Source organism: Streptomyces sp. AF1A (assembly GCF_047340315.1).
In the GTDB taxonomy this organism is placed as follows: Bacteria; Actinomycetota; Actinomycetes; order Streptomycetales; family Streptomycetaceae; genus Streptomyces.
In genome coordinates this window covers 1-45896 of the sequence record NZ_JBLEBI010000040.1, presented here as the reverse complement: position 1 = coordinate 45896, position 45896 = coordinate 1, and the positions used below count along the sequence as shown (strand labels likewise).

Below are 45896 nucleotides of genomic sequence, written 5' to 3'. Positions count from 1 at the left end.
GGGGTCCTACAACGAGCTGCAGTCCTCGAACCCGGCCGTGCTCGCCTTCCTGCGCGAGTACGAGGACGACCTGGTGCTGTGCGTGCACAACTTCTCCCGGTTCGCGCAGCCGACGGAGCTGGACCTGAGCCGGTTCCACGGGCGCCACCCGGTCGAGCTGTTCGGCGGGGTGAGGTTCCCGGCGGTCGGCGAACTGCCGTACCTGCTCACCCTCGCGGGGCACGGCTTCTACTGGTTCCGGCTGCGCCGGGAGGCGGCGTAGGCCAGGCCCGGTGGGGCGGTTTCCACCGCCCCACCCGGGGCACGCATCACTCACACCCCGACGACCCGGGGAAAGGACGTGACGCCCATGGCGGAAACGGTCACCCCCTCCGGCACCTCCTCCGACGCCGCCGGCACCCTTCTCACCTCGCTGGACCCCTTATTGCGCACCTGGCTGCCCCGGCAGCGCTGGTTCGCGGGAAAGGGCCGCCCGGTCAGCGGGTTCACCCCCGTGGCCGCCACCGAACTGCTGCCGCCCGACGGCCGGCTGGGCCTGTACCACCTGCTGCTGCGCGTCCACCAGCCGCCCGTGCCGGGCGCCCCGCCCGAACCCGGCGACTGCTACCAGCTCCTCATAGGCGTGCGCGAGGCGCTGCCGCCCCGGCTGGCGCCCGCGCTGATCGGGCACGTGGCGGACGGCCCGCTCGCCGGACGCACGGTGTACGAGGCCCTGTACGACCCCCGGCCCGCCGAGGTGGTCCTGGAGGCGCTGCGCACCCGGGCCCGCGTCGGCGGGCTGCGCTTCGAGCGGGACCCGCGCCAGGAGATCCGGGAGGGCCTGGTGGCGCGGCTGATGACCGCCGAGCAGTCCAACTCGTCGGTGGTCTACGGCGATACGTTCATCCTCAAGCTGCTGCGCCGGGTCGTGCCCGGTACCAACCCCGACCTGGAGATACCCCTGGCGCTGACGCGGGAGGGCTGTCCCCGGGTGCCGGCGCCGACGGCGTGGCTGCACGCGGAGGTGGACGCGGACTCGTATGTGCTGGCGGTGCTGCAGCCGTTCGTGAGCGGCGCCGCCGACGGCTGGGAGCTGGCGCTCCGGGAGCTGGCCAAGGGGGAGGACTTCGCCGCCGAGGCGCGGTCGCTGGGCCGGGCCACCGCTGAGGTGCACACCGCCCTCGCCCGCGCCCTGCCGACCGTCACGCTCGGCCACGCCCAACTGCGGCCGCTGGTCGACGGCATGACGGAGCGGCTGGCGGCGGCCGTCCAGGCGGTGCCGGCGCTGCGGACGTACGAGGAGGGGCTGCGCTCGGCGTACACGGCGCTGGACGCCGTCGCCGCCGAGGGCCGCACCTGGACCGCCCAGCGCGTCCACGGCGATCTGCACCTGGGGCAGTGCCTGCGCTCGCCGTCCGGCGACTGGTCGCTGATCGACTTCGAGGGCGAGCCGGCCCGGCCGCTGGCCGAGCGGCGCATGCCGCAGCCGCCGGTGCGGGACATCGCGGGAATGCTCCGCTCCTTCGACTACGCGGCCCACTCGGCGAGCCCGCCCGCACACGCGTGGGCGCGCGCCTGCCGGGCCGCCTACTGCTCCGGCTACGCGGAGGCGGCCGGCCGCGACCCGCGCTCCGATCCGGTGCTGCTGCGGGCCTACGAGACCGACAAGGCCGTCTACGAGGCCGTCTACGAGGCGCGCCACCGCCCCGACTGGCTGCCCGTTCCGCTGTCGGCGGTGCGCCGCCTCGCCACGTCCGACCCGACCTGACCCGTTCCTCGCCCGGGAGACTCTCTCGTGACGTCCAAGAAGTCAGCCACCCCGAAGAAGAAGTCCGGCAAGGCCAAGGCCGACAGGAGCAAGCCCGAGCGGAAGACCGCGCCCGGGACCGAGCCGGTCCAGGTGCCGAAGGCCCGGTCGCCGCGGCCGGCCCGCGAGCCGGAGGTCGCCGAACCGACGGTCACCGAGCCGGCGGTCGCCGAGCCGGAGGCGGCCCCGTCGGGGGCGGCCGAGCAGGAGGGCGCAGGGCAAGAGGGCGCGGTCTCCCCCGCCGTGGCCGCCGGTGACCGCGAGCGGCTGCGGGACGGCACCCACCACGACCCGCACTCCGTGCTGGGCGCCCACCCGGTGCCGGGCGGGGTGGCCTTCCGGGCCTTCCGGCCGTACGCCCGCTCGGTGACCGTGGTCTGCGGGGAGCTGCGGGCCGAGCTGCACGACGACGGCGACGGCTTCTTCTCCGGGCTGCTCCCGCTCACCGCGGTGCCCTCCTACCGGCTGCTGGTGGGGTACGACGGCACCGTCCACGAGACCGAGGACGCCTACCGCTTCCTGCCCACGCTCGGCGAGCTGGACCTGCATCTGATCGGCGAGGGCCGGCACGAGCAGCTGTGGCGGGCGCTCGGCGCGCACGTCACCACCCACCAGGGCGTCAGCGGCACCCGGTTCGCGGTGTGGGCGCCGAACGCGCGGGGGGTGCGGGTCGCGGGCGGCTTCAACTTCTGGGACGGCACCGGCTTCCCGATGCGCTCGCTCGGCTCCTCGGGGCTGTGGGAGCTGTTCGTGCCGGGGATCGGCGAGGGCGAGCTGTACAAGTTCGAGATCACCCGCCCGGACGGTTCGCGCACGCTGCGCGCCGATCCGCTGGCCCGCCGCACCGAGGCCCCGCCGGCCACGTCCTCGATCGTGCACGCCTCGCACCACGAGTGGGGCGACGCCGCGTGGATGGCCCGGCGCGGGGACACCCCGGTGCACGAGGCGCCGTTCTCCGTGTACGAGGTGCACCTGCCGTCCTGGCGCCCGGGGCTCACGTACCGCCAGCTGGCCGAGCAACTGCCGGCCTACGTCTCGGAGATGGGGTTCACGCACGTCGAGCTGATGCCGGTCGCCGAGCATCCCTTCGGCGGCTCCTGGGGCTACCAGGTCACCGGTTTCTACGCGCCCACGGCCCGCCTCGGCACCCCCGAGGACTTCAAGTACCTGGTGGACAGGCTGCACCAGGCCGGCATCGGCGTACTGATGGACTGGGTGCCCGCGCACTTCCCGCGCGACGACTGGGCGCTGGCCGAGTTCGACGGGCAGCCGCTGTACGAGCACCACGACCCGCTGCGGGCCGCGCACCCCGACTGGGGCACGCTGGAGTTCGACTTCGGCCGCCCCGAGGTGCGCAACTTCCTGGTGGCGAACGCCGTGTACTGGTGCGAGGAGTTCCACATCGACGGGCTGCGCGTGGACGCGGTCGCCTCCATGCTCTACCTCGACTACTCGCGCGAGCCGGGCCAGTGGACGCCGAACGAGCACGGCGGCCGGGAGAACCTGGACGCGGTGGCCTTCCTGCAGGAGATGAACGCCACCGTGTACCGGCGCTGCCCCGGCGTGGTGACCGTCGCCGAGGAGTCGACGGCCTGGGACGGCGTCACCCGCCCTACCCACCACACGGGCCCGAGCGGCTTCGGCGGGCTCGGGTTCGGCCTGAAGTGGAACATGGGCTGGATGCACGACTCGCTGCAGTACATGAGCCACGACCCCGTGCACCGCAGGTACCACCACCACGAGATGACCTTCTCGATGGTGTACGCCTACAGCGAGAACTACGTGCTGCCCATCTCCCACGACGAGGTGGTCCACGGCAAGCGGTCCCTCGTGTCGAAGATGCCCGGCGACTGGTGGCAGCAGCGCGCGAACCTGCGCGGCTACCTCGGCTTCATGTGGGCTCACCCGGGCAAGCAACTGCTCTTCATGGGGCAGGAGTTCGCCCAGGGCGCCGAGTGGTCCGAGGCGCACGGCCCCGACTGGTGGCTGCTCGACCCGTCGTACGGCGCCGAGGCCGACCACCGGGGCGTACGGGACCTCGTACGGGACCTGAACGCGCTGTACCGGGCGACCCCGGCACTGTGGCAGCGGGACACCGACCCGGCCGGCTTCCAGTGGATCACCGGGGACGCGGCCGACGACAACGTCCTCGCGTTCCTGCGGTACGACGCCGACGGCACCCCGCTGCTGGCCGTCTCCCACCTGGCCCCGGTGGTCCGCCACGACTACCGCCTCGGCGTCCCGGAGGACGTCCCCGCCTGGCACGAGTGCCTGAACACGGACGCCGGGCGGTACGGCGGCGGCGACGTGACCCACCCGGACGTGGTCAAGCCCGAACCCCAGGGATGGCACGGCCGGCCGGCGAGCATCCGGCTGACCCTGCCGCCCCTGGCGACGGTGTGGCTGCGGCCGGCTTAGCCGCTCAGCCGGCCAGCGCGCGCGGCGGCCGCCCGGTGTACAGCACCCCGAGCCGCTGCGTCGCCCGCGTCAGCGCCACGTACAGGTCGCTCGTGCCGTACCGGCCCGGCTCCACCACGAGGACGGAGTCGAACTCCAGGCCCTTGGACTGGCGGGGGTCGAGGAGCACGACGGTCCGGGTGAGGTCGGGCTCGGCGCCGGCCGTGACGCCGTCGAGCCGGGCGGCGAGCCCGCGGTGCAGTTCGCGCGGGGCGATGACGGCCAGGCGCCCCTCGGCCGGGGTGAGCTCGGCGACCGCCTTGGCGACGGCCTCGGGCAGGTCTGCGTCGGCCTGCCGCACCCAGGGCCGCACGCCGGTGGAGCGGACCGAGCTCGGCGGTTCGAAGCCCGGGTTCTCGGCCCGGACCACCGCCGCGGCCAGGTCCATGATCTCGGACGGGGTGCGGTAGTTGACGCCGAGGCGGGTGTGCTCCCAGCGGTCCTCCACATAGGGGGCGAGGATGTCGGCCCAGGAGCCGACGCCGGCCGCCTCAGCGGTCTGCGCGGGGTCGCCGACCAGGGTCATGGAGCGGGTCGGGCAGCGCCGCATCAGCAGCCGCCAGGCCATCGGCGACAGCTCCTGCGCCTCGTCGACGATGATGTGCCCGAACGCCCAGGTGCGGTCGGCGGCGGCCCGCTCGGCGGCGCTGCGGTGGTCCGCCTCCTCCTGCCGCTCGGCGAAGCGCTCGGCGTCGATGATGTCGTGCGCGGACAGCACCTCCGAATCCTCGTCGTCCTTGTCCTCGAACTCGTAGGTCCGGGAGGCGTAGGAGACGTCGAGCACGCCCTGCGCGTAGGCCACCTGGGTCTCGCGCTCCCGCTCGGCCCGCGCTCGGGTCACCCGGTCGTCCTCGCCGAGGAGTTCGGCGGCCTCGTCGAGCAGGGGGACGTCGGCGACGGTCCAGGTGCGGGTCACCGGGCGGCGGATCGCGTCGGCGTCCTCCGGGGGGAGGTAGCCGTCGGGCTCCGCGAGGAAGTCGGCGAGCAGCCGCTGCGGGGTGAGCCGGGGCCACAGCCGGTCGACGGCGTCCCAGACCTCGGGGTTCTCGGCGAGCTCGTCGCGGATCTGGGTGATGTCCGCGGCGTCGAGCAGGCTGCTGCCGTCGTAGGGGTCGGTGCCCACGCGCTCGGCGTACAGCTCGGTGAGCGTGTTGAGGATGTGGCCCTCGAAGTGCTCGCGGGCCGCGTTGTGCGGCAGCTGGGCGGCACGGGTGCGCTCGCGGGCGACGCCCACCAGGCCGTCGTCCAGCATCAGCACCTCGCGGTCGTGCTCGATCGCGATGACCGGGTCGGGCAGGGCCTGCCGGTCGCGTACGACGGCGGCGAGCACGTCGGCCATGTCCACGCGCCCCTTGACGGCGGCCGCCTCGGGGGTGTCGGTGGCGGTCGCCTTCACCCCGGGGAACAGCTCGCCGACCGTGGCCAGCAGCACGCCGGTCTCGCCGAGGGAGGGCAGCACCTCGCCGATGTAGCCGAGGAAGGCCGGGTTGGGGCCGACGATCAGGACCGCCCGGCGGGCCAGCAGCTCCCGGTGCTCGTAGAGCAGGTAGGCCGCGCGGTGCAGGGCGACGGCGGTCTTGCCGGTGCCGGGGCCGCCCTCCACCACCAGGACGCCCCGGTGCGGCGCCCGGATGATGCGGTCCTGGTCGGCCTGGATGGTCTGCACGATGTCGCTCATGCGGCCGGTGCGCGCCGAGTTCAGCGCGGCCAGCAGCACGTCGTCGCCGCTGTGGTCCTCGTACCCGGTGCGGGTGGCGTCGCCGAGGTCCAGGATCTCGTCGTGCAGGGAGGTCACCGTCCGGCCCTCGGTGGCGATGTGCCGGCGGCGGCGCAGGCCCATGGGGGTGTGGCCGGTGGCCAGGTAGAAGGGGCGGGCGACGTCGGCCCGCCAGTCGATCAGGACGGGGGTGCGCTCGGCGTCGTCCTCGCGCAGCCCGATCCGGCCGATGTGGTGGCAGGCGCCGTCGGCCAGGTCGATCCGGCCGAAGCAGAGCGAGCCGTCCACGGCGTTCAGGGCGGCGAGCAGCCCCGAGCGCTCGGCGACCAGGATGTCGCGCTCCAGCCGGGCCTGCATGGGCTTGTCGCCCTGGGCGAGCGCGTCCGTGACCGAGGCCTCGGCCTCGCCGCGCAGCACGTCCACGCGCGCGTACAGCCCGTCGATGAATTCCTGCTCGTGCCGCAATTCATCGTCCGGAAATCCACTGTTCGACCAGTCCGCGTTTGACAATTCCGCTCCCGCCCGGATATAGTGTGCTCACTGCACTTCTCCGCGACCATTTCGAATTGAAGTCGCGAATCACTGAATATACGCACAGAAATCCCCCGAGCGCAATTGCTCAGGGGATTTTTTCGTGGGCGGGACCGCCCTACAGCACGTCGGCCAGCTCCTCCAGCAGCCGCCGCCTGGGCCTCGCCCCCACCATCGACCGCACCGGCTCGCCGTCCCGGAAGACCATGAGGGTGGGCGTCGACAGCACCCCGTAGGCGACCGTCGTCCGCGGATTGCGATCGACGTCGAGCTGCACGATCTTCAGCCGGTCGCCCTCCTCGAAGGCGATGTCCTTCAGCACCGGCGCCAGCTGCCGGCACGGCCCGCACCAGTCGGCCGTGAACTGCACCAGCACCGGAAGGTCCGCGCCGATCACCTCCGCCTCGAAGTCGGCGTCCGTCACCTCGGCCAGTCCGCTCACCAAGCTCACCGCGCATGCCCTCCCAGTTCGCACGTGGGTTCCGGTCCGCCCGGAACCAGCGCATCGGCCGCCAGCTCGTCCCGCGCGCGCTCGGCGCGCCGCAGCTGCCCCGCGACTGTGTCCCGCACGGCTCTCAGCTCCCCGATGAGCGCGTCCAGCTCGTCCAGCTTGCGGCGGTAGACCGCGAGCGAGGCCGGGCAGGAGTCGCCCTCGGGGTGCCCGGCGCGCAGACACTCCACGAAGGGCCGCGTCTCCTCCAGGTCGAACCCGAAGTCCTGCAGCGTGCGGATCTGCTGCAGCAGTCTGAGGTCGCCCTCGTCGTAGGTGCGGTGTCCCTTGCCGTCGCGCCGGGCCGGCAGCAGCCCCCGCGCCTCGTAGTAGCGCAGGGTGCGCGTCGTGGTTCCGGCCCGCGCGGCCAGCTCGCCGATTCGCATGGGTACGACGGTAGGGGTTGACGTCGGCGTCAAGGCAAGGCGGGCGGCAGCAGCGGTGTGCCGCGCACCGGCGAGGACGAACTCCTCGTCGCCCGCGCCCTCGCGGCCTACGGCGGCGACACCGACGCCGTGCTCGTGGCCACCAAGGGCGGCCGGGGCCGGCCCGCCGACGGCAGCTGGACGGTGACGGGCACGCCCGCGCACCTCAAGGCCGCCGCCGAGGCGTCGCTGCGGCGGCTCGGCGTCGAGGCGATCGGCCTCTACCAGCCGCACAAGCCCGACCCGGCCATCCCCTTCGAGGAGTCCACCGGCGCGCTGCGCGAGCTGCTGGACGAGGGCAAGATCCGGTTCGCCGGCCTGTCGAGCGTGACGTGCGAGCAGATCCTGCGGGCCCGCACGATCCTCGGCGACCGCCTGGTCTCGGTGCAGAACGGCTACTCCCCCGAGGCCCGCGACAGCGAGCCGGAGCTTCGGCTGTCCGCCGAACTGGGTCTGGCCTTCCTGCCGTGGAGTCCGCTCGGCGGGATCTCGCGCAGCTCGCTGGACGGGCCGTCGGGCCGGGTGGCCGACGGCCGCTTCGCCGCCTTCCACGAGGTGGCCCGGGAGCGCGGGGTCTCTCCCCAGCGGGTGTGTCTGGCCTGGCTGCTGTCCCTCTCCCCGGCCGTGGTCCCGATCCCGGGCGCGAGCCGCCCGGAGACGATCAGGGACTCGGCGGGTGCGGCGGACCTCACCCTCACCGAGGAGGAACGGGCCCGGCTGCCCAGCGCTCCCCTTAGACCCTAGACGGTCACCCCGGCGGACTCCTCCACCTCCAGCAGGGAGGCGCTGTGCCGCTCCTCCTCGAAGGCCCTGCGGCCGCCGCGCAGGCCGAAGAGGCGCTTGGCCAGGGCGATGTAGAGGACCGCGAGGATGTTCAGGACCAGCGTGGCGATCTTCAGGTAGCTCACCTTCTCGGTGAGTTCGTAGATCTCCAGCGGGAGGAAGGCCGCGGTGGCGACGACCGTCAGGTACTCCGCCCAGCGCTTGGCGTACCAGAGGCCGACGGCCTCGACGAGTTCGATCAGGGCGTAGGCCAGCAGCAGGGCGGCGACCAGCAGCAGGGTGGAGTGCCGGTAGCCGAAGGCCTTCTGGATGGAGCCGACGACGGGCGAGTGGTCGAGGTCGTAGTGGAAGTGCTTGAAGACCGGGCGGAGGACGTCCAGGTACTCGTTGAACAGCCGCCGGACCGCGTCCTGGCTGTTGCTGAACTTCCACACCGCCACCGCGACCAGCACGATGAACACCCCGCGCACGGCCCGCTCGATCGCCAGGAAGCGGAGGATGAACAGGTCGCGCAGCACCTTGCCGCGCGGGACGAGCGGCGCGTCGCCGGCCGGCCCCGCGCCGTGCGGCTCCCCCAGCACGAAGTCGCCGCAGCGCAGGCAGCGCCACACGTCACCGAGCGCGGTGTCGGCGTGCAGGCGGATGCGCAGCCGGGGGTCGTCGGGCGCGTAGGTCACATGCCCCTTGCGCGCGCAGGTCCGCCGGTCCCAGTCGATCTTCATTCCCCCGTGCCTCCACAACCCGTAGCCGATGTCACACGTACGGACGCCACGGACGAACATGCCGTTCCGATCGGTCCGGGCCGCACGTTAGTGGATCGAACAGGAACCTCTCTTCCGGGCCCCGGGTGCGGGGGACGCCGGGCGCCCGGCCCCCGTTCTGGTGGGGCCGGGCGTCCGGTGGTCTTTCGGCTCCGTACGGCTGCGGAGAGGACGGTCGACCGGGTGTGCCGGGGTCAGGCCCCCGCCAGCTCCTCGCGGGGCTCGGGAACCGTGCCGTCCGCCGGACGGTTCTCGTCGAGCAGCGACGTCTCGTCGAACGGCAGCTCGCCCGCCAGCACCCGCTCCACGCGGTCCTTGTCGATCTCCTTCGTCCAGGAGCCGATCAGCACCGTGGCCACCGCGTTGCCCGCGAAGTTCGTCAGGGCGCGCGCCTCGCTCATGAACCGGTCGATGCCGACGATCAGGCCCACGCCGTCGACCAGGGCGGGCCGGTGCGACTGGAGCGCGCCGGCGAGAGTGGCGAGCCCCGCGCCGGAGACGCCCGCGGCGCCCTTGGACGCGACCATCATGAACAGCAGCAGGGTGATCTGCTCGCCCAGGTGCAGGGGCTGCCCCAGGGCGTCGGCGACGAACAGGGAGGCCATGGTCAGGTAGATCATGGTGCCGTCGAGGTTGAAGGAGTAGCCGGTCGGCACAGTGATGCCGACGACCGGCCGGCTCACGCCCAGGTGCTCCATCTTGGCGATCAGGCGCGGCAGGGCGGTGTCGGAGGACGAGGTCGACAGGATGAGCAGGAACTCGCGGCCGAGGTACTTCAGCAGCTTCAGGATGTTGACCCGGGCGACGAACCACAGCACCGGGCCGAGGATCACGCCGACGAAGAGCACGCAGGTGATGTAGAAGGCCAGCATGATCGAGCCGAGGGCCTTCAGCGCCTCCACGCCGGTCTCGCCGACGACGGCCGCGATCGCGCCGAACGCACCCACCGGGGCCGCCCACATGATCATCGAAAGGACCCGGAAGACCAGCTTCTGGAGGTGCCCGATGCCCCGCAGGATCGGCTCGCCGGACGTGCCCATCGCCTGTATCGCGAAGCCGACCAGCAGCGCGACAAGGAGCGTCTGCAGCACCACGCCGCCCGTGAACGCGGAGACGAACGTCGTCGGGATGATGCTCAGCAGGAAGTCGACGAGCCCCTCGCTGCCGCTCGCGGCCTGGGTGTGGCCGGCCTGCTTGGCGGCGTCGGTGAGGTGCATGCCCGCACCGGGGTGGAGGACGTTGCCGACCACCAGGCCGATGGCCAGGGCCACGAACGACATGCCGATGAAGTAGGTGAGTGCGAGCCCGCCCAGCTTGCCGACCTTCGCGGCGCTGCGGATGGAACCGACACCGGTCACGATCGTGCAGAAGATGACCGGCGTGATCATCATCTTGATCAGGTTCACGAAGCCCGTGCCGAGCGGCTTGAGCTCCTTGGCGAAGTCCGGAGCGGCGAATCCCACCGCTATGCCGAGCCCCACCGCCACGATGACGGCGATGTAGAGATAGTGGGTGCGGTCCCGCTTCGTGCGGGGTCTGGCAGGTGCCGTGTCGGGGGTGCTGGCGGCCACGACTGCCCTCCTTGACGTCTTCGTCGGTGAACAACCGGCGTGCGGCTCACGTCCGGGGTTGCTGGGGAACGCCGTGACTATCCCGCGAGCTGTGAGGGCGGTCACCCTTCCGTTCATTTAGTTCACGCTCGGCCGCGGAGGCACACTGCTGGCATGCGCTTTCCGTCCCTCACCCGACCCCGCAGCCTGGCGGGGCAGCTGTTCGCCATGCAGGCGGTGCTGCTGGCGATGGTGGTGGCCGGTTACGCGCTGTTCACCTATGTCAACGACCGGCGGCAGGCCGAGGACGCCGCCGCCCGCCAGGCCACGGCGGTGGCCCGGACGATCGCGGACACCCCCTCGGTCCGCGCGGCGATCCGCACGCCCGACCCCACCGCCCGCCTGCAGCCGTACGCCCTCCAGGTCATGCGGGACGCGAACGTCGACTTCGTCACGATCATGACCCCGTCCGGCATCCGCTGGACCCACCCGGATCCGAAGCGGATCGGCGGTCGCTTCCTGGGCACCATCGCGCCCGCCCAGCAGGGCCACACCTTCACCGAGACCTACACCGGCACGCTCGGCGCCTCCGTGCGCGCGGTGACCCCGGTGACGGACGGCGGCCGGATCGTCGGCCTGGTCAGCGCCGGCATCACGGTGGAGCGGATCAGCGCGAGGGTGCAGGGCCAGGTCACGGCGCTGCTGGGGGTGGCCGGCGGCGTCCTGCTGCTGGGCGCGGTCGGCACCTACGTCGTCAACGCCCGGCTGCGCCGTCACACGCACGGCATGAACGCCGCCGAGCTGAGCCGGATGCACGACTACCACCAGGCGGCGCTGCACGCGGTCCGCGAGGGCCTGCTGATGCTGGACGGCCGGTACCGGGTGGCGCTGATCAACGACGGCGGCCGGGAGCTGCTGGGCGTGGGCGCGGAGGACGAGGTGGTGGGCCGCTCGGTGGCCGAGCTGGGCCTGCCGGCCCCGCTGACCGGCGCGCTGCTGTCCTCCGAGCCCCGGGTGGACGAGGTGCACCTGACGGCGTCCCGGGTGCTGGTGGTGAACACCTCCCCGGTGTCCGGCGGAGAGCGGCGCGGCACCGTCGTCACCCTGCGCGATGTGACCGAACTCCAGTCGCTGATGGGCGAGTTGGACTCGGAGCGGGGCTTCACCCTGGCGCTGCGCTCGCAGGCGCACGAGGCGGCGAACCGCCTGCACACCGTCGTGTCGCTGATCGAGCTGGGCCGGGCGCAGGAGGCGGTGGAGTTCGCCACGGCCGAGCTGGAGCTGGCGCAGGCGCTGACCGACCAGGTGGTGGCGGCGGTGAGCGAACCGGTGCTGGCCGCGCTGCTGCTGGGCAAGACCGCGCAGGCCAACGAGCGGGGCGTGGAGCTGGTCGTCTCGCCGGACAGCCGCCTGGACGACGGCCTGCTCCCCGGCGACTTCCCGGCGCGCGACCTGGTGACGATCCTCGGCAACCTGATCGACAACGCGGTGGACGCGGCGCAGGGCAGCGCCCGGGCGCGGGTGACGGTGACGGCGTACGCCTCGGACACCGAACTGGTGCTCCGGGTCTCGGACACGGGTCCCGGCGTCGACCCCGGCCATGCCGACCTGGTCTTCCAGCGGGGGTTCTCGACGAAGCCGGCCGGGCCCGGGGGCCGGGGCCTCGGGCTCGCCCTGGTCCGGCAGGCGGTGACCCGGCACGAGGGAAGGCTGACGGTGGCGGAGTCCGACGAGGGCGGCGAGGGCGGCGCGGTGTTCGAGGTGCGGCTGCCGTTGCGCACGGCGTCCGCCGTGTCCCGGGGTGGTGGCACGTGACGGACTCGTCGCCGATCAGAGTGCTGGTGGTGGAGGACGACCCGGTCGCCGCCGACGCGCACGTGATGTACGTGGGCCGGGTGCCCGGTTTCGTCGCGGTCGGGAAGGCCCGCACGGGCGCGGAGGCCCGCCGCGTCCTGGAGCGCACGCCGGTGGACCTGCTCCTGCTGGACCTGCACCTGCCGGACGTGCACGGCCTGCAGCTGGCCCGCTCCCTGCGGGCCGCGGGGCATCAGGCGGACGTGATAGCGGTGACGTCGGCACGGGATCTGGCGGTGGTCCGGGAGGGCGTCTCGCTGGGCGTCGTCCAGTACGTCCTGAAGCCGTTCACCTTCGCGACGCTGCGCGACCGCCTGGTCCGCTACGCCGAGTTCCACGGGGCGGTGGGCGAGGCGAGCGGCCAGGACGAGGTCGACCGGGCGCTGGCGGTCCTGCGGGCGCCGTCGCCGGCCGCGCTGCCCAAGGGGCTGAGCGGGCCGACGCTGGAGCGGGTGACGGGGGCACTGCGCGAGGCGCCGGAGGGCCTGACCGCGGCCGGGGTCGCCGAGGCCGTGGGCATCTCCCGGATCACCGCCCGCCGGTATCTGGAGCATCTGGTCGACGCGGGCCGGGCCGGGCGCAGTCCGCTGTACGGACAGGTGGGACGGCCGGAACTGGTGTACCGGTGGCTGCCGCAGGGCCGGTGAGAACGTGAACGGCGCTCGCCAGATCTCCCGACTCCCCGTCCCTGCACGCGCATTGACTTGACTGGACCACCACTCTTGCCTTCACACGGCAACCATCCGAGGCCACCCCATGTGCGCCCGCAGGAGGTCATGCCCGTGCGCCCCACCGCCGCTCTCTCCGCGGGTATCTGAGGCCCCTCGACCCCTACCTCGCCAAGTGGCCGGACTGGGGGCAGTTCATCGACACGGCGAAGGCCGCGCCCAAGGGCCAGGACGGGAAGGCGTACGGCGTCCCGGACGGCACCGACACCCGCGGACTCTGGTACGACAAGCGGGTGTTCCGCAGGGCCGGCCTGCCCACCGACTGGCAGCCGAAGACCTGGGACGACATCCTCGCCGCCGCCAGGGCCATCAAGCGCAAGGTGCCCGGTCCTGAACGGCGCGGCGGGCGCGACGGCTCAGAAGACCGACTCGGCCTCGTCCATCCGGTCCTTCGGCACCGTCTTCAGCTCGGTGACGGCCTCGGCCAGCGGCACCATCACGATGTCGGTGCCGCGCAGCGCGGTCATCCGGCCGAACTCGCCGCGGTGCGCGGCCTCGACGGCGTGCCAGCCGAAGCGGGTGGCGAGGACGCGGTCGTAGGCGGTGGGCACGCCGCCGCGCTGGACGTGGCCGAGGATGACCGGCTTGGCCTCCTTGCCGAGGCGCCGCTCCAACTCGTACGCGAGGGCGGTGCCGATGCCCTGGAAGCGCTCGTGGCCGTACTGGTCGATCTCGCCCTTGCCGTAGTCCATGGTGCCCTCGGAGGGGTGGGCGCCCTCGGCGACGCAGATGACGGCGAACTTCTTGCCGCGCGCGAAGCGTTCCTCGACCATCTTCACCAGGTCGGCGGGGTCGAAGGGCCGCTCGGGCAGGCAGATGCCGTGGGCGCCGGCGGCCATGCCGGACTCCAGGGCGATCCAGCCCGCGTGCCGGCCCATGACCTCCACGACCATCACCCGCTGGTGGGACTCGGCGGTCGTCTTCAGGCGGTCCATGGCCTCGGTCGCGACACCGACGGCGGTGTCGAAGCCGAAGGTGCGGTCGGTGGAGGAGATGTCGTTGTCGATCGTCTTGGGCACGCCGACGACAGGCAGGCCGGCGTCGGAGAGCATGCGGGCCGCGGTGAGCGTGCCCTCGCCGCCGATCGGGATCAGCGCGTCGATGCCGAACTCCTCGACCATGTCGGTGGCCTTGTCGCAGGCCTCGCGCAGCCGGTCGCGCTCCAGGCGGGAGGAGCCGAGGATGGTGCCGCCGCGGGCCAGGATGCCGCTGACCGCGTCGAGATCGAGGGTGCGGTAGTGCCGGTCGAGCAGCCCCCGGTAGCCGTCCTCGAAGCCGATGACCTCGTCGCCGTACTGCGCCACCGCCCGGTGCACGACCGACCGGATCACGGCGTTCAGGCCGGGGCAGTCGCCGCCTGCGGTGAGGACTCCGATGCGCATCGTGCTGTGTCTCCTGCTCGCTTTCGGTGCCGGTGAGCCGTTTCCGATTCTTCCACGTCCGCCGGAGCGGTGAAGTCCTGGCGGGCGCCTTAACTGGCGACCGGGGTATTGTCAAGAGGGTTCGGCTCACCTCGGTGGGCGATTTTTGTGCCGACGACGTTTTATGCCGACGACGCGACAGACACGGCATCACCACACGAGGAACGGAGTGGACGCGTGACGCGCAGCGTGTACGTGACCGGGATCGACCGCGGGGACGGCCGCCAGGTCGTGGAGCTGGGGGTCATGGAACTCCTCACCCGGCAGGTCGACCGGGTGGGCGTCTTCCGTCCGCTCGTCCACGACGGCCCGGACCGGATGTTCGAGCTGCTGCGGGCGCGCTACCGCCTCGCCCAGGACCCGTCGACCGTCTACGGCATGGACTACCGGCAGGCGTCCGCGCTCCAGGCCGAGCGGGGCACCGACGAACTGGTCTCCGCCCTCGTCGACCGCTTCCACCTGGTGGCCCGCGACTACGACGTCGTCCTCGTCCTCGGCACCGACTTCGCCGACACCCAACTCCCGGACGAGCTGGCGCTCAACGCCCGCCTCGCCAACGAGTTCGGCGCCTCCGTGCTCCCGGTGGTCGGCGGCCGCCGGCAGACCGCGGAGTCCGTGCTGGCCGAGACCCGCAACGCCTACCGGGCGTACGACGGCCTCGGCTGCGACGTCCTCGCCATGGTCGCCAACCGGGTGGTCCGCGAGGACCGCGACGAGATCGCCGAGCGGCTGGCCACCCGGCTGCCGGTGCCGTGCCACGTGCTGCCCGACGACCCCGCGCTGTCCGCGCCGACCGTCTCCCAGATCGCCCACACCCTGCACGCCAAGGTGCTGCTCGGCGACGACTCCGGGCTCGCGCGGGACGCCCTCGGCTTCGTCTTCGGCGGTGCGATGCTGCCCAACCTGCTGACCGCCCTGACGCCGGGCTGCCTGGTCGTGACCCCCGGGGACCGCGCCGACCTGGTCGTCGGCTCGCTGGCCGCGCACAGCGCCGGCACCCCGCCGATAGCCGGCGTGCTGCTGACCCTGAACGAGGTGCCGAGCGAGGAGGTCCTCACCCTGGCCGCCCGCCTCGCCCCGGGCACCCCGGTGCTCTCCGTGGCCGGCAACAGCTTCCCCACCGCCGAGCGGCTGTTCTCCCTGGAGGGCAGGATGACCGCGGCCACCCCGCGCAAGGCGGAGACGGCGCTCGGCCTGTTCGAGCGCCACGTCGACACCGCCGACCTGGCCCGCCGGGTCTCCGCGCCGAGCAGCGACCGGATCACCCCGATGATGTTCGAGCACAAGCTGCTGGAGCAGGCGCGCGCCGACAAGCGGCGGGTGGTCCTCCCCGAGGGCACCGAGGAGCGGGTGCTGCACGCGGCCGAGGTGCTGCTGCGCCGGGGCGTGTGCGACCTGACGCTGCTCGGCCCCGAGGACCAGATCCGCAAGAAGGCCGCCGACCTCGGCATCGACCTGGGCGACACCCGGCTGATCGACCCGGTCGCCTCGGAGCTGCGCGACGCCTTCGCCGAGAAGTACGCGGCGCTGCGCGCCCACAAGGGCACCACGGTGGAGCAGGCCTACGACGTCGTCTCGGACGTGAACTACTTCGGCACCCTGATGGTCCAGGAGGGCCTGGCCGACGGCATGGTGTCCGGCTCGGTGCACTCCACGGCCGCCACGATCCGGCCGGCCTTCGAGATCATCAGGACCAGGCCGGACTCCTCGATCGTCTCGTCCGTGTTCTTCATGTGCCTGGCCGACAAGGTGCTGGTCTACGGCGACTGCGCGGTCAACCCGGACCCGGACGCCGAGCAACTCGCGGACATCGCCGTCCAGTCGGCGCACACGGCGGCGCAGTTCGGGGTGGAGCCTCGGATCGCGATGCTGTCGTACTCCACCGGCACCTCCGGCTCGGGCGCGGACGTGGACAAGGTGCGCGAGGCCACCGAACTGGTCCGCGCGCGCCGGCCCGACCTGAAGATCGAGGGGCCGATCCAGTACGACGCGGCCGTGGAGCCGACCGTCGCCGCCACCAAGCTGCCGGGCTCGGAGGTCGCCGGGCAGGCCAGCGTGCTGATCTTCCCCGACCTCAACACCGGGAACAACACGTACAAGGCCGTGCAGCGCTCGGCCGGCGCGATCGCCGTCGGCCCGGTCCTGCAGGGTCTGCGCAAGCCGGTCAACGACCTGTCCCGGGGCGCGCTCGTGCAGGACATCGTGAACACCGTCGCGATCACGGCGATCCAGGCCCAGAACTCCAGCGAGAAGGCGTACCAGCAGTGACCTCCCCCACCCGCGTCCTCGTCCTCAACTCCGGCTCCTCGTCGCTGAAGTACCAGCTGCTGGACATGCGCGCCGACAGCCGGCTGGCGGTCGGCCTGGTCGAGCGCATCGGCGAGCAGACCTCCCGGCTCGAGCACACCTGCCTGGCCGGCGGCGGCAGCCGTGAGCAGACGGGCCCCATCGCCGACCACGACGCCGCGCTCAAGGCGGTCGCCGGGGAGCTGAGCCGGGACGGCCTCGGCCTGGACTCGCCGGACCTGGCCGCGATCGGGCACCGGGTGGTGCACGGCGGGATGTTCTTCACCGAGCCCACGGTGATCGACGACGCGGTGCTCGCCGAGATCGAGCGGCTGATCCCGGTCGCCCCGCTGCACAACCCGGCCAACCTCACCGGCATCCGCACCGCACAGGCCCTGCGCCCCGACCTGCCGCAGGTCGCCGTCTTCGACACCGCGTTCCACACGACCATGCCGGAGTCGGCGGCGCGTTACGCGATCGACCCGAGGATCGCCGACCGCCACCGCATCCGCCGCTACGGCTTCCACGGCACCTCGCACGCCTACGTCTCCCGCCGGACCGCGCGGCTGCTGGGCAGGGAGCCCTCCGAGGTCAACGTCATCGTGCTGCACCTGGGCAACGGCGCCTCGGCCTCCGCGGTCGAGAGGGGCCGGTGCGTGGACACCTCCATGGGGCTGACGCCTTTGGAGGGTCTGGTGATGGGTACGCGATCCGGTGATCTGGACCCGGCCGTCGTCTTCCATTTGGCGCGTGTCGGCGGAATGTCCATGGACGAGATCGACACTCTTCTCAACAAGAGGAGTGGTTTGTTCGGTCTGTGCGGGGACAACGACATGCGGGAGATCCGCCGCCGGATCGACGAGGGCGACGAAGAGGCCGCTCTCGCCTTCGACATTTACATTCACCGGCTCAGGAAGTACATCGGCGCCTATTACGCCGTTCTCGGGAGGGTGGACGCGGTCGCCTTCACCGCCGGGGTCGGCGAGAACGCGGCCCCGGTGCGGGAGGCGGCGATCGCGGGCCTGGAGAGCCTCGGCCTCGCGGTCGACCCCGAGCGCAACGCCGTGCGCAGCGGTGAGCCGCGGCTGATTTCGCCCGACTCCGCGCGGGTGGCGGTGGCCGTGGTGCCGACGGATGAAGAACTGGAGATCGCGACGCAGACGTACGCACTGGTCGGAAAGAGCAATTGAGCAGCACCTGAGCGGTGCGCCACTCATTTGTATCTTCCGCCAGACGGAATATTCCGTTGCGAAACAAACCGATAGGATCGCCCCATGCGCCGTTCGAAAATCGTCTGTACTCTCGGCCCCGCGGTCGACTCCCACGAGATGCTCGTCGCCATGATCGAGGCGGGCATGAATGTGGCCCGGTTCAACTTCAGCCACGGCACCCACGCCGAGCACCAGGCGCGGTACGACCGCGTCCGTGCCGCGTCGAAGGAGACCGGCCGGGCCATCGGTGTCCTCGCCGACCTGCAGGGCCCGAAGATCCGCCTGGAGACCTTCGCCGAGGGTCCGGTCGAGCTGGAGCGCGGTGACGAGTTCGTCATCACGACCGAGGACGTGCCGGGCGACAAGCACATGTGCGGTACGACGTACAAGGGGCTCCCGGGCGACGTCGCACGCGGCGACCAGATCCTGATCAACGACGGCAACGTCGAGCTGAAGGTGCTGGACGTCGAGGGCGCCCGGGTCAAGACGATCGTCATCGAGGGCGGTGTCGTCTCCGACCACAAGGGCATCAACCTGCCCGGCGCGGCCGTGAACGTGCCCGCGCTCAGCGAGAAGGACGTCGAGGACCTGCGCTTCGCCCTCCGCATGGGATGCGACATGGTCGCGCTGTCCTTCGTCCGCGACGCCCGGGACGTCCACGACGTCCACAAGGTCATGGACGAGGAGGGCCGCCGGGTCCCGGTCATCGCCAAGGTGGAGAAGCCGCAGGCGGTGGAGAACATGGAGGACGTCGTGATGGCGTTCGACGGCGTGATGGTCGCCCGCGGCGACCTCGCCGTCGAGTACCCGCTCGAGAAGGTCCCCATCGTGCAGAAGCGCCTGATCGAGCTGTGCCGGCGCAACGCCAAGCCGGTGATCGTGGCGACCCAGATGATGGAGTCGATGATCACCAACTCCCGCCCGACCCGCGCCGAGGCCTCCGACGTGGCCAACGCGATCCTGGACGGCACCGACGCGGTCATGCTGTCGGCCGAGTCCAGCGTGGGCGCCTACCCGGTCGAGACGGTCAAGACGATGTCGAAGATCGTCCAGGCCGCCGAGCAGGAGCTGCTCTCCAAGGGCCTGCAGCCGCTGGTGCCGGGCAAGAAGCCGCGCACGCAGGGCGGTTCGGTGGCCCGCGCGGCCTGCGAGATCGCCGACTTCCTCGGCGGCAAGGGCCTGGTCGCCTTCACCCAGTCCGGTGACACCGCGCGCCGGCTCTCCCGCTACCGGGCCATTCAGCCGATCATCGCCTTCACCACGGACGAGTCCACCCGCAACCAGCTCACCCTCAGCTGGGGCGTGGAGTCGCACGTCGTGCCGTTCGTGAGCACCACCGACGAGATGGTCGACCTGGTGGACCAGGAGGTCGCCCGGCTGGGCCGCTTCGACGCGGGCGACACGGTCATCATCACCGCCGGCTCGCCCCCCGGCGTCCCCGGCACCACCAACATGCTCCGCGTGCACCACCTGGGCACCGAGAGCAACTGACCAGCCCCGCACGGGCCCTGAACGGCGCCGAGGGCGCCCCCTGTGTCACAGGGGGCGCCCTCGGCGTGTGTGCGGCTCCCGAACGGGCTTGCGGGACCGGTCAGTCGGTCGTGTACACATGCATGCCGGGCACGTGCAGGTTGCCGCCGAACTGGGCCGCCTGCACCACCTTGACGTTGGTGAAGTAGATCAGCGGGAGGTTCAGCGGGGGCGGGCTGTCGGGGCTGAACGTCATCGGGATCAGCCCGAACAGGTTGCCCGAGATCTTCTCGGTGTACATCACCGTGGAGCCGCCGCGGATGGTGGACGTCGAGCCCTTGGCCGCCTGCACGTGGTAGGTCTTGCCGGCCGCCTTGTCCTTCACCGTCTGGTGCAGGTCACCGATGTCCGTACCGCCCGAGATGACGTACTTCAGCACCTTCTTCGTGGTGCCGCTCGCCGTCTTGACCTCCACGATGCCCTGGTAGTCGGCGCCCTTGAGCAGCAGGGAGCTGGCGTCCAGGTACCAGGGGTCGTCCGCCACCGGCACCTTGTTGTCGACGCCGCCCACGTCGGTGGTGGCCGTGGGGCAGTTCTCCGGCGAGGTGCTGGAGCTCGCGGACGGGCTCGCCGTGACCGAACCGGCCGCGTCCTGGACCGCCTTGGTGGCGTCCTGGACCGCCTTGGTGGCGTCCCCGGCCGTCTTGGAGACCGTGTCGGTGGTCTTCTTGACCGTGTCGGTGGCCTTCTTCACCGTGTCCGTGACCGTCTTGGTGGTCTTGGACACGGTGTCCTTGACGGAGCCCGAGCCCTGGGAGCCGGACGGCGACGGGCTAGCCGACGGCGTCGGGCTCGCGGACGCGGTGCCGGAGTCCGACTTGCCCCCGCCGAGGATGCCGCCGAGCGTGTCGCCGATGGTGTCCAGCAGTCCGCCGCCGCTGCTCTGGGACGCCGAAGGGGTCGGTGTGGCCGAACCGCCGGAGCCCGAACCCGAGCCCGACGAGCCGGAGGTGGCGCTCGGCCGGGGCGTGGCCTTGTCGCCGGAACCGGAGTCCGACGACGAGGACGTGCCCGAGTCCTTGGAGGCGTCGGGGCTCGCCGACGGCGACGGCGTGGCCGTGTCGGCGGACTTGCTCCCCGAGGCGGTCGGCGACGGCGAGGCCGAGGAGTCCTTGGCGCCGTCCAGCGCGCCGACGCAGTCCTTGTACTCGTCGGCCGTCAGGCTCTTGGACGTCGACGGTGCCGGGCTGCCGGTGTCGGCGAGGGCGAGCGTGGACGTGAAGCCCATGCCCACCAGCACCGCCGTCGGCATCGCCACGGAGGCGATCGCCTTGCCGGCCGGCATGTGGAACCTGGTGAACAGCGGCCTTCTGGGTGCCGCGTGGCGGGGCCCGGTTCTCGCGCGGGACCCGTCCACATCGGTCCCGCGGGTCACCTCGTCAGCCGGCACTGTGCCTCCCGTTCGCCCCGTTGGCCGGGCTCGTTCCTGACAGGTCGTTCGCTTCGTACCCCGCGGCGTCCACGCCCTGGTGGCGCTGCGGGCCCTTGTCCAGCAGCGGGGCGGCCCCGGGGGTCGCGCCCTCGTCCGGGGCGGCCTCGGCCGGCGGCTGCGACTGCGGCTCCGCGCCCGGCACCCAGGACACGGCCATCGCTCCGCCGATGAGGGAGAGCAGGAAGCCCATGACGAAGCCGCCGAAGTTGGACACGGGGAGGGACACCAGCGCGAGCAGGATCGCCGCGACACCCGCGAAGACCCGTACGTGCTTCTGGAACCAGAGGCTGATGCCCAGGACGATGAGCAGCACGCCGATGATCAGGGACCCGGCACCCGCCGTGGTCGCCATCGCCAGTGTCAGGTGTCCGATCTGCAGATGGGCGTAGGGGAAGTACATGATCGGAAAGCCGCCGAGCAAGACGAACAGACCGGCCCAGAACGGACGCGTGCCCCGCCAGGCGCGGAACTGCAGCCTCCGGCGGGTGAACTGGCCGGATGCGGCGGCAGGAGTCTCGGCGCTCATGGAAAACAGCTCCCTGGTGCGGCGTTGCTGTGGTGGTGATGTGTGCCGCGTGTGAACACGTGGCCGGAGTGGGACGGGCGGGGGTGCCTTCGGCGCCCCCGCCCGTCAGTCAGTGCTCAGTAGCACTCGTGCGTACCCGTCTGCAGCGACATGTGGAGACCGCTGAGCTTGAAGGTACCCGCGGTGGTCGCCCACGCCGTCTGCTTCACGCCGGTCAGCGTGGCCGAATCGGCCTGCTGGGCGAAGCCGTACGGGTTGGACTTCTCCGACCCGCCCTTCATGCCCGGACCCTTGGAGGCGTCCTTGGCGGCCACACCGATGTCGATGTTGTTGAAGGTCGCGTCGGCGTCGAGGTCGGAGACGTCGATGTAGAGGTTGTCCGCCTCCACCGGCTTGTCCGCGCCCGCCTTCAGCACCAGGCTCACCGAGCCCAGCACCGGGATGTCCGGCGTCACGACGGACTGGCACATGTTGTTGATCGTGGCCTTCTTGAAGGCCGAGACCGCGACCGGGTGAGCGGTCTGCTGACCGCTCAGGGTGTAGCCGCTGTCGATCGCGCCGTACTGCTCGAAGCCGGTACCGACCAGCTTGTCGGCGGTCACCTTGAACGACTGACCGGACACGCTGAACGAGGCGGCGAGCGCGCCCTGCGCCAGGGCGACGCCTATCGCGGCCGTCGCGGCGACGCTGGGCACCATGACCACAGCGAACCGCTTCCATCTGGTCCCGCCACGCACCTGGGACTCCATATTTCCTCCTTCTCGGACGTACATCTCCTGGCCCGGACTCGCCTCAGTCGGCTCAGCCAGGCAGGGATGGGAGAAGTGCTACGTCCTCGGGAAGGAGAGCGCCCGCGCTCGGTGGCGCGAACTGCGCCCGAATCACCGGCGATCACCCCCGAGCGACAACCACTGGTCGCGCCTGACACGCATCACGCACAACCTTGCTGGACAGGCTTCGCCGACCGGCGAAGACCCCCCTGCCCAAGAGCCGGCGCCACTGCCGCCGTCTCTGCTCGGTGGGGACCCAGATTCTCCCGAGACCCGACCGGCTGCCGGGGTACGGGAATGGACCGAGCGTCGCCGATCGTGGTGCATTCTCGGCCTGGGCACAAGGGGGTTCGTTACTGGCTAGTAACGGCCGGATAACCGTGCCACGACCGGACGGTCTCGGAGGGCGACGCTGGGTGGCATCCGGGGGCAGAACAAAGCCGTTGATCCTTGGATGAATCCAGACAGACCAACGGCCATGTCTTACTCGGAGTAACAGCGGCCCCGATTACCAAGATTTGGTAAAGCGGAGCCGCCCTAACGTCTCGTCGGCAAATCTTTCACCCCGGCATCACAAGCCGTGGCGTTTAGCGACTGGTCAGAACAGGGCCCGCGCGAGCGCCCGGCGCGCGCCCACGACCCGCGGATCCTCGGGGCCGACGACCTCGAAGAGCTCCAGCAGCCGGCGCCGCGCCGCGTCCCGGTCGTCGCCCGCCGTGCGCTGCACGGTCTCGATCAGCCGCCCGAGGGCGTCCTCGACGTGGCCGCCCACCAGGTCCAGGTCGGCGGCGGCGATCTGCGCGTCGACGTCCTTCGGCCGCTCGGCCGCCTCCTGACGCACCTTCTGCGGGTCCATGCTCTGCACCCGCTGCAGCAACTCGGCCTGTGCGAGGCCGAGTTTGGCCTCCGGGTGGGCCGGGTCGTCGGACAGCACGTTCTTGTACGCCCGGATGGCGCCGCCCAGGTCGCCGGCGTCCAGGGCGTCCGCGGCGGCGTTCAGGGCCGCGTCGTACGGCCCCGCCAGGGCCTCGGCGGGCGCCCGGCCGCCGGGCTCGGCGTCCGGGTCGACGGTCAGGCCGGTCAGCCCGAAGCGCTGCTCGGCCACCTGCACCAGCTGGTCGAGGGTCTGCCGGATCTGCTGCTCGCCGGCCGTCCCCTGGAAGAGCGGCAGTGCCTGTCCGGCCACGACGGCGAACACGGCCGGGATGCCCTGCACCCCGAACTGCTGCATCAGCATCTGGTTGGCGTCGACGTCGATCTTGGCGAGCAGGATGCGGCCGTTGTACTCGACGGCCAGTCGCTCCAGGACCGGGCTCAGCTGCTTGCAGGGCTGACACCACTCGGCCCAGAAGTCGATGACGACCGGGACTTCGGCCGAGCGCTGCAGGACATCGCGCTCGAAGCCGGCCTCGTCTACGTCGATGACGAGATCGGCCGGAGAGACGGCCCGCGCGCCGCCCTGCCGGGCGGCTTGGGCGCGTGCCTGCTCGGCCTTGGCCTTGGCCTCCTGGGCCGCCTTCACCGCGGCGAGGTCGACCACGCCGCTCATGGACATGTTCCGTGGCTGCATGCGTCTATCCTCCCCCGTTCCCGCGTCTGAAGAAAAAAGCGCCGTGCTGTGGCGCCGGGTCCCCACCCCACGCCGTGGTCATCGCCCGCGTACGTCCCACACGAGCTTTCGCTACGACCCGTAGCGTAATGGCAATGGGGGCCCGCGCGACACCACGCCCCGGTGATCTCCCTCACGACGCCGCACGACCCGCCGGTTTATGGTCAGGGGATGCAGAGCCGCACCCCCGCCAGCCGTACCGGGCGTCCGCGCAGCGCCGCCGCGGACACCGCGATCCTGGCCGCGACGCGGGAGGCGCTGGTGGAGCTGGGCTGGTCCAAGCTCACCCTGGGGGACGTGGCGACGCGGGCCGGGGTGGCGAAGACGACCCTGTACCGCCGCTGGGCCGGCAAGCCCGAGCTGGTGGTCGACGCGGTGGCGGAGCTGTTCGACGAGCTGGAGCTGCCCGACCGGGGCAGCCTCGCGGCCGACATCGAGGGCGTGGTCCTGCAGTTCGCGGCCATCCTGGCCCGTCCGGAGGCCAAGAGCGGCCTCATGGCCGTGGTGGCGGAGGCGACCCGGGACGACGCCCTGCGCGAGCGCGTCCGCGCCTCGATCGTGGACCGCCAGAAACGGCTGGTTCTGGAGGGCCGGGCCCGGGCCCAGGCGCGCGGCGAACTCCCGCCCGAGCCCGACCTGGAGGAGGCCGCACGGACGGCCGACCTCATCTTCGACATGGTGGCGGGCGCGGTGGTGCACCGCGCGCTGGTGAGCGGCAAGCCGGCGGACGAGGAGTGGGTCCACAGCTTCACGCGCGTGCTGCTGCAGGGCCTGGTCTCGTCCGCCTGACGGCGCCCCCGACGCCGTCCGCCCGGCGCCTCAGAAGCCCGCGGGCTCCGTGTACACCCCCCACTCGTCCCGCAGGACACCGCAGATCTCGCCCAGAGTCGCCTCGGCGCGGACGGCGGCCAGCATGGGCTCGATCATGTTCGAGCCGTCGCGGGCGGCGGCGAGCATGCCGTCGAGGGCCGTGCGCACGGCCGCGTCGTCCCGGGCGGCCTTGCGCTCCCCGAGGACCCGGACCTGCTCCCGCTCGACCTCGTGGCTCACCCGCAGGATCTCCAGATCCCCGGTGACGGAGCCGGTGTGGACGTTGACGCCGACGACCTTCTTCTCGCCCTTCTCCAGCGCCTGCTGGTAGCGGAAGGCGGACTCTGCGATCTCGCCGGTGAACCAGCCGTCCTCGATGCCGCGCAGGATTCCGGAGGTGATCGGCCCGATCGGGTGCTGCCCGTCCGGGTGGGCGCGCAGACCGCGCTCCTTGATCTGCTCGAAGATCTTCTCCGCGTCGGCCTCGATCCGGTCCGTGAGCTGCTCGACGTACCAGGAACCGCCCAGCGGGTCGGCCACGTTGGCGACCCCGGTCTCCTCCATCAGCACCTGCTGGGTGCGCAGCGCGATCTCCGCGGCCTGCTCGCTCGGCAGCGCGAGGGTCTCGTCCAGGGCGTTGGTGTGCAGCGAGTTGGTGCCGCCGAGCACGGCGGCCAGCGCCTCCACGGCCGTGCGCACGACGTTGTTGTACGGCTGCTGCGCCGTCAGCGACACACCTGCCGTCTGGGTGTGGAACCGCAGCCACTGCGCCTTCTCGGACGTCGCGCCGTACACGTCCCGCATCCAGCGCGCCCAGATCCTGCGCGCCGCGCGGAACTTGGCGATCTCCTCGAAGAAGTCGACGTGCGCGTCGAAGAAGAAGGACAGGCCCGGGGCGAAGACGTCCACGTCCAGGCCGCGGCTGAGGCCCAGCTCGACGTACCCGAAGCCGTCGGCGAGCGTGTACGCCAGCTCCTGCGCGGCCGTGGCCCCCGCCTCGCGGATGTGGTAGCCGGAGACGGACAGCGGCTTGTACGCGGGGATGCCCGCCGCGCAGTGCTCCATCAGGTCGCCGATCAGGCGCAGGTGCGGCTCGGGCTGGAAGAGCCACTCCTTCTGGGCGATGTACTCCTTGAAGATGTCGGTCTGCAGGGTGCCGTTGAGCACCGCCGGGTCCACGCCCTGCCGCTCGGCGGCGACCAGGTACATGCAGAAGACGGGCACGGCGGGCCCGCTGATGGTCATGGAGGTGGTGACGTCGCCGAGCGGGATGTCCTTGAACAGGACCTCCATGTCGGCGGCGGAGTCGATGGCGACCCCGCAGTGCCCGACCTCGCCGAGGGAGCGCGGGTCGTCGGAGTCGCGGCCCATCAGCGTCGGCATGTCGAAGGCCACGGACAGACCGCCGCCGCCCGCCGCGAGGATCATCTTGTAGCGCTCGTTGGTCTGCTCGGCGTTGCCGAACCCGGCGAACTGCCGGATGGTCCAGGTACGCCCGCGGTAGCCGGTCGGATGGAGCCCGCGCGTGAAGGGGTACTCCCCGGGCCAGCCGATCCGCTCGAATCCCTCGTACGTGTCACCCGGCCGGGGCCCGTACACCGGCTCCACGGGATCGCCGGAGAGCGTGGTGAAATCCGCGTCGCGTTTGCGCGCGGCGTCGTAACGGGCCTGCCAGCGCCGGCGGCCCTCCTCGATGGCGTGAGCGTCCATACCATCGAATTTACTTGGACGTCCTAGTAAATGTCGATGGCAGACCGCCGTACGGTGGCCGTACGGCGGTGACCTTCGTTACGCCTTGGCGACGGCCGGGGCCGGCTCGGCGACCTTGGCCTCCAGCTCGCGGCTGATCCTGCGCTCGACGAAGAAGGCGGCGGTGGGGATGGTCCCCGCGAGCAGCACCCACAGCTGCCGGCCGATCGGCATCTTCGCCTTCGAGCCCAGGTCGAAGGCGACGACGAGGTAGACGACGTACAGCCAGCCGTGGGCGATGGCGACGACCCGGGTGACGTCCGCGGCGCCGTCGATCTGGAACCCGTACTTGGCGATCATGCTCAGGCACAGCAGAACCAGCAGGACACCGGTGGTGTAGGCCATGACGCGGTAGCGGATCAGCACGCTTCGTTTCATGCATATGAGCGTAACCGCCCGAAAAACCCCCGCTTCGGCGGGGAGCACTACGCCCGCGCGCGTGAGCGCGTCAGGACGCTCGAACCTCCTCCGCATCAGCGGAGAGCACCGCGCTGACCCGCGGGAACCCTACTCCTCGTCGAAGTCGTGCGCAGCGATCCGCAGCGGACGGAGCATCGCGAAGATCTCCGCGCACTCCTCCGCGTCGTACACCCCGAGCCCGAAGTCCATGGCCATCAGGTCGCGGGTGGCCGCGTCGACCACCTCGCGCCCCTTGTCGGTGATGACGGCGAGCGTGCCGCGCCCGTCGTTGGGGTTGGGCCGCTTGGCGACCAGCCCGGACCGCACCAGCCGGTCCACGGTGTTCGTCACGGACGTGGGGTGCACCATCAGCCGCTCGCCGATCTTGGACATCGGCAGCTCGCCGGCCTTGGAGAAGGTGAGCAGCACCAGCGCCTCGTAGCGGGCGAACGTCAGCCCGTACGGCTTGACCACCGCGTCCACCTCGGCGAGCAGGATCTGCTGGGCCCGCATGATCGAGGTGATCGCGGCCATGGACGGCACGTTTCCCCAGCGCTGCTTCCAGAGCTCGTCGGCGCGGGCGATGGGGTCGAACGGAAGGCTGAGAGGCTTCGGCACGTCTCCAGACCCTACCGGCCGGTCATATGCCGGTCAGCCCTGTCTCGCCTTTCGGTCGCCCGGGGCCGCGACGGCGGCCCGCGGCCGCACAGCACACCCGCCGCACCGCTCCCTGCCACAGCCGAACGCACCCGCCTGCACCGCCGCGCCGGCGCCCTGTCCGGTCATCCGGGACGACGAGCGCCACCACGCAGCCGGGCGGTCGGCAGCATCCGAGGCGTGCGGCTCCGCGCGGGCCGGGCAGGACGGCACATCCGACGCGTGCGGCTCCGCGCGGGCCGCGCATCCGACGCGTGCGGCTCCCCGCAGGCCGCGGAGGGCGACGCCGGTCGGCGCCCCGTCCGCCGCAGATGGTGCCGCACCGTGGTCAGCGCCCCGTCCGCCGCAGATGGTGCCGAACCGCCCGTTGGGCCACCGGACCCAGTGACTCCAGCGCGCCCACCAGCGCGCCCAGGTGCTCCAGCGCGTCCAGCGCCGCGTGCGCGCCCGCCTCGTCGACGCCCTCGTACAGCTCGATGCCGACGAAGGAGGCGGCCACCACGCGGGCCAGCCCCGCCGGGTCGACGAACTCGCCGAAGGGCGCCCCGGCGAGCAGCCGGGTGAGCACCCGCTCCAGCTCGGTGATCCAGAGGCTGAGCCCCGCGGCCGTGGCGGGGCCCAGCGCGGCGTGGGTCGGGGCGCCGGCCAGGACCTGGCCGAGCAGGGCCACGTGCCCTCCGTCCCGCTCGTGCTCGTGGATCTCGCGGCCGACGGCGAGGAGTTCGGACAGGGAGGTGACCTCGGCGAGCCGGTCGCGGTAGCGGGCGACGGCCTTCTCCGCGCCGTACCGGCAGGCGGCCGCGAGCAGCTCGTCCACCGAGCCGAAGTGGTAGAAGACGAGGGCCTGGTTGACGCCGGCCGCGCCCGCCACCGTCCGGGCCGAGGTCTTGGCGATGCCCTGCTCGGTGAGCACGCTCAGGGCGCCCTCCAGCAGCTTGGTCTTGGTCTCCTGGGCCTTCGCCGTCTCGGGGCTCACGCCGGCGCCTCCTCCCGCAGCTCCAGGGCCCGCAGCAGGCGGGGCGTCCGGATCCGGGTGACGGGGGTGCGCAGGCAGCGCCGGGCGGCCGGGGTGCACGGCAGCGGGGACTTGAACAGGGCGAGGCAGACGGCCGCGAGGAGCAGCACCGGGCACAGGTAGGCCGCGGCGGGGGCGAAGGACCCGAAGAGCGCGAGGAGCGACCGGTGGTCCAGCCCCGTCAGGCAGGCGGCGAGCAGCAGCACCCGTACGGCCATCTCGGCCAGCCAGTTGGCGAGGGCCCGCTCGGGCGTGACGCCCCGCTCCAGCCAGAGCCGGAGCCGGTCGAAGGACCATGCGGTCGCCCAGCGGATCAGCGGGCGCAGCAGCAGGCGGTCGGCGACGGCGCCGAAGACGCCCCAGCGGGGCCGGTAGTCGCAGCCGGTGACGAAGCGGACGCCGTGGGCGTCGGGCACGTAGCGGCAGTAGCCGCTGCCCTCGGCGATCGGCGACAGGGGGTGCGAGGAGGAGAAGCGCAGGGCGGCGATGCGGGAGCCGTCGTGGCGGCCGTGCTCGCCCGCCCCGACCCCGGTGCCCGACACGGTGAGGAACGGCAGCACGCGCGCCGTGTACCGGAAGCGGCGCGGCTCGCCGTGGGTGCGCGGGAGGTATTCGATGCCGGACAGGCGCAGGTCCCAGCGCTGGTGCCGTCCGGGGTCCTGCGTGTGCGCCCACAGCTCGTCGAGGCCGGTGCGTATGTGTGTCTCCGTATAGAGACCCATGGTGTTCCCCCACGTCATGGCGCTGTTTGAGCGACCGCTCAAACGATCTCGGCACAACCTACTCCGCTTTGAGCGACCGCTCAATCCGCGGGACCGGAAAAACCCCGGCCTCCGGGGCCGGGGCTTCGGGGGCGGGGGTTCGTCGGTTCGTGCGCGCGAGGCGCGCACCTGCCGACTAGCCGGCGAGGTGCCGTTCGACCGTCTCGACCTTCGAGGTCAGCCCGTCGGTCACGCCCGGCCGGATGTCCGCCTTGAGGACGAGGGACACGCGCGGGGCGCGCTCCTCCACGGCGGCGACGGCGCGCCTGACGACGTCCATCACCTGCTCCCAGTCGCCCTCGATCGAGGTGAACATGGCGTCGGTGCGGTTCGGCAGGCCCGACTCGCGGACCACGCGGACGGCCTCGGCGACGTACTCCCCCACGTCCTCGCCGACGCCGAGAGGCGTCACGGAGAAGGCGACGATCACGCGTTCACGACCCCTTCCTTGCGGGCACGGGCGGCGATGACGGCGTCCTCGGCCTCGCGGCGCAACTTGCGCTCGGCGAAGAAGCCGCCGGTGGGCAGGACCGAGAGGACGAAGTAGAGCGCCGCGGTCCGGCGCGGCCACTTGGCGCGGTTCCAGGCGTCCGCCCAGAAGATCACGTACAGGATGAACAGGACACCGTGGATCGCGCCCATCACGGGCACCGCGTTGAAGTCCGTGGTCCGCTTCAGCACCGAGCAGACGAGCAGGACGAGGAAGGACACGGCCTCGGGCGCCGAGACCAGGCGGAGGCGGCGGAGGGCGGTGGCGGTCTTGATGTCCACGGGTCACCTTCGATGGGGGTTGCGACGAGTGTCTGCCGGTTACGGGCTGCCGGTGAGGGCTGCCGGTTTGTGAACGCACGCACAAGCGTTCACCCATTGTGGCAAACCTCGCCCGTAGGGGTCCGCTCAGGGTAGGTGTCCACCCGTGGGCCCTGTTCGTCCCACCCGCCCGGCCGCTACTTTCCCAGGCGTGGCGATGTTCCGACTCCAGGGCAGCAAGGTGCTCGCCGTCGACATGACCGGGGATGCCGTGAAAGCGAAGAACGGCTCGATGGTCGCGTACGACGGTCAGATGTCCTTCAAGAAGCTGAGCGGCGGCGGCGAGGGGCTGCGCGGGATGGTGACCCGGCGGCTCACGGGCGAGCAGATGACGGTGATGGAGGTGAAGGGCCATGGGACCTGCTGGTTCGCCGACCGGGCGACCGAGATCAACCTCGTGCGCCTCCAGGGGGACAAGCTCTACGTGGAGGCCGGCAACCTGCTCGTGACCGACGCCGGGCTCAGGACGGGCACGACGTTCACCGGGCTGCGCGGCGCCTCGCAGGGCAACGGCCTGTTCACCACGACCGTCGAGGGACACGGCCAGGCCGCGATCATGTCCGACGGCCCCGCGGTCGTGCTGCGCGTCAGCCCTCAGTACCCGCTGATCGTCGACCCCGGCGCCTACGTCGCACACCAGGGGAACGTCCGGCAGTCCTTCCAGTCCGGCGTGACGTTCCGCACGTTCTTCGGCGAGGGCGGCGGCGAGGCCTTCCAGATCCGCTTCGAGGGCGACGGCCTGGTGTACGTGCAGCCGAGCGAGCGGCACACGATCGCGGGGGACCTGTAGATGACCTTCCGGGAACTCAACTCGAAGATGGTGGAGGCCACCGTGCTGCCGGGGCAGCGGCTGTTCAGCCAGCGCGGCGCGATGCTCGCCTACAAGGGGGACGTCTCCTTCACCCCCAACATCCAGGGCGGACAGGGCGGGCTGATGTCCATGATCGGGCGCCGGGTGGCCGGGGAGGCGACCCCGCTGATGACCGTCGAGGGCAGCGGCACGGTCTTCTTCGGGCACGGCGGCCATCACGTGCACGTGATCAACCTCTCCGGCGACACCCTCTGCGTCGAGGCCGACCGCCTCCTCGCCTTCGAGGGCACGCTGCGGCAGGGCACGATGTTCATGGGCTCGCAGGGCGGTGTGATGGGCCTGGTCCGCGGCCAGGTCACCGGGCAGGGGCTGTTCACCACCACCCTGCAGGGGCACGGGGCCGTGGCGGTGATGGCGCACGGCGGTGTCTTCGAGCTCCCCATCACCCCGCAGCGCCCGGTGCACGTGGACCCGCAGGCCTACGTCGCCCACCACGGCGACGTCCGCAACAGGCTGTCCACGGCGCTCGGCTGGCGCGACATGGTGGGCCGCGGCTCCGGCGAGGCGTTCCAGCTGGAACTGAGCGGCAACGGCACGGTGTACGTCCAGGCCTCGGAGGAGAAGCTGTGAGCGCGTACGGAACCCCCGGCGGCCCCGTGGTGTACGACCCCATGACGCTGCCCGCCGACGACAACGTGAACAACTACACGTTCTGCGTCGAGCTCAAGAGCGGCGAGTGGTTCCTGCAGAAAGGGAAGATGATCGCCTATTACGGGGCGATCGAGTTCAACGGCATCGGACACGGACAACTCGACCATCTCGTGCGCACATCGTTCCATTCGCCACTGCACGCGAGCGACTGGGTCGTGGCCCGCGGCTCGGGCAAGATGCTCCTCGCCGACCGGGCATTCGACGTCAATTCCTACGACCTGGACGACGGGAACTTGACCATTCGCGCGGGCAACCTGCTCGGTTTTCAGCCAAGTCTCGCGCTCAAGCAGTCGATCGTGCCGGGTTTTCTGACCCTGATCGGAACCGGAAAGTTCGTGGCCGCATCCAACGGTCCAGTGGTGTTCATGGAACCTCCCATCCGGGTGGACCCCCAGGCACTCGTCGGCTGGGCCGACTGCCCCTCGCCGTGCCATCACTACGACCATGGGTACCTGAGAGGCGTACTGGGCGGTCTACGTGCGATGACGGGTCTCGGCGGGGTCTCCGGCGAGGAGCACCAGTTCGAGTTCGTGGGCGCCGGGACCGTGCTGCTGCAGTCGACGGAGACGCTCATGCCGGAGCTCGGCACGGGGGTGGTCCCGGCCGATCCGGGGACCCCGGGCGGTGGCGGTGCGGCGCCGGGCGGACACGGTCCGCAACCGTCGGGCGCACCGCGCCTTCCCGGACAGCTGGGGGACCTCCAGCGTCGCTTCGGGCTGTGAGCGGTAGTCTGCGGAGTGTGACGTCGAACGCGTGCGCACTGTCACACCATCCAGAGTAGTTCGTCATTCAACTTCTTAGGTAGACTTCATTCATGGAGACCGAGACGGCCACGCGCTGGCTGACCGATGCGGAGCAGTGCGCCTGGCGCACCCACCTGGAGGTCAACAGGCTGTTGACGTACCAGCTGGAGAAAGATCTGCAGCCGTTCGGCCTGACTATGAACGACTACGAGATCCTCGTGAACCTGTCCGAGTCGGACGACGTACGGATGCGGATGAGCGACCTCGCCTCCGCGACCCTGCAGTCCAAGAGCCGGCTCTCGCACCAGATCACGCGCATGGAGAACGCGAACCTGGTGCGCCGCGAGAACTGCGAGTCCGACCGCCGGGGGCTGTACGCCGTGCTCACCGAGCACGGCTTGGAGACGATGAAGAAGGTCGCGCCGCACCACGTGGCGTCGGTGCGGCGCCATTTCATCGATCTGCTGTCGCCCGAGGCGCTGATAGAGCTGGACAAGGCGCTGAAACCGATCGCCGAGCATCTGCGCGGGCAGCGGGGGCGCCCCTGAGCCTGCCGCGGGGCCCCGGGCGCTAGCCGTGGGATAGCCGGGGGGCAGGAGCGCGGGCCCGGCGCTGGGGTCCTTCGTTCCGATCGGGCCGAGCGCGGCATGGTCCACACGAGAGGCCCTAGCGGGCGCCTCCCTCGGACAGGGCGCCCCCGGCGCCCACCCGGGCCGCCGCGCCGGCAGAGCCCGCCGCCACCATGGCGGCCAGCAGCGCGGTCGATCCCGCGAGCGCGAAGCACACGGCCAAGGGCAGCCTCCCGATCAGCAGGCCCGTCACCAGCGCTCCACTCGAGCCGCCGGCGTTGACCGCCGTGTTCACCCACGCCCCGGCCCGGGTGCGTGCCCCCTCGCCCGCGGTCTCGTCGGCCAGGAGGTACGCCGTCGTCAGTGCCGGGGCAATGAACACTCCCGCGAGTGCCATGGCCCCCGTGAGCGCCCACAGGCCCGGGGCCAGGCCCGCAGCCGCGACCACCAGTGCGAGGCCCGCCGCGAACCGGCACAACCGGGTGCGGGCGGGCGCTCGCCACCGCACCGCCCCGTTGACCAGCCCGCCGACCGCGCTGCCGGCGGACAGCGCGCCCAGGACCCAGGGCACCAGCGCGGTGTCGTACGACCGCTCGGTGGCGTAGGCCGCCGCCAGCAGCTCCACCCCGCTCAGGGCCAGCCCTACGCCGAGGGCCACGGCGACCGGGGGCAGCAGCCCGTGGACGGCTCCGCGCCGCTCACCGCGGGCTTCGGGGCGCGGGCCGGACATCGCCGGGGACGTGACGAAGGCAGAGGTGCCCCCCACGATCAGCAGCGCGCTCAGCAGAATCCCGGAGGCCGGCGGCGCGACGCCGAGCAGCGCGCCGACCAGGACCGGTCCGGAGACGTACAGCAGCTCCTCGGCGACGCCGTCCAGGCTGTAGGCGCGCTGCAACAGGCCTCGGTCGGGGACCAGTTCGGCCCACAGGGCCCGCATGGTCGGACCCAGCGGCGGCGCGCAGCCGCCGGCGAGGGCGGCCGCCCCGGCGATGGCCGCGGAGGGGGCTCCGGGGCGCCAGGTGAGGGCCGCGAGAACGCACAGCAGGGCGCCGTACAGCGCGGCCATGGGACGCAGGGCCCGGCGGGGGCCGTGCCGGTCGACCAGGGCGGCCCGCAACGGCATCAGGAAGACCGTCGCGGCGCCGAACAGGGACATCACGGCCCCGGAGACGGCGTAGGAGCCGGTGGCGCGGGTGACGGACAACAGGACGGCGAGGGAGACCGTGCCGTAGGACAGGCGGGCGGTCAGCGCGGCGGCGAAGGTGCGGCGCGCGTGCGGGACGCGCAGGACGGCGGCGTACGAGGGCCGCGAGGGGGGCGTGGACACGCTGGAATTCCTCTGCGGGAGGCGGGAGAGGGAGCACCGGAGGACGCGGCGGGCCGTCGTACGGGCCCCCGCGAGCCGCGGTGCGCTCTACGCCAGGGAGAGGAACATGCGGATCAAGGTAGTCCCCGAACCGCGTGCTTGACCAGGGTCGGCGGGGCCGGGGGTCTGGACGAGGCCGGCGGGGCCGGGGATTTGGCCGGGGTCCGCGAACCCCGGGATCGACCAGACTCGGCGGACCCCCCGCATCGACCCGGGTCAGCGAGCCCGCGCATCGACGCAGGGTCGGCGCACCCGGGAAAGTGGCCGGCGTCGGCCGGCCCGGGATTCGACCAGGGTCAGAAGCCCGGCGATCGACCAGGGTCGGCGGACCCGCGGATTCGACCGGAGCCGGCGGGCCCGGATTCGACCGGAGCCGGCGAGCCCGTGGAACGACGGAGGCCGGCGAGCCCGCCGATTCGATCAGGGCCGGCAAGCCCGGCGATCGACCAAGATCAGCACCCGCCGATTCGACCGGTGTCGGCAGGCCCGGGCACCGACCCGAGTCGGCAAGCCCGGGCACCGATCAGCGACCGCAGTCGGCGGACCCGCGCATCGACCAGGGTGCGAGCCCGGCGACAGCACCAGGGCGGCGTGGCCGCGGGGCGGCCACAGGTCAGGCTTCCGTCAGGCCCGCCACCAGTTCGTCCGCCGCGCGGTACGGGTCCAGCGTGCCGGCCACGATGCGCTCGGCCAGTGCGCTGAGGCGGCGGTCGCCGTGCAGGTCGCCGATGCGTTCGCGCAGGGCCGTGACCGCGATGGTCTCCACCTCGCGCGCCGCGCGGGCCCGTCGGCGCTCGGCGAGGACACCGCGCTCCTCCATCCACGCGCGGTGCTTCTCCAGGGCCTCCACGACCTCGTCGACGCCCTGGGCGCGGGCCGCGACCGTCTTCACGATCGGCGGGCGCCAGTCGCCGGGCCCACGGGACTCGCCCAGGCCCAGCATGTGGTTCAGCTCCCGGGCCGTGGCGTCGGCCCCGTCCCGGTCCGCCTTGTTGACGACGTACACGTCGCCGATCTCCAGAATGCCCGCCTTGGCGGCCTGGATGCCGTCGCCCATGCCGGGCGCCAGCAGCACGACGGAGGTGTCGGCCTGGGAGGCGATCTCCACCTCCGACTGGCCGACGCCGACCGTCTCGACCAGGATCACGTCGCAGCCGGCCGCGTCCAGCACGCGGATCGCCTGGGGTGCGGCCCACGCGAGGCCGCCCAGGTGGCCCCGCGTCGCCATCGACCGGATGTAGACGCCCGGGTCGGAGGCGTGCTCCGACATGCGGACCCGGTCGCCGAGCAGCGCGCCCCCCGAGAACGGGGACGAGGGGTCGACGGCCAGGACGCCGACCCGTTTGCCCTGTTTGCGGTACGCCGTCACCAGGGCCGAGGTCGAGGTCGACTTGCCGACGCCCGGTGAGCCGGTCAGACCGACCACATAGGCGTTGCCGGTCAGCGGGGCCAGCGCCGCCATGACCTCCCTGAGCTGCGGGGACGCCCCCTCCACCAGGGAGATCAGCCGGGCCACGGCCCGCGGCCGGCCTTCCCTGGCCTGGGCCACCAGAGAGGAGACGTCCTGCATCACAGCTCCGTTCACTCGCGAGAAGTTCGGCGTCAGGCCTTCGGTACCCGCACGATCAGTGCGTCACCCTGGCCGCCGCCACCGCACAGCGCGGCCGCACCGGTGCCGCCGCCCCGGCGCTTGAGCTCCAGCGCCAAGTGGAGCACGAGCCGCGCGCCGGACATGCCGATCGGGTGGCCGAGGGCAATGGCGCCGCCGTTGACGTTCACCTTTTCCGTTGACACGCCGAGGTCCTTCATTGACTGCACGGCGACCGCGGCGAAGGCCTCGTTGATCTCGATCAGGTCGAGGTCGGAGACCTCCAGGCCGTCCTTCTTCAGGGCGTGCAGGATGGCGTTGGACGGCTGGGACTGCAGCGAGTTGTCCGGACCCGCCACGTTGCCGTGCGCACCGATCTCGGCGAGCCACTCCAGGCCCAGCTCCTCGGCCTTGGCCTTGCTCATCACGACCACGGCCGCCGCACCGTCCGAGATCTGCGAGGAGGAGCCGGCGGTGATGGTGCCGTCCTTGCTGAAGGCCGGGCGCAGCTTGCCCAGGGACTCCACGGTGGTGTCGCCGCGGATGCCCTCGTCCTTGCTGAACAGGACCGGGTCGCCCTTGCGCTGCGGGATCTCGACCGGGGTGATCTCGGCCTCGAACAGGCCGTTCTTCTGTGCGGCGGCGGCCCGCTGGTGGGACAGGGCGGCGATCTCGTCCTGCTCCTGGCGGCCGATGCCGAGGCGGGTGTTGTGCTTCTCGGTGGACTCGCCCATGGCGATGTTCTCGAAGGCGTCGGTCAGGCCGTCGTGGGCCATCGCGTCGAGCATCTGCACCGCGCCGTACTTGAAGCCCTCGCGGGACTTCGGCAGCAGGTGCGGGGCGTTGGTCATGGACTCCTGGCCGCCGGCCACGACGATGTCGAACTCGCCCGCGCGGATCAGCTGGTCGGCGAGGGCGATCGCGTCGAGTCCGGACAGGCACACCTTGTTGATGGTGAGCGCCGGGACGCTCATGGGGATACCGGCCTTCACGGCGGCCTGGCGGGCCGGGATCTGGCCCGCGCCGGCCTGCAGCACCTGACCCATGATCACGTACTGGACCTGGTCGCCGCCGATCCCCGCACGGTCGAGGGCGGCCTTGATGGCGAAGCCGCCGAGGTCGGCTCCGGAGAAGGACTTGAGCGAGCCGAGCAGTCGTCCCATGGGCGTACGCGCGCCCGCGACGATGACCGAGCTGTTCGTTCCAGATGGCATGAGCTGCGATCCCCTTACCGGCCTGCCCAGGCCGAGGAGTGAACGAGGGTTTACTTCGAATGTACTGAGTGGCACTCCGTGCCGTCATCGGCCAGTCAGTGTGATCGCGCGCACGTTGCGTAACCACCTTCCTGGCGCTCCACTGAAACCATGCTGACGCGAATCGACCACATCGGGATCGCCTGCCACGACCTCGACGCGACCGTCGAGTTCTACCGGGCCACGTACGGCTTCGAGGTGTTCCACACCGAGGTCAACGAGGAACAGGGCGTGCGGGAGGCCATGCTCAAGATCAACGAGACGTCGGACGGCGGCGCCTCCTACCTGCAGCTGCTGGAACCGACCCGCGAGGACTCCGCGGTCGGCAAGTGGCTCGCGAAGAACGGCGAGGGCGTCCACCACATCGCCTTCGGTACGGCGGACGTGGACGCCGACTCCGAGGAGATCCGGGGCAAGGGCGTACGCGTTCTGTACGACGAGCCACGGCGCGGTTCCATGGGGTCGCGGATCACCTTCCTGCACCCCAAGGATTGCCATGGCGTCCTCACAGAACTGGTCACTTCGGCCCCTGTTGAGTCGCCCGAGCACTGACCGCCGTACATAAGGGCCGGTAGGGTTGGGGGCGGTCGTCCCCGAACGCGGGGACGGCCCGGTCCCTCCGTCAAAGGTGACGCCTGCCCCGCGACGCCCGGCACGCACGCTCGCCGCGTTGCCGGAAGGCCCTGGTAGCTCCGCTACGAGGATCTTCCGGTGCGCGCGGGCGCACGCGCCGGACGCCGCGAGGCCCGCCCTCCGGGCGGTCGGCGTCACCCTTGACGGAGGGACCACCGGGGTCCGGGTTTCGGGGGACGAGCGTCGGGGCAGCAGCCCGTACTCCGCCGTTGATCTGACACCATTCCCCGGGGGCCCCGTTCGGCGGATGGACGGAGCTCGTTGGAGAAGCTGACCAGGGGACGGATGGGACCGCGCAGTGCGGGGCTACGAGAGCCAGGAGCGAGAGCCGGCGGCTGACGTCGACCACCTCTCTCGGTTCGAGGCCGAGATGAAACGGCTGAAGACCGAGCGGGAGAAGGCGATCCAGCACGCCGAGGACCTCGGCTACCAGGTCGAGGTGCTGCGCGCCAAGCTGCACGAGGCGCGCCGCACCCTCATGACCCGGCCCGCCTACGACGCGGGTGACATCGGCTACCAGGCCGAGCAGTTGCTCCGCAACGCCCAGATGCAGGCGGAACAGCTGCGCCAGGACGCCGAGCGGGAGCTGAGCCAGGCCCGCGCGCAGACCCAGCGCATCCTCCAGGAGCACGCCGAGCAGGCCGCCCGGCTCCAGGCCGAGCTGCACCAGGAGGCCGTGACCAGGCGCCAGCAGCTGGACCAGGAGCTGGCCGAGCGCCGGGCCACCGTCGAGTCGCACGTCAACGAGAACGTGGCGTGGGCCGAGCAGCTGCGCGCCCGCACCGAGCAGCAGGCCCGCCGGCTGCTCGACGAGTCCCGCGCGGAGGCCGAGCAGGCGATGGCCGCCGCCCGCGCGGAGGCCGAGCGGCTGACCCGCGAGGCCCGGGACCGGCTGCAGAGCGAGGCCGAGAACGCCCGCGCCGAGGCCCAGGAGATCCTGCGCCGCGCCCGCACGGACGCCGAGCGGCTGCTGAACGCCGCCTCCACGCAGGCGCAGGAGGCCACCGAGCACGCCGAGCAGCTGCGCACCGCCACGGTCAGCGAGTCGGACACCGCCCGCCGCCAGGCGGCCGAGCTGAGCCGGGCCGCCGAGGAGCGCATGGCGCAGGCCGAGGAGGCGCTGCGCAAGGCCCAGGCCGAGGCGGAGAAGGTGGTCACGGAGGCCAAGGAGGCCGCCGCCAAGGCCCTCGCGAGCGCCGAGGCCGCCAACGAGACGCGGACGCGCACCGCCAAGGAGCAGGTCGCCCGGCTGGTGGAGGAGGCCACCAAGGAGGCCGAGACCACGAAGTCGGAGGCCGAGCAGGTCATCGCCGACGCGCGGGCCGAGGCCGAGAAGATCGTCGCCGAGGCCGTCGAGAAGGCCCGCACACTCACCGCCGAGGAGAGCGCGACCCAGCTGTCCAAGGCCGCCAAGACCGCCGAGGACGTCCTGAACAAGGCGGCCGAGGAGGCCAGGAACACCACCAAGGCGGCCGCCGAGGAGGCCGAGCGGATCCGCACGGAGGCCGAGGCCGAGGCGGACCGGCTGCGCGCCGAGGCGCACGACATCGCCCAGCAGCTCAAGGGCGCGGCGAAGGACGACACCAAGGAGTACCGCGCCAAGACGGTCGAGCTGCAGGAGGAGGCCCGCCGGCTGCGCGGCGAGGCCGAGCAGCTGCGCGCCGACGCGGTCGCCGAGGGCGAGTCGATCCGCGCCGAGGCCCGCCGCGAGGCGGTCGCGCAGATCGAGGAGGCCGCGAAGTCCGCCGAGGAGCTGCTGGCCAAGGCCAAGGTGGACGCCGACGAGCTGCGGCAGAAGGCGACCTCCGACAGCGAGAAGGTCCGCACCGAGGCCATCGAGCGCGCGACGACGCTGCGCCGGCAGGCCGAGGAGACCCTGGAGCGCACCCGCAAGGAGGCCGAGCGGCTGCGCGCCGAGGCCGACGAGCAGGCCGAGGCGGTCCGGGCCGACGCCGAGAAGGCCGCGCGCGAGCTGCGCGAGGAGACCGAGCGGGCCGTCGAGGCCCGGCACGGCGAGGCCGCCGAGGAGCTGGCCCGGCTGCAGACCGAGACCCAGGAGCGGCTGACGGCGGCCGAACAGGCCCTGACGGACGCCCGCGAGGAGGCCGCCCGGATCCGCCGGGAGGCCGCCGAGGAGGCCGAGCGGCTGCGCGCGGAGTCCGCGGAGCGCATCCGTGCGCTCCAGCAGCAGGCCGAGACCGAGGCCGAGCGGCTGCGCACCGAGGCCGCGTCCGACGCGTCCGCCTCCCGTGCCGAGGGCGAGGCCCTCGCCGTACGGCTGCGCTCGGAGGCAGCGGCCGAGGCCGAGCGGATGAAGGCGGAGGCCCAGGACACCGCCGACCGGGTGCGCGCGGAGGCGCAGGCCGCCGCCGAGCGGCTGGGCACGGAGGCGTCCGAGACGCTGGCCGCCGCGCAGGAGGAGGCCGCCCGGCGCCGCCGCGAGGCCGAGGAGTTCCTCGGTGCCGCGCGCGCGGAGGCCGACCAGGAGCGCGAGCGGGCCCGCGAGCAGAGCGAGGAGCTGCTGGCCTCCGCCCGCAAGCGCGTGGAGGAGGCGCAGGCCGAGGCGACCCGGCTGGTCGAGGAGGCCGACCGGCGCGCCACCGAGATGGTGTCCGCCGCGGAGCAGCACGCGCAGCAGGTCCGGGACTCCGTCGTCGGGCTGCACGAACAGGCGCAGGAGGAGATCGCCGGGCTGCGCTCGGCCGCCGAGCACGCGGCGGAGCGCACGCGGCGGGAGGCCGAGGAGGAGGCGGACCGGGTCCGCGCCGACGCCTACGCCGAGCGGGAGCGGGCCGGCGAGGACGCGGCCCGGCTGCGCAGCGAGGCCAACCAGGAGACGGAGGCCGCCAAGTCGCTGGCCGAGCGCACGCTCGCGGAGGCGATCGCGGAGGCCGAGCGGCTGCGCTCGGAGGCGGCGGAGTACGCCCAGCGGGTGCGTACGGAGGCCTCCGACGCGCTGGCAGAGGCGGACCAGGCGGCGGCCCGCACCCGGGCGGACGCCCGGGAGGACGCCAACCGCATCCGCTCGGACGCGGCGACGCAGGCGGACACGCTCATCACCGAGGCGCGGGGCGAGGCCGAGCGGCTGCAGGCCGAGACGATCATCGAGGCCGACCGGCTCCACGCGGACGCCCTCGCCGAGGCCGAGCGGCTGCGCGCCGAGGCGGCCGAGACCGTGGGCACCGCGCAGGCGCACGCCGAGCGGCTGCGGGCCGAGGCCGAGCGGGTCAGGGCGGACGCGGAGGCGGAGGCCGAGCGGCTCGTCGCCGCCGCCCGCGAGGAGGCCGAGCGGGCCCTGGACGAGGCGCGCAAGGACGCCAACAAGCGCCGCTCGGAGGCGGCCGAGCAGGTCGACAAGCTCATCACGGAGACCGCGGCCGAGGCCGACAAGCTGCTCACCGAGGCCCAGGCGCAGGCGCGCAAGGCCACGGCGGACGCCGAGTCGCAGGCCGACACCATGGTCGGCGCGGCCCGCAGCGAGGCCGAGCGGATCGTCTCCGAGGCGACCGTGGAGGGCAACTCCCTCGTGGAGAAGGCGCGCACGGACGCCGACGAGCTGCTGGTCGGCGCCCGCCGGGACGCGACCGCCATCAGGGAGCGCGCGGAGGAGCTGCGCGAGCGCATCACCACCGAGATCGAGGAGCTGCACGAGCGGGCCCGCCGTGAGGCCGCCGAGACCATGAAGTCCACCGGCGACCGCTGCGACGCGCTCATCAAGGCCGCCGAGGAGCAGCTGGCCAAGGCCCAGGCGAAGGCCAAGGAGATCCTCTCGGATGCCGGCTCGGAGGCGGGCAAGGTGCGCATCGCGGCCGTCAAGAAGGCGGAGGGGCTGCTCAAGGAGGCCGAGCAGAAGAAGGCCAGCCTGGTCAAGGAGGCCGAGGAGCTGAAGGCGGAGGCGATCCGCGAGGCCCGGCGCACGGTCGAGGAGGGCAAGCGTGAGCTGGAGATCCTGGTGCGCCGGCGCGAGGACATCAACGCCGAGATCTCCCGGGTCCAGGACGTGCTGGAGGCGCTCGAGTCCTTCGAGGCCCCGACGTCCGGCAAGGACGGCGCGGTCAAGGCGGGTGCGACGGTCGGCGCCCCCCGTTCGGGTGGCAAGACGCCGGACAGCTAGCGCGGGAGGTGCTTTCGGGTGTCTTCTGGGGGGCTTTACCCTGCTCTTTGGCAAGCCGTCCGGCAGTCAGCCACTCAAAAGAGGTGTCATTCTCCAGATCAAACACGTATCCGCTCGATGACACACCGCTTCGGCCCCTAGGATTCCACCTATCACCTCACCGGTCTCATTCGACAGGAACCCCATGAGCGACACTTCCCCCTACGGCTTCGAGCTTGTGCGGCGTGGGTACGACCGCGCTCAGGTGGACGAACGTATCTCCAAGCTCGTCTCCGACCGTGACAGCGCTCTCGCCCGCATCACCGCCCTGGAGAAGCGCATCGAGGAGCTGCACCTCGAAACGCAGAACGCCCAGGCTCAGATCACGGACGCCGAGCCGTCGTACGCGGGCCTCGGTGCGCGGGTCGAGAAGATCCTGCGCCTGGCCGAGGAAGAGGCCAAGGAGCTGCGTGAGGAGGCCCGGCGCGCGGCCGAGCAGCACCGTGACCTCGCCGAGTCGGCGGCCCAGCAGGTCCGCAACGACGCCGAGGCGTACGCGGCCGAGCGCAAGGCCAAGGCCGAGGACGAGGGCGTCCGGATCGTCGAGAAGGCCAAGGCCGACGCCTCCCAGCTGCGCGCCGACGCGCAGAAGGACGCGCAGTCCAAGCGGGAGGAGGCGGACGCGCTCTTCGAGGAGACCCGCGCCAAGGCCGCGCAGGCCGCCGCCGACTTCGAGACCAACCTCGCCAAGCGCCGCGAGCAGTCCGAGCGCGACCTGGCCTCCCGTCAGGCCAAGGCCGAGAAGCGGCTCGCGGAGATCGAGCACCGCGCCGAGCAGCTGCGCCTGGAGGCGGAGAAGCTGCGCACCGACGCCGAGCGCCGCGCCCGCCAGACCGTCGAGACGGCCCAGCGCCAGGCCGAGGACATCGTGGCCGACGCCAACGCCAAGGCCGACCGCATCCGTTCGGAGTCCGAGCGCGAGCTGGCGGCGCTCACCAACCGCCGCGACAGCATCAACGCCCAGCTGACCAACGTCCGCGAGATGCTGGCCACGCTGACCGGTGCGGCGGTGGCCGCCGCCGGCACGACCACCGACGACGAGCCGATCTCGCGCGGGGTCCCGGCGCAGCAGACCCGGTAAGTCCTCCGGTCGCCGAGCGAGTCGAAGCCCCCTGCCGCCAAGTGGCAGGGGGCTTCGCCCCGTCTTAGCGTGGCCGCATGATCGAGCTGGCGGGGCTGACCAAGCGGTACGGCGAGAAGCTCGCGGTCGACGGTCTGACGTTCACCGTGCGGCCGGGCGTCGTCACCGGGTTCCTCGGTCCCAACGGGGCCGGGAAGTCCACGACGATGCGGATGGTCCTCGGGCTCGACCACCCCACCGCCGGCGACGTCCGGATCGACGGCAGGCACTACGACCGGCTGAAGGACCCGCTGACGTACGTGGGCGCCCTGCTCGACGCCAAGGCCGTGCACGGCGGCCGCAGCGCCTACCACCATCTGCTGTGCCTCGCGCAGAGCAACGGCATCCCCGCGCGCCGGGTGGCCGAGGTGCTGGAGACCGTGGGGCTCACGGCCGTGGCGCGGAAGAAGGCCAAGGGGTTCTCGTACGGCATGGGGCAGCGGCTGGGGATCGCCGCGGCGCTGCTCGGGGACCCGCGCATCCTGATGTTCGACGAGCCGGCGAACGGGCTGGACCCGGAGGGCATCCACTGGATCCGGAACCTGATGAAGTCGCTGGCCGCGCAGGGGCGGACGGTGTTCGTCTCCAGCCATGTGATGAGCGAGATGGCGCTGACCGCCGATCACCTGGTCGTCATCGGGCAGGGGCGGCTGCTCGCGGACACCTCCATGGCCGAGTTCGTCCGGCAGCACGCGCGGTCGTACGTCCGGATCCGCTCGCCGCAGCGGGAGCGGCTGCTGGACGTGCTGCACGAGGCCGGGATCGCCGTGGAGGCGGGCGGCGAGGCGCTGGAGGTGGAGGGCGAGAAGGCCGAGCGGATCGGGGAGCTGGCCGCCGGCCACGGGATCGTGCTGCACGAGCTGAGCCCGCAGCAGGCCTCGCTGGAGGAGGCGTTCATGCGGCTGACCGCGCAGGCCGTGGAGTACCACGCGCACGCCGGACCGGAGCCCGTCCCGCGGCGCTGGGGCGCCGGCTGGAAGGGAGCGTGAGGCATGGCCGCCGTGCGGGTGCTCCGGTCCGAGTGGACCAAGATCCGGTCGGTGGCGTCCACGGTGTGGACGCTGTCGGTCGCCGTCGTCGTCACCGTCGCCGTGGGCGTGCTCATCTCCGCCCTGTCCCGGAACGAGTTCGAGTCCCTGCCGATCGGGGACCGGCTGTCGTTCGACCCGACCTTCGTCAGCTTCGCGGGCATGGCCCTGGGCCAGCTCGCCATGATCGTGTTCGGAGTGCTGGTCGTCTCGAACGAGTACAGCACCGGCATGATCCGGGTCTCCCTCGCCGCCGTGCCGCGCCGCGGCACCTTTCTGTTCTGCAAGATCGCGGTGGCCGGCGCGCTCGCCCTGGCCGTCGCCATGGCGACGAGCTTCGCCGCGTTCTTCCTCGGGCAGGCGATGCTCGGCCCCTACCGGGCGCGGATCGGCGACCCCGGGGTGCTGCGCGCGGTGATCGGCGGCGGGCTGTACATGACCCTGATCGCGCTGTTCTCCATGGGCGTCGCCGCGATGCTGCGCTCGCCGATGCTGTCGCTCGGCATCCTGATGCCGTTCTTCTTCCTGATCTCGACCATCCTCGGCAGCGTCGACGCCACGAAGAAGGTAGGCCGGTTCCTGCCCGACCAGGCGGGCAGCCGGATCATGCAGGTGGTGCCGGAGACCGGCGACGACACGCCGTACGGCCCCTGGGGCGGCCTCGGGATCATGGTGCTGTGGGTGATCGCCGCGCTCGTCCTCGGGTACCTGCTGCTGGAGCGGCGCGACGCCCAGTAGACGGACTGACACACAACGTAATGCTTTGGCTTTACCGCCCTTTGGGCGGAACCGTCAGCGCCTCGCTATCCTCCTAACCCTTACGGGGGCGTGTGCCCCGCTGTCCTGAACCTTTTGATGGGTGCGGAGCATGATCGAGGCTGTTGGCCTGACGAAGCGGTACGGCGACAAGACCGCCGTGTACAACCTTTCCTTCCAGGTGCGACCGGGCGCCGTGACCGGCTTCCTCGGGCCGAACGGCTCGGGCAAGTCGACGACGATGCGGATGATCCTCGGCCTGGACAACCCCACGTCCGGCTCGGTGACCATCGGCGGCTACCCGTACCGCAAGCTGCCCAACGCCCCCCGCCAGGTCGGCGCGCTGCTCGACGCCAAGGCCGTGCACGGCGGGCGCAGCGCGCGCAACCACCTGCTGAGCCTCGCCCAGCTGTCGGGCATCCCGGCCCGGCGGGTGGACGAGGTGCTGGGCGTGGTCGGTCTGCAGGAGGTGGCGCGCAAGCGGTCCAAGGGCTTCTCGCTCGGCATGGGCCAGCGCCTCGGCATCGCGGCCGCGCTGCTCGGCGACCCGCAGGTGCTGCTGTTCGACGAACCGGTCAACGGCCTCGACCCCGAGGGCATCCTGTGGGTGCGCAACCTGATGAAGGCGCTCGCGGCCGAGGGCCGCACGGTCTTCGTCTCCTCGCACCTGATGAGCGAGATGGCCCTGACCGCCGACCACCTCATCGTGATCGGGCGCGGCCAGCTGCTCGCCGACATGAGCGTGAAGGACTTCATCTCGGCCAACTCCGCCGACTTCGCGCGCGTGCGCACCCCCGACACCGAGCCGCAGCTGCGCGAGAAGCTGAGCGCCACGCTCACCGAGGCGGGCGGCCATGTGCTGCCGGAGCAGGACGGCGCGCTGCGCGTGACCGGGCTGCCGCTGCCGCGCATCAGCGACCTGGCGCACGAGGCGGGCGTCCGGCTGCGGGAGCTGTCACCGCACCAGGCCTCGCTGGAGGAGGCGTACATGCGGATGACCCAGGGCGTGGTGGACTACCGCTCGACCGTCGACCAGAAGGCGGGCCTGCAGCAGCCGCTGCCGCCCGGCGCCCAGCCGCCCATGCCGGTGCCCGGGC

At 72.0% G+C, this 45896-nt stretch carries 40 protein-coding genes and 1 pseudogene; 21 read left to right on the top strand and 20 right to left on the bottom strand.

The window, feature by feature from the left end:
• The 3 genes from ACLU3S_RS14805 to glgB form a co-directional block, all read left to right on the top strand.
• The coding region (locus ACLU3S_RS14805; RefSeq protein ID WP_413952289.1) for an alpha-glucosidase C-terminal domain-containing protein at window positions 1–262 on the top strand (262 nt) is incomplete at its 5' end.
• 87 nt (window positions 263–349) lie between these two features.
• Entirely contained in the window at window positions 350–1747 is a 1398-nt protein-coding gene (locus tag ACLU3S_RS14800) for a maltokinase N-terminal cap-like domain-containing protein (protein ID WP_413952288.1), read from the top strand.
• 27 nt (window positions 1748–1774) lie between these two features.
• Entirely contained in the window at window positions 1775–4204 is a 2430-nt protein-coding gene (gene glgB, locus ACLU3S_RS14795; RefSeq protein ID WP_413952287.1) for a 1,4-alpha-glucan branching enzyme, read from the top strand.
• Between the two features lie 4 nt (window positions 4205–4208).
• Here glgB and ACLU3S_RS14790 read toward each other — a convergent pair whose 3' ends face one another.
• The 3 genes from ACLU3S_RS14790 to ACLU3S_RS14780 all read right to left on the bottom strand — a co-directional run bounded on the left by ACLU3S_RS14790 (window position 4209) and on the right by ACLU3S_RS14780 (window position 7367).
• Window positions 4209–6425 carry a HelD family protein gene (locus tag ACLU3S_RS14790; protein WP_413952286.1) on the bottom strand — a complete coding sequence of 739 codons (2217 nt, stop codon included), beginning with the start codon at window positions 6423–6425 and terminating at the stop codon, window positions 4209–4211.
• A 184-nt stretch (window positions 6426–6609) separates the two neighbouring features.
• Complete coding sequence (trxA, locus tag ACLU3S_RS14785) at window positions 6610–6924, bottom strand: thioredoxin (protein WP_413952291.1); 315 nt, start codon at window positions 6922–6924, stop codon at window positions 6610–6612.
• 14 nt (window positions 6925–6938) lie between these two features.
• Window positions 6939–7367, bottom strand: coding sequence for a MerR family transcriptional regulator (locus ACLU3S_RS14780; RefSeq protein WP_413952285.1), 429 nt, complete (start codon window positions 7365–7367; stop codon window positions 6939–6941).
• A gap of 57 nt (window positions 7368–7424) precedes the next feature.
• Between ACLU3S_RS14780 and ACLU3S_RS14775 the strand changes: the two genes are divergently transcribed.
• Window positions 7425–8150, top strand: a complete 726-nt coding sequence (locus tag ACLU3S_RS14775; RefSeq protein ID WP_413952284.1) for an aldo/keto reductase — start codon at window positions 7425–7427, stop codon at window positions 8148–8150.
• Here ACLU3S_RS14775 and ACLU3S_RS14770 read toward each other — a convergent pair.
• Entirely contained in the window at window positions 8147–8911 is a 765-nt protein-coding gene (locus ACLU3S_RS14770; RefSeq protein ID WP_413952283.1) for a DUF2127 domain-containing protein, read from the bottom strand. The two genes, ACLU3S_RS14775 and ACLU3S_RS14770, sit on opposite strands and share 4 nt — an antisense overlap.
• A 233-nt stretch (window positions 8912–9144) precedes the next feature.
• Window positions 9145–10521, bottom strand: coding sequence for a cation:dicarboxylate symporter family transporter (locus ACLU3S_RS14765; RefSeq protein ID WP_413952282.1), 1377 nt, complete (start codon window positions 10519–10521; stop codon window positions 9145–9147).
• A gap of 153 nt (window positions 10522–10674) precedes the next feature.
• On the opposite strand from ACLU3S_RS14765, the gene ACLU3S_RS14760 reads away from it, so the two are divergent.
• The 3 genes and pseudogenes from ACLU3S_RS14760 to ACLU3S_RS14750 form a co-directional block, all read left to right on the top strand.
• Window positions 10675–12315, top strand: coding sequence for an ATP-binding protein (locus ACLU3S_RS14760; RefSeq protein WP_413952281.1), 1641 nt, complete (start codon window positions 10675–10677; stop codon window positions 12313–12315).
• Entirely contained in the window at window positions 12312–13001 is a 690-nt protein-coding gene (locus ACLU3S_RS14755) for a response regulator (RefSeq protein ID WP_413952280.1), read from the top strand. Before ACLU3S_RS14760 ends, ACLU3S_RS14755 begins: the two co-directional genes overlap by 4 nt.
• 161 nt (window positions 13002–13162) lie before the next feature.
• Window positions 13163–13411: pseudogene (locus ACLU3S_RS14750) on the top strand (extracellular solute-binding protein); the annotation flags it as partial.
• A gap of 27 nt (window positions 13412–13438) precedes the next feature.
• Here the strand turns inward: ACLU3S_RS14750 and ACLU3S_RS14745 are convergent.
• Complete coding sequence (locus ACLU3S_RS14745) at window positions 13439–14464, bottom strand: ATP-dependent 6-phosphofructokinase (protein ID WP_413952279.1); 1026 nt, start codon at window positions 14462–14464, stop codon at window positions 13439–13441.
• A gap of 216 nt (window positions 14465–14680) precedes the next feature.
• Between ACLU3S_RS14745 and pta the strand changes: the two genes are divergently transcribed.
• From pta to pyk, 3 genes are all read left to right on the top strand, one after another.
• Entirely contained in the window at window positions 14681–16771 is a 2091-nt protein-coding gene (pta, locus tag ACLU3S_RS14740) for a phosphate acetyltransferase (RefSeq protein ID WP_413952278.1), read from the top strand.
• Complete coding sequence (locus ACLU3S_RS14735) at window positions 16768–17979, top strand: acetate kinase (protein ID WP_413952277.1); 1212 nt, start codon at window positions 16768–16770, stop codon at window positions 17977–17979. Before pta ends, ACLU3S_RS14735 begins: the two co-directional genes overlap by 4 nt.
• Before the next feature lie 84 nt (window positions 17980–18063).
• Window positions 18064–19491, top strand: coding sequence for a pyruvate kinase (pyk, locus tag ACLU3S_RS14730; protein WP_413952276.1), 1428 nt, complete (start codon window positions 18064–18066; stop codon window positions 19489–19491).
• A 100-nt stretch (window positions 19492–19591) separates the two neighbouring features.
• Here the strand turns inward: pyk and ACLU3S_RS14725 are convergent, their stop codons facing one another.
• The 4 genes from ACLU3S_RS14725 to ACLU3S_RS14710 form a co-directional block, all read right to left on the bottom strand.
• The gene (locus ACLU3S_RS14725; protein WP_413952275.1) at window positions 19592–20920 is read right to left on the bottom strand and encodes a hypothetical protein; all 1329 of its coding nucleotides are present in this window, start codon (window positions 20918–20920) and stop codon (window positions 19592–19594) included.
• The gene (locus ACLU3S_RS14720) at window positions 20910–21488 is read right to left on the bottom strand and encodes a DUF6114 domain-containing protein (protein WP_413952274.1); all 579 of its coding nucleotides are present in this window, start codon (window positions 21486–21488) and stop codon (window positions 20910–20912) included. Before ACLU3S_RS14720 ends, ACLU3S_RS14725 begins: the two co-directional genes overlap by 11 nt.
• A gap of 116 nt (window positions 21489–21604) precedes the next feature.
• On the bottom strand, window positions 21605–22237 hold the full coding sequence (locus ACLU3S_RS14715) for a DUF6230 family protein (RefSeq protein ID WP_413952273.1): 633 nt from the start codon (window positions 22235–22237) through the stop codon (window positions 21605–21607).
• A gap of 619 nt (window positions 22238–22856) precedes the next feature.
• Window positions 22857–23828, bottom strand: a complete 972-nt coding sequence (locus ACLU3S_RS14710) for a tetratricopeptide repeat protein (RefSeq protein ID WP_413952272.1) — start codon at window positions 23826–23828, stop codon at window positions 22857–22859.
• Between the two features lie 210 nt (window positions 23829–24038).
• Here ACLU3S_RS14710 and ACLU3S_RS14705 point away from each other — a divergent pair, with 210 nt between their 5' ends.
• Window positions 24039–24656 (top strand): TetR/AcrR family transcriptional regulator, encoded by a 618-nt coding sequence (locus ACLU3S_RS14705; protein WP_413952271.1) that lies wholly within the window; start codon window positions 24039–24041, stop codon window positions 24654–24656.
• Between the two features lie 30 nt (window positions 24657–24686).
• On the opposite strand, the gene ACLU3S_RS14700 is transcribed toward ACLU3S_RS14705, so the two are convergent.
• From ACLU3S_RS14700 to ACLU3S_RS14670, 7 genes are all read right to left on the bottom strand, one after another.
• Window positions 24687–26387, bottom strand: coding sequence for a methylmalonyl-CoA mutase (locus tag ACLU3S_RS14700; RefSeq protein WP_413952270.1), 1701 nt, complete (start codon window positions 26385–26387; stop codon window positions 24687–24689).
• Between the two features lie 78 nt (window positions 26388–26465).
• Window positions 26466–26804 carry a DUF3817 domain-containing protein gene (locus tag ACLU3S_RS14695; protein WP_413952269.1) on the bottom strand — a complete coding sequence of 113 codons (339 nt, stop codon included), beginning with the start codon at window positions 26802–26804 and terminating at the stop codon, window positions 26466–26468.
• 129 nt (window positions 26805–26933) lie between these two features.
• Window positions 26934–27443 carry a MarR family winged helix-turn-helix transcriptional regulator gene (locus ACLU3S_RS14690; protein ID WP_069778655.1) on the bottom strand — a complete coding sequence of 170 codons (510 nt, stop codon included), beginning with the start codon at window positions 27441–27443 and terminating at the stop codon, window positions 26934–26936.
• 367 nt (window positions 27444–27810) lie between these two features.
• A complete protein-coding gene (locus tag ACLU3S_RS14685) occupies window positions 27811–28458 on the bottom strand; it encodes a TetR/AcrR family transcriptional regulator (RefSeq protein ID WP_413952268.1) in 648 nt (215 codons plus the stop codon).
• Complete coding sequence (locus ACLU3S_RS14680) at window positions 28455–29219, bottom strand: hypothetical protein (RefSeq protein ID WP_413952267.1); 765 nt, start codon at window positions 29217–29219, stop codon at window positions 28455–28457. Before ACLU3S_RS14680 ends, ACLU3S_RS14685 begins: the two co-directional genes overlap by 4 nt.
• A 175-nt stretch (window positions 29220–29394) precedes the next feature.
• Window positions 29395–29688, bottom strand: a complete 294-nt coding sequence (locus tag ACLU3S_RS14675; RefSeq protein ID WP_413952266.1) for an MTH1187 family thiamine-binding protein — start codon at window positions 29686–29688, stop codon at window positions 29395–29397.
• Window positions 29685–30029, bottom strand: a complete 345-nt coding sequence (locus tag ACLU3S_RS14670; RefSeq protein WP_413952265.1) for a DUF3817 domain-containing protein — start codon at window positions 30027–30029, stop codon at window positions 29685–29687. Before ACLU3S_RS14670 ends, ACLU3S_RS14675 begins: the two co-directional genes overlap by 4 nt.
• A 196-nt stretch (window positions 30030–30225) precedes the next feature.
• On the opposite strand from ACLU3S_RS14670, the gene ACLU3S_RS14665 reads away from it, so the two are divergent.
• From ACLU3S_RS14665 to ACLU3S_RS14650, 4 genes are all read left to right on the top strand, one after another.
• A complete protein-coding gene (locus ACLU3S_RS14665; protein WP_413952290.1) occupies window positions 30226–30858 on the top strand; it encodes an AIM24 family protein in 633 nt (210 codons plus the stop codon).
• Window positions 30859–31509 carry an AIM24 family protein gene (locus tag ACLU3S_RS14660; RefSeq protein ID WP_413952264.1) on the top strand — a complete coding sequence of 217 codons (651 nt, stop codon included), beginning with the start codon at window positions 30859–30861 and terminating at the stop codon, window positions 31507–31509. It begins immediately after the preceding gene.
• Entirely contained in the window at window positions 31506–32312 is an 807-nt protein-coding gene (locus tag ACLU3S_RS14655) for an AIM24 family protein (RefSeq protein WP_413952263.1), read from the top strand. The genes ACLU3S_RS14660 and ACLU3S_RS14655 overlap by 4 nt, the downstream gene beginning before the upstream one ends.
• A 92-nt stretch (window positions 32313–32404) precedes the next feature.
• Window positions 32405–32881: a MarR family winged helix-turn-helix transcriptional regulator gene (locus tag ACLU3S_RS14650; protein ID WP_413952262.1), complete on the top strand. Its 477-nt coding sequence runs from the start codon at window positions 32405–32407 to the stop codon at window positions 32879–32881.
• A 118-nt stretch (window positions 32882–32999) separates the two neighbouring features.
• Here ACLU3S_RS14650 and ACLU3S_RS14645 read toward each other — a convergent pair whose 3' ends face one another.
• From ACLU3S_RS14645 to ACLU3S_RS14635, 3 genes are all read right to left on the bottom strand, one after another.
• Window positions 33000–34229 carry an MFS transporter gene (locus ACLU3S_RS14645; protein ID WP_413952261.1) on the bottom strand — a complete coding sequence of 410 codons (1230 nt, stop codon included), beginning with the start codon at window positions 34227–34229 and terminating at the stop codon, window positions 33000–33002.
• A 652-nt stretch (window positions 34230–34881) separates the two neighbouring features.
• Window positions 34882–35838, bottom strand: coding sequence for a methylmalonyl Co-A mutase-associated GTPase MeaB (gene meaB / locus ACLU3S_RS14640; RefSeq protein WP_413952260.1), 957 nt, complete (start codon window positions 35836–35838; stop codon window positions 34882–34884).
• Between the two features lie 32 nt (window positions 35839–35870).
• Window positions 35871–37070: an acetyl-CoA C-acetyltransferase gene (locus ACLU3S_RS14635; RefSeq protein WP_413952259.1), complete on the bottom strand. Its 1200-nt coding sequence runs from the start codon at window positions 37068–37070 to the stop codon at window positions 35871–35873.
• Between the two features lie 150 nt (window positions 37071–37220).
• Between ACLU3S_RS14635 and mce the strand changes: the two genes are divergently transcribed.
• The 6 genes from mce to ACLU3S_RS14605 form a co-directional block, all read left to right on the top strand.
• Window positions 37221–37661 (top strand): methylmalonyl-CoA epimerase, encoded by a 441-nt coding sequence (gene mce / locus ACLU3S_RS14630; RefSeq protein ID WP_413952258.1) that lies wholly within the window; start codon window positions 37221–37223, stop codon window positions 37659–37661.
• Window positions 37662–38040: 379 nt separating this feature from the next.
• Window positions 38041–41856, top strand: coding sequence for a polarized growth protein Scy (scy, locus tag ACLU3S_RS14625; protein ID WP_413952257.1), 3816 nt, complete (start codon window positions 38041–38043; stop codon window positions 41854–41856).
• 184 nt (window positions 41857–42040) lie between these two features.
• Window positions 42041–42976, top strand: coding sequence for a cellulose-binding protein (locus ACLU3S_RS14620; protein WP_413952256.1), 936 nt, complete (start codon window positions 42041–42043; stop codon window positions 42974–42976).
• 77 nt (window positions 42977–43053) lie between these two features.
• On the top strand, window positions 43054–44004 hold the full coding sequence (locus ACLU3S_RS14615) for an ATP-binding cassette domain-containing protein (RefSeq protein ID WP_413952255.1): 951 nt from the start codon (window positions 43054–43056) through the stop codon (window positions 44002–44004).
• A gap of 3 nt (window positions 44005–44007) precedes the next feature.
• Window positions 44008–44781, top strand: a complete 774-nt coding sequence (locus ACLU3S_RS14610; RefSeq protein WP_413952254.1) for an ABC transporter permease — start codon at window positions 44008–44010, stop codon at window positions 44779–44781.
• Between the two features lie 130 nt (window positions 44782–44911).
• A partial coding sequence (locus tag ACLU3S_RS14605; RefSeq protein ID WP_413952253.1) for an ABC transporter ATP-binding protein occupies window positions 44912–45896 on the top strand: 985 nt, incomplete at its 3' end.

Excerpts from the sequence above, each read along its gene's own strand:
- ACLU3S_RS14800 (WP_413952288.1), top strand. The coding sequence starts at position 350 with ATGGCGGAAACGGTCACCCCCTCCGGCACCTCCTCCGACGCCGCCGGC.
- ACLU3S_RS14780 (WP_413952285.1), bottom strand. The coding sequence starts at position 7,367 with ATGCGAATCGGCGAGCTGGCCGCGCGGGCCGGAACCACGACGCGCACC.
- ACLU3S_RS14770 (WP_413952283.1), bottom strand. The coding sequence starts at position 8,911 with ATGAAGATCGACTGGGACCGGCGGACCTGCGCGCGCAAGGGGCATGTG.
- ACLU3S_RS14760 (WP_413952281.1), top strand. The coding sequence starts at position 10,675 with ATGCGCTTTCCGTCCCTCACCCGACCCCGCAGCCTGGCGGGGCAGCTG.
- ACLU3S_RS14745 (WP_413952279.1), bottom strand. The coding sequence starts at position 14,464 with ATGCGCATCGGAGTCCTCACCGCAGGCGGCGACTGCCCCGGCCTGAAC.
- pyk (WP_413952276.1), top strand. The coding sequence starts at position 18,064 with ATGCGCCGTTCGAAAATCGTCTGTACTCTCGGCCCCGCGGTCGACTCC.
- ACLU3S_RS14720 (WP_413952274.1), bottom strand. The coding sequence starts at position 21,488 with ATGAGCGCCGAGACTCCTGCCGCCGCATCCGGCCAGTTCACCCGCCGG.
- ACLU3S_RS14715 (WP_413952273.1), bottom strand. The coding sequence starts at position 22,237 with ATGGAGTCCCAGGTGCGTGGCGGGACCAGATGGAAGCGGTTCGCTGTG.
- ACLU3S_RS14710 (WP_413952272.1), bottom strand. The coding sequence starts at position 23,828 with ATGCAGCCACGGAACATGTCCATGAGCGGCGTGGTCGACCTCGCCGCG.
- ACLU3S_RS14705 (WP_413952271.1), top strand. The coding sequence starts at position 24,039 with ATGCAGAGCCGCACCCCCGCCAGCCGTACCGGGCGTCCGCGCAGCGCC.
- ACLU3S_RS14700 (WP_413952270.1), bottom strand. The coding sequence starts at position 26,387 with ATGGACGCTCACGCCATCGAGGAGGGCCGCCGGCGCTGGCAGGCCCGT.
- ACLU3S_RS14695 (WP_413952269.1), bottom strand. The coding sequence starts at position 26,804 with ATGAAACGAAGCGTGCTGATCCGCTACCGCGTCATGGCCTACACCACC.
- ACLU3S_RS14680 (WP_413952267.1), bottom strand. The coding sequence starts at position 29,219 with ATGGGTCTCTATACGGAGACACACATACGCACCGGCCTCGACGAGCTG.
- ACLU3S_RS14665 (WP_413952290.1), top strand. The coding sequence starts at position 30,226 with ATGTTCCGACTCCAGGGCAGCAAGGTGCTCGCCGTCGACATGACCGGG.
- ACLU3S_RS14660 (WP_413952264.1), top strand. The coding sequence starts at position 30,859 with ATGACCTTCCGGGAACTCAACTCGAAGATGGTGGAGGCCACCGTGCTG.
- ACLU3S_RS14650 (WP_413952262.1), top strand. The coding sequence starts at position 32,405 with ATGGAGACCGAGACGGCCACGCGCTGGCTGACCGATGCGGAGCAGTGC.
- meaB (WP_413952260.1), bottom strand. The coding sequence starts at position 35,838 with ATGCAGGACGTCTCCTCTCTGGTGGCCCAGGCCAGGGAAGGCCGGCCG.
- ACLU3S_RS14635 (WP_413952259.1), bottom strand. The coding sequence starts at position 37,070 with ATGCCATCTGGAACGAACAGCTCGGTCATCGTCGCGGGCGCGCGTACG.
- mce (WP_413952258.1), top strand. The coding sequence starts at position 37,221 with ATGCTGACGCGAATCGACCACATCGGGATCGCCTGCCACGACCTCGAC.
- ACLU3S_RS14620 (WP_413952256.1), top strand. The coding sequence starts at position 42,041 with ATGAGCGACACTTCCCCCTACGGCTTCGAGCTTGTGCGGCGTGGGTAC.
- ACLU3S_RS14615 (WP_413952255.1), top strand. The coding sequence starts at position 43,054 with ATGATCGAGCTGGCGGGGCTGACCAAGCGGTACGGCGAGAAGCTCGCG.
- ACLU3S_RS14610 (WP_413952254.1), top strand. The coding sequence starts at position 44,008 with ATGGCCGCCGTGCGGGTGCTCCGGTCCGAGTGGACCAAGATCCGGTCG.